General features: G+C 60.0%; 39 protein-coding genes and 2 pseudogenes (1 of these 41 running past the window's edge). 18 read left to right on the plus strand and 23 right to left on the minus strand.

Annotation, left to right across the window (positions count from 1 at the left end; all coding sequences use genetic code 11):
• Nucleotides 1-111 carry the start of a methionine adenosyltransferase gene (metK, locus tag OKC27_RS03490; RefSeq protein ID WP_270805925.1) on the minus strand. It extends 1,041 nt beyond the left edge of the window, so only the first 111 of its 1,152 coding nucleotides appear in the window; its start codon is at nt 109-111; the stop codon falls past the left edge of the window.
• Nucleotides 112-460: 349 nt separating this feature from the next.
• Here metK and tkt point away from each other — a divergent pair, with 349 nt between their 5' ends.
• A complete protein-coding gene (tkt, locus tag OKC27_RS03495; RefSeq protein WP_270805926.1) occupies nt 461-2,452 on the plus strand; it encodes a transketolase in 1,992 nt (663 codons plus the stop codon).
• Nucleotides 2,453-3,015: 563 nt separating this feature from the next.
• A complete protein-coding gene (locus OKC27_RS03500; RefSeq protein WP_270805927.1) occupies nt 3,016-3,687 on the plus strand; it encodes a DNA-methyltransferase in 672 nt (223 codons plus the stop codon).
• A gap of 156 nt (nt 3,688-3,843) precedes the next feature.
• Here OKC27_RS03500 and OKC27_RS03505 read toward each other — a convergent pair whose 3' ends face one another.
• The 3 genes from OKC27_RS03505 to OKC27_RS03515 all read right to left on the minus strand — a co-directional run bounded on the left by OKC27_RS03505 (nt 3,844) and on the right by OKC27_RS03515 (nt 8,608).
• Nucleotides 3,844-5,109, minus strand: a complete 1,266-nt coding sequence (locus OKC27_RS03505) for a RidA family protein (RefSeq protein WP_270805928.1) — start codon at nt 5,107-5,109, stop codon at nt 3,844-3,846.
• An 894-nt stretch (nt 5,110-6,003) separates the two neighbouring features.
• Nucleotides 6,004-7,128, minus strand: a complete 1,125-nt coding sequence (locus OKC27_RS03510) for an anhydro-N-acetylmuramic acid kinase (RefSeq protein WP_270805929.1) — start codon at nt 7,126-7,128, stop codon at nt 6,004-6,006.
• 148 nt (nt 7,129-7,276) lie between these two features.
• Nucleotides 7,277-8,608 (minus strand): peptidoglycan DD-metalloendopeptidase family protein, encoded by a 1,332-nt coding sequence (locus tag OKC27_RS03515; protein ID WP_270805930.1) that lies wholly within the window; start codon nt 8,606-8,608, stop codon nt 7,277-7,279.
• 110 nt (nt 8,609-8,718) lie between these two features.
• On the opposite strand from OKC27_RS03515, the gene tyrS reads away from it, so the two are divergent.
• Nucleotides 8,719-9,918, plus strand: coding sequence for a tyrosine--tRNA ligase (gene tyrS / locus OKC27_RS03520; RefSeq protein WP_270805931.1), 1,200 nt, complete (start codon nt 8,719-8,721; stop codon nt 9,916-9,918).
• A 168-nt stretch (nt 9,919-10,086) separates the two neighbouring features.
• Here tyrS and OKC27_RS03525 read toward each other — a convergent pair whose 3' ends face one another.
• Nucleotides 10,087-11,499, minus strand: a complete 1,413-nt coding sequence (locus OKC27_RS03525) for an MATE family efflux transporter (protein ID WP_270805932.1) — start codon at nt 11,497-11,499, stop codon at nt 10,087-10,089.
• Between the two features lie 73 nt (nt 11,500-11,572).
• Nucleotides 11,573-12,511, minus strand: a complete 939-nt coding sequence (locus tag OKC27_RS03530) for a LysR family transcriptional regulator (RefSeq protein WP_270805933.1) — start codon at nt 12,509-12,511, stop codon at nt 11,573-11,575.
• Nucleotides 12,512-13,011: 500 nt separating this feature from the next.
• Here OKC27_RS03530 and OKC27_RS03535 point away from each other — a divergent pair, with 500 nt between their 5' ends.
• The gene (locus OKC27_RS03535) at nt 13,012-14,304 is read left to right on the plus strand and encodes an HAAAP family serine/threonine permease (protein ID WP_042058614.1); all 1,293 of its coding nucleotides are present in this window, start codon (nt 13,012-13,014) and stop codon (nt 14,302-14,304) included.
• A 64-nt stretch (nt 14,305-14,368) separates the two neighbouring features.
• Here OKC27_RS03535 and OKC27_RS03540 read toward each other — a convergent pair whose 3' ends face one another.
• Nucleotides 14,369-15,409, minus strand: coding sequence for an MBL fold metallo-hydrolase (locus tag OKC27_RS03540; RefSeq protein WP_270805934.1), 1,041 nt, complete (start codon nt 15,407-15,409; stop codon nt 14,369-14,371).
• A gap of 155 nt (nt 15,410-15,564) precedes the next feature.
• On the opposite strand from OKC27_RS03540, the gene OKC27_RS03545 reads away from it, so the two are divergent.
• From OKC27_RS03545 to OKC27_RS03575, 7 genes are all read left to right on the plus strand, one after another.
• A complete protein-coding gene (locus OKC27_RS03545; protein WP_270805935.1) occupies nt 15,565-16,464 on the plus strand; it encodes a LysR family transcriptional regulator in 900 nt (299 codons plus the stop codon).
• A gap of 92 nt (nt 16,465-16,556) precedes the next feature.
• Nucleotides 16,557-17,837, plus strand: coding sequence for an L-methionine/branched-chain amino acid transporter (gene yjeH, locus OKC27_RS03550; protein ID WP_270805936.1), 1,281 nt, complete (start codon nt 16,557-16,559; stop codon nt 17,835-17,837).
• Between the two features lie 393 nt (nt 17,838-18,230).
• On the plus strand, nt 18,231-19,784 hold the full coding sequence (gene cadC, locus OKC27_RS03555) for a lysine decarboxylation/transport transcriptional activator CadC (RefSeq protein ID WP_270805937.1): 1,554 nt from the start codon (nt 18,231-18,233) through the stop codon (nt 19,782-19,784).
• Between the two features lie 754 nt (nt 19,785-20,538).
• Nucleotides 20,539-21,873, plus strand: coding sequence for a cadaverine/lysine antiporter (gene cadB / locus OKC27_RS03560; RefSeq protein ID WP_111809226.1), 1,335 nt, complete (start codon nt 20,539-20,541; stop codon nt 21,871-21,873).
• A 77-nt stretch (nt 21,874-21,950) separates the two neighbouring features.
• Nucleotides 21,951-24,083: a lysine decarboxylase CadA gene (locus tag OKC27_RS03565; protein WP_270805938.1), complete on the plus strand. Its 2,133-nt coding sequence runs from the start codon at nt 21,951-21,953 to the stop codon at nt 24,081-24,083.
• 110 nt (nt 24,084-24,193) lie between these two features.
• Entirely contained in the window at nt 24,194-25,054 is an 861-nt protein-coding gene (gene pdxY / locus OKC27_RS03570) for a pyridoxal kinase PdxY (protein WP_270805939.1), read from the plus strand.
• A gap of 180 nt (nt 25,055-25,234) precedes the next feature.
• Entirely contained in the window at nt 25,235-25,699 is a 465-nt protein-coding gene (locus tag OKC27_RS03575) for a hypothetical protein (RefSeq protein ID WP_270805940.1), read from the plus strand.
• Between the two features lie 87 nt (nt 25,700-25,786).
• On the opposite strand, the gene OKC27_RS03580 is transcribed toward OKC27_RS03575, so the two are convergent.
• The gene (locus tag OKC27_RS03580) at nt 25,787-26,236 is read right to left on the minus strand and encodes a PliI family lysozyme inhibitor of I-type lysozyme (RefSeq protein WP_270805941.1); all 450 of its coding nucleotides are present in this window, start codon (nt 26,234-26,236) and stop codon (nt 25,787-25,789) included.
• 59 nt (nt 26,237-26,295) lie between these two features.
• Nucleotides 26,296-28,329 carry a M13 family metallopeptidase gene (locus tag OKC27_RS03585; protein WP_270805942.1) on the minus strand — a complete coding sequence of 678 codons (2,034 nt, stop codon included), beginning with the start codon at nt 28,327-28,329 and terminating at the stop codon, nt 26,296-26,298.
• Between the two features lie 180 nt (nt 28,330-28,509).
• Here OKC27_RS03585 and tilS point away from each other — a divergent pair, with 180 nt between their 5' ends.
• Nucleotides 28,510-29,868, plus strand: a complete 1,359-nt coding sequence (gene tilS, locus OKC27_RS03590; RefSeq protein WP_270805943.1) for a tRNA lysidine(34) synthetase TilS — start codon at nt 28,510-28,512, stop codon at nt 29,866-29,868.
• A gap of 89 nt (nt 29,869-29,957) precedes the next feature.
• On the opposite strand, the gene OKC27_RS03595 is transcribed toward tilS, so the two are convergent.
• On the minus strand, nt 29,958-30,860 hold the full coding sequence (locus OKC27_RS03595; RefSeq protein ID WP_163129393.1) for a diguanylate cyclase domain-containing protein: 903 nt from the start codon (nt 30,858-30,860) through the stop codon (nt 29,958-29,960).
• Nucleotides 30,861-30,978: 118 nt separating this feature from the next.
• Between OKC27_RS03595 and OKC27_RS03600 the strand changes: the two genes are divergently transcribed.
• Nucleotides 30,979-32,931, plus strand: a complete 1,953-nt coding sequence (locus tag OKC27_RS03600; protein ID WP_270805944.1) for a monovalent cation:proton antiporter family protein — start codon at nt 30,979-30,981, stop codon at nt 32,929-32,931.
• 31 nt (nt 32,932-32,962) lie between these two features.
• Here the strand turns inward: OKC27_RS03600 and OKC27_RS03605 are convergent, their stop codons facing one another.
• The 6 genes and pseudogenes from OKC27_RS03605 to OKC27_RS03625 all read right to left on the minus strand — a co-directional run bounded on the left by OKC27_RS03605 (nt 32,963) and on the right by OKC27_RS03625 (nt 36,749).
• The gene (locus tag OKC27_RS03605) at nt 32,963-34,108 is read right to left on the minus strand and encodes a patatin-like phospholipase family protein (RefSeq protein ID WP_270805945.1); all 1,146 of its coding nucleotides are present in this window, start codon (nt 34,106-34,108) and stop codon (nt 32,963-32,965) included.
• Nucleotides 34,109-34,221: 113 nt separating this feature from the next.
• Entirely contained in the window at nt 34,222-35,100 is an 879-nt protein-coding gene (locus OKC27_RS03610) for an alpha/beta hydrolase (RefSeq protein ID WP_270805946.1), read from the minus strand.
• Nucleotides 35,101-35,182: 82 nt separating this feature from the next.
• Nucleotides 35,183-35,779 carry a TetR/AcrR family transcriptional regulator gene (locus OKC27_RS03615; RefSeq protein ID WP_139409414.1) on the minus strand — a complete coding sequence of 199 codons (597 nt, stop codon included), beginning with the start codon at nt 35,777-35,779 and terminating at the stop codon, nt 35,183-35,185.
• Nucleotides 35,780-35,892: 113 nt separating this feature from the next.
• A pseudogene (locus OKC27_RS03620) lies at nt 35,893-35,985 on the minus strand (DNA-binding response regulator); the annotation flags it as partial.
• A gap of 13 nt (nt 35,986-35,998) precedes the next feature.
• Nucleotides 35,999-36,097: pseudogene (locus OKC27_RS22905) on the minus strand (DNA-binding response regulator); the annotation flags it as partial.
• Between the two features lie 7 nt (nt 36,098-36,104).
• Entirely contained in the window at nt 36,105-36,749 is a 645-nt protein-coding gene (locus tag OKC27_RS03625; protein ID WP_042058575.1) for a response regulator, read from the minus strand.
• Nucleotides 36,750-36,919: 170 nt separating this feature from the next.
• Between OKC27_RS03625 and OKC27_RS03630 the strand changes: the two genes are divergently transcribed.
• The gene (locus OKC27_RS03630; RefSeq protein ID WP_270805948.1) at nt 36,920-37,546 is read left to right on the plus strand and encodes a glutathione S-transferase; all 627 of its coding nucleotides are present in this window, start codon (nt 36,920-36,922) and stop codon (nt 37,544-37,546) included.
• Nucleotides 37,547-37,621: 75 nt separating this feature from the next.
• Here the strand turns inward: OKC27_RS03630 and OKC27_RS03635 are convergent, their stop codons facing one another.
• From OKC27_RS03635 to OKC27_RS03655, 5 genes are all read right to left on the minus strand, one after another.
• Nucleotides 37,622-39,733, minus strand: coding sequence for an alpha-amylase (locus OKC27_RS03635; RefSeq protein ID WP_270805949.1), 2,112 nt, complete (start codon nt 39,731-39,733; stop codon nt 37,622-37,624).
• A gap of 221 nt (nt 39,734-39,954) precedes the next feature.
• The gene (locus OKC27_RS03640; RefSeq protein WP_270805950.1) at nt 39,955-41,121 is read right to left on the minus strand and encodes a hypothetical protein; all 1,167 of its coding nucleotides are present in this window, start codon (nt 41,119-41,121) and stop codon (nt 39,955-39,957) included.
• Entirely contained in the window at nt 41,121-41,492 is a 372-nt protein-coding gene (locus OKC27_RS03645; protein WP_005338463.1) for a GtrA family protein, read from the minus strand. The genes OKC27_RS03640 and OKC27_RS03645 overlap by 1 nt, the downstream gene beginning before the upstream one ends.
• On the minus strand, nt 41,489-42,508 hold the full coding sequence (locus tag OKC27_RS03650) for a glycosyltransferase family 2 protein (RefSeq protein WP_270805951.1): 1,020 nt from the start codon (nt 42,506-42,508) through the stop codon (nt 41,489-41,491). Before OKC27_RS03650 ends, OKC27_RS03645 begins: the two co-directional genes overlap by 4 nt.
• A 55-nt stretch (nt 42,509-42,563) precedes the next feature.
• Nucleotides 42,564-43,109: a hypothetical protein gene (locus tag OKC27_RS03655; RefSeq protein ID WP_042058565.1), complete on the minus strand. Its 546-nt coding sequence runs from the start codon at nt 43,107-43,109 to the stop codon at nt 42,564-42,566.
• A 323-nt stretch (nt 43,110-43,432) separates the two neighbouring features.
• Here OKC27_RS03655 and OKC27_RS03660 point away from each other — a divergent pair, with 323 nt between their 5' ends.
• The 4 genes from OKC27_RS03660 to OKC27_RS03675 all read left to right on the plus strand — a co-directional run bounded on the left by OKC27_RS03660 (nt 43,433) and on the right by OKC27_RS03675 (nt 46,781).
• Nucleotides 43,433-44,197, plus strand: a complete 765-nt coding sequence (locus tag OKC27_RS03660; RefSeq protein WP_270805952.1) for a substrate-binding periplasmic protein — start codon at nt 43,433-43,435, stop codon at nt 44,195-44,197.
• A 92-nt stretch (nt 44,198-44,289) separates the two neighbouring features.
• The gene (locus OKC27_RS03665; protein ID WP_270805953.1) at nt 44,290-45,774 is read left to right on the plus strand and encodes a L,D-transpeptidase family protein; all 1,485 of its coding nucleotides are present in this window, start codon (nt 44,290-44,292) and stop codon (nt 45,772-45,774) included.
• Nucleotides 45,775-45,936: 162 nt separating this feature from the next.
• On the plus strand, nt 45,937-46,482 hold the full coding sequence (locus OKC27_RS03670; RefSeq protein ID WP_033136140.1) for a DUF882 domain-containing protein: 546 nt from the start codon (nt 45,937-45,939) through the stop codon (nt 46,480-46,482).
• 47 nt (nt 46,483-46,529) lie between these two features.
• A complete protein-coding gene (locus OKC27_RS03675) occupies nt 46,530-46,781 on the plus strand; it encodes a lipoprotein (protein WP_005338457.1) in 252 nt (83 codons plus the stop codon).
• A gap of 85 nt (nt 46,782-46,866) precedes the next feature.
• Here OKC27_RS03675 and OKC27_RS03680 read toward each other — a convergent pair whose 3' ends face one another.
• A complete protein-coding gene (locus OKC27_RS03680; protein WP_270805954.1) occupies nt 46,867-47,481 on the minus strand; it encodes a trimeric intracellular cation channel family protein in 615 nt (204 codons plus the stop codon).
• A 146-nt stretch (nt 47,482-47,627) separates the two neighbouring features.
• Nucleotides 47,628-48,392, minus strand: coding sequence for a sulfate transporter CysZ (gene cysZ, locus OKC27_RS03685; protein ID WP_042657995.1), 765 nt, complete (start codon nt 48,390-48,392; stop codon nt 47,628-47,630).
• Nucleotides 48,393-48,587: the final 195 nt, after the last annotated feature.

The following is a 48,587-nucleotide window of genomic DNA, read 5'->3' on the forward strand; positions in this document are numbered from 1 at the left end:
GGCCTTGGTATCTTGCTTGAGGATGGCGTCCAGTACCGCATCGGAGATCTGGTCCGCAATCTTGTCGGGATGGCCTTCGGAGACCGACTCGGAAGTAAACAGCTTTGCCATGATGGGAGTCTCAGCTTGTCTGGGTTATCGCCACAGCAATAACCGGGTGAATGGGATGGTGTAGAGGTATCTACATCTGGACGTCTATTTTAATTAGCGCCCCCCGCGATTGCCAGCACTATTTTGTCGTGGCATCGCAAGCCAGCTACTAATGGCTCCTTGCTATCCCCAAGGGGGTGGAAATCAAACGTTTGCATCTGTTCTCTTTAGTCAAAAGCAGCCAAGAAAAGCGATTGTCCTCCCAAAGCCACTTTATTCGTCCAGATAACATTTGCACGCCGCGCGCCCTGCTGGGACAATAACGCGCCTTAATCTTGGCCATCAAATGAAGCAATCGCAGGAGATTCAGATGCCTTCTCGTAAAGAGCTTGCCAATGCCATTCGTGCATTGAGTATGGATGCCGTTCAAAAAGCCAACTCCGGTCACCCGGGCGCCCCCATGGGAATGGCGGATATCGCCGAAGTGCTGTGGCGTAGCCACCTCAGACATAACCCGAACAACCCCAAGTGGGCCGACCGCGACCGTTTCATCCTCTCCAACGGCCACGGCTCCATGCTGCTGTACTCCCTGCTGCATCTCTCCGGTTATGACCTCTCCATCGACGATCTGAAAAACTTCCGCCAACTGCACTCTCGCACCCCGGGTCACCCGGAGTACGGTTATGCACCGGGCGTTGAAACCACCACTGGCCCGCTGGGTCAGGGCATCACCAATGCCGTGGGTATGGCGATCGCCGAAAAAGCCATGGCTGAGCAGTTCAACCAGCCGGGCCACGACATCGTTGACCACTACACCTACGCCTTCATGGGCGACGGCTGCCTGATGGAAGGCATCTCCCACGAAGCGTGTTCCCTGGCAGGTACCCTGCAACTGGGCAAACTGATCGCGTTCTGGGATGACAACGGTATCTCCATCGACGGTCACGTTGAAGGCTGGTTTACCGACGACACCGTCAAGCGTTTCGAAGCCTACGGCTGGCACGTTATCCCGGCTGTTGACGGTCACAGCCCGGAAGCCATCAATGCCGCCATCGAAGCCGCCAAGGCCGAGACCGGCAAGCCGACCCTGATCTGCTGCCGCACCATCATCGGTTACGGTTCACCGAACAAATCCGGTTCTCACGACTGCCACGGCTCACCGCTGGGCAACGACGAGATCGCCGCTGCTCGCGCGTTCCTGAAGTGGGACCACGCACCGTTCGTTATCCCGGCCGACATCGCTGCCGAGTGGAACGGTCAGGAGAAGGGCGCCAAGCTGGAAGCTGACTGGGCTGCCAAGTTCGCCGCCTATGAAGCCGCTCACCCGACTCTGGCTGCCGAATTCAAGCGCCGTACCACTGGCGAGCTGCCTGCCAACTGGGCTGCCGAATCAGCCAAGATCATCGAAACCCTGCAGGCCAACCCGGCCAAGATCGCAACCCGTAAAGCGTCCCAGAACTCTCTGGAAGCGTTTGGCAAGCTGCTGCCGGAGTTCATGGGTGGTTCTGCCGACCTGGCGCCGTCCAACCTGACCATGTGGTCCGGTTCCAAGTCCCTGACCAACGACGATGCCTCCGGCAACTACATCCACTACGGTGTACGCGAGTTCGGCATGTCCGCCATCATGAACGGTATCGCCCTGCACGGTGGTTTCATCCCCTACGGCGCTACCTTCATGATGTTCATGGAGTATGCCCGCAACGCCCTGCGTATGGCCGCCCTGATGAAGCAGCGCGTCATCTTCGTTTACACCCACGACTCCATCGGTCTGGGTGAAGATGGCCCGACTCACCAGCCGGTTGAGCAGATCGCGTCCCTGCGTCTGACCCCGAACATGAGCACCTGGCGTCCGTGTGACCAGGTTGAATCCGCGATCGCCTGGAAGCACGCCATCGAGCGTACCGACGGCCCGACCTCGCTGATCTTCTCTCGTCAGAACCTGGCTCAGATGGACCGTACTGCCCAGCAGCTGGCCGACACCGCCAAGGGTGGCTACGTGCTGAAGGATTGCGCCGGTACCCCTGAGCTGATCCTGATCGCCACCGGTTCCGAAGTGGAACTGGCTGTTGCCGCCTATGAGCATCTGACTGCCAAGGGCCGTGCCGTGCGCGTGGTCTCTCTGCCTTGTACCGATGTGTTCGACGCTCAATCCGCCGAGTACAAAGAGTCCGTCCTGCCGTCTTCCGTCACCAAGCGTGTGGCCATCGAAGCAGGCATCGCTGACTACTGGTACAAGTACGTCGGTTTCGGCGGCAAGATCATCGGTATGACCACCTTCGGTGAGTCCGCGCCGGCCGAGCTGCTGTTCAAGGAATTTGGCTTTACCGTGGAAAACGTGGTTGCGACCGCTGAATCCCTGTAATTGCTGATTGCTTGGTTTTGAACTGAAAAGCGCCTCCCTTGGGAGGCGCTTTTTTTTACACGACAAAAATTGTATGCCTGCTTAGGGCTTCTGAGTTTATGTAATTCAAATTAAATAATGACAAAGATTTCAAAAGCAAATAAAGAGGCTTCATACAAGGCCCCTCTAGCACTATATTAGGTATCAGTTTTGATATATTTAATATCATTACTATGAGATGGAAATTAGAGTGTTAATGAACTCTGAAATTTTCAAAGCCTATAATTTGGGAGTATTTAGATGCCTTGCCAATGTTGTGGTAAACAGTTGAATATCGGAGTTTTACATAAGCACGATGAACTAGGTAATGAATACAAGTCCTGCCCTCGGTGCTCTGACACAAATGGTAGTGAACATGTTTTTCATCGTCATCCAGAGGCTTTTGGCCAAACGCCTGCACGTAAGACACCTACTAACCCTCAGGGTGATCAGAGTTATTGCGTCGATTGCCGGACATTAGACCCAGGTGCTCCATCAACGGTATACTTGAATGGTAAACCCTGTAGTTTTTTTAAGTAGAGAAAATGAATCTATTTCGTGATGATGCTGTGAAATGGTTGTCAACGCTTGCGGATGCAAGCGTTGATCTTGTTATAACGGATCCTCCATATGAGTCTTTAGAGAAACACCGGAAAATTGGGACAACAACTCGCCTTAAAGTAAGTGATGGATCAAGTAATCAATGGTTTGATATTTTCCCAAATGAACGCTTCGAAAGCTTATTTTTAGAGCTTTATCGAGTGTTAAAGAAAAACTCACATTTTTATCTATTCTGTGATCAAGAGACTATGTTTTATGTAAAACCAATTGCGGAAAAAGTTGGTTTTAAATTTTGGAAGCCAATCGTCTGGAATAAAATGGCAATTGGAATGGGGTATCATTATCGAGCCAAATATGAGTTTATTCTTTTCTTTGAAAAAGGAAAAAGAAAATTAAATGACTTAGGCATCCCTGATGTTTTGGAGTGTAAGCGTGTTCATCGTGGTTATCCCACGGAGAAGCCAGTTGCATTATTGGAGACTCTTATCTCACAGAGTTCTAGCCATGGCGATCTGATAGTAGATCCATTTTTTGGTTCTGGTTCGACTTTAGTTGCAGCTAAAAATATTGGTAGAAATGCTATGGGATGTGATATTTCAAATTTAGCTCACGAGCATTTCCATAAGCGAATGGAAAATTATTTACATGACAACTAAATATCATGTTTCTATTTAAGTTCGTAGGTTCGATTAGCGAAGCGTAATCGGACGTTCGCGTTTTTTAAGTTGATGCTATAAAAATTAATATCACTTCGTTTTATCAAAAAAGAGACCGGCTATCAGCCGGTCTCTTTTTATTATTTAAAACAAACCTTACGCCTGCGGCGGGGTACTTTCCGCGTTGGACATCACCGCATCAATTTGCACCAAGGCACCGGCGGGCAGTTCGCTCACCCCGAATACGGTGCGGGCAGGCAGATAACCCGGGAAGTATTTGGTGTAGACGGCGTTGACCGCATCCAGATCCGCGATATTGCCGAGCTGGATATTGACCTTGACGATATCGTCCATCACATGGCCGATGCTCTCCACAATCGCCTTGATATTGCTCAGGCACTGGGCGGTCTGCTCTTTGACGCAGCCAGTCAGGATCTTGCCGGTGGCGGGGTCAATCGGCAGTTGCGCAGACAGATGGTTGTAGTGGGAGAAGGCGACGGTCTGGCAATGGAGCGGGCTGCGTGGTGCCTTGTCGGTATTGCGGGCGCTGATCACCAGATTGTGTCTGTCTTCCACCAGTTGTGGCGGGGTGCCGTCACCGTGGGAGATGACCGCATCCATCTGCACCCGTGCCCCCATGGGCAGGGCGGCGGCACTGACCACCGAGCGGGCGGGCAGATAGGCCACGGCGCGGGCGATGGCGGAGTCGGGGAAGAAGGTGGTGTAGACCTCGTTGACGGCCTCCAGATCGGCCAGATCGGTCAGATAGACGGTCACCTTGACGATATCGTCAAACGGCACGTCGATGCTCTCCAGCACCGCCTTGATATTGCGCAGGCACTGGCCCGCCTGCTCCTTGATGCCACCGGCAACCAGCTGGCCCGAGGCGGCCTCGACCGGCAGCTGGGCGCCGATATTGTTGTAGTGGGAGAAGGCCACAGTATGGGTGGAGAGCGGGTTGTGCGGCGCCTTGTCGCTATTGCGGGCCAGTTTAACCAGCGGGCAAGGATCTTGCGGGAAGGTACCTTCGCCGTTGGAGATGATGGCATCGATCTGCACCAGCGCGCCCAGCGGCAGGGCGGCGACGGCGAGGGTGGTGCGGGTCGGCAGATAGCCCGGGAAGAATTCGCGATAGACGGCGTTGACCGCCTCCAGATCCGCCATCTCTTTCAGGAAGATGGTCGCTTTGACCATATCGTCCATCACATGGCCGATGCTCTCGATGATCGCCTTGAGGTTGCTCAGGCACTGTCTGGCCTGCGCAGTGACATCGCCACTCACCATCTTGCCGGTGGCCGGATCGACCGGCAGCTGGGCGGAGATATTGTTGTAATGGGAGAACGCCACCGTTTGGGTGCAGGGGCCCAGATCCTGGGGTGCATGGGTGGTATTTCTTGCCGACTTGATGATGGTGCCACTCATAGATATGCCTCTTTTTAATATTTGTTGTTAATTCAGGTACAGGTTGACCCCATCTTGTTGTGCGCCATGGCCACTGCGCCAGCGGCGGCATCCCCGGTTATTATTTGTGATCCACTCAATAGCTGAGAGGGATAAGAGAGGAAGAGACAGGGTAGATATTTCAGACAGGGCGATTCTATGAGTGGCTATCAGGGGTTGCAAACCACGGATTGCATTTCTATGAGATGGCTCAACGCTCGCAAATTTAATGTGATTGCTATTCAATTCACGCTGAATAATCACCCGTTTGCCCGCCAATGGCCCTGCATCGAGCAGTAGCCCAGTCAGGGCGGGTGTTGGGGCGCAAGCCTTGGCAGAACAGGGCTGTGAATAAAGGGTTAACGCCATGCATCAGCCTGCCAGCAAACGGCATTACGGTGCATAGATATGTATTTTATGTTTTTTTAATCCTCTATCTTCAATCGTGGAAATATGCTAGCTGCCATTTATGTTGCAACGGCTAAAGATGTGGCTGGAATATAATTCAAATATTTGCATGAGCGGCAAATGGATAATTATCTGGCAGTCACAGTATGGCCGCAGATGTGAGGCGATTTTATCTCGCGATATATAGTGAGATATTCCATAAGATTGCAGCAAAAAATATGGGCCTCATGGTGCGTAATGGAAAGCGCAGGAAAATGGCGGGTTGTCATGGCGAGTTGGAGGGCAGGGTGAGCGAGCCATTCAGGCCGAGCTTTCACAACCCCGAGCGCAAAGCCGACCCGATAAAGCGCAGTCCCGATAAAGAGGTCGGGCACCATCCAACGCAACAGCCCCGAACTTGGTCAGATCGGGGCTGTTGTGGGGCTGCTGTGGGTCTATGAGGGGGCGAACGACCGTGGTTGGCAGGGGTTATCCCGCGGGATAGAGGGCCCCCAGCACGGCCGGACGGCTGGCGCCGGTCACTGCGGGCAGGTTGCCCGGCTTGCGGTGGACAAAGCACATCGCCAGCCAGGCAAAGGCAGCGCCTTCCACCCAGTCGGGGGCCAATCCCAGCTCGGCAGTGCTGGCGATGCGCCATGCAGGCAGCAGGCTGGCCAGCTCCTTTAGCAGCGGGGCGTTATGGGCGCCGCCGCCGCAGGCAAACAGCTCGGCTTTCGGCTGGCTGGCACCGACTGACTCGGGCCGGGCGGGCAGTTGGCGGGCGATGCTGTGGCAGGTGAGCGCCTGCAGGGTACGCTGCACATCCACGGGGGCGTAGTCTGTGCCTGCCAGCTCGCCATCGAGCCAATCGAGGGTGAACATCTCCCGTCCGGTGCTCTTGGGGGCGGGGGCGGTGAAATAGGGGTGGGCCAGCAGCGTGTCCAGCAGCGCCGGGATAGGCTTGCCGCTGGCGGCCCATTGGCCTCCGGCGTCATAGCTGCCGCCGTGTGGTTGATGGCGGCGATACCAGCCATCGAGCAGGGTGTTGGCCGGGCCGGTATCAAAACCATAGACCCCGCCAGGATTGCCCGGCAGCACCGAGATATTGGCGATACCGCCGAGGTTCAGCACCACCCGCAGGGCGCCAGGCTTGGCAAACAGCGCCTGATGGAAAGCGGGCACCAGCGGCGCTCCTTGCCCACCGAGGGCCATGTCCATGGTGCGAAAATCGGCGATCACGTCGATGCCGGTCAGGGCGGCCAGCAGGGCGGCATTGCCGATCTGCAGAGTAAAGCCGAGCTGGGGGCGGTGGCGGATGGTCTGGCCGTGGCTGCCGATGGCGCGAATATCGGCGGGCGTGAGGCCCGCCTTGGCCAGCAGCGCCTGGGTCGCAGCGGCAAATTCCTGCGCAATCAGATTGTCGGCCACCCCCATGCGGTCGATTTCGTTGTCGCTCGGGGTGCAGAGGGCATGCAGTGTGCGGGCGGTCTCTTGCGGCCAGGGGTGACAAAGCGCCGCTTCGACCCGCAGTTCATCCCCGTCGATCATCACCAGTACGGCGTCGATACCGTCCATGCTGGTGCCTGACATCAATCCGATATAGCGTTCAGCCATTGGCTCTCCTCACTTGCTGACCGGGATACTCCGGTTCCCGACACCCATCCGATATGGCGCTCAGCCATGCGTTCACTTCAATGGGGTTGCCAGGCGCGGGCTCAATAAAAGGGGCTGGCAGGGCCTTCACCCTGCCAGCCCTGATGGCTCAGTTGCCGCGACTATCCCGCCTGTTCTGGGCCAGTTGCAGCTCGGGCTTGTCGAGTTTGGCTAGTTGCGGCATCGCCAGCTTCCTGAAGTTGGCCAGCTCGCGCCCGCTCAGGGTCTCTGCCTGCGGCAGGGTGAGGGTGCGCGGGTTCTTGTGAATGCCGCCCACCACAAATTCATAGTGCAGGTGCGGGCCGGTGACGCGGCCGGTGCCACCCAGGGTGCCGATGGTCTGCCCCTGCTTCACCCGCTGCCCCTTGTTGACGGTGCGTTTGGAGAGGTGCAGGTACTTGGTCACATAGTTGCCGGCATGCTTGATAAAGACATAGTTGCCGTTGAACTGGTTGTAACCGGCGGCCACCACGCTGCCGGAGCCCGCCGCCATGATGGGGGTGCCCACCGGCGCCACATAGTCGATGCCGTTATGGGGGCGGATCTTGCCGGTCACCGGATGGAGGCGGCGCGGGTTGAAATTGGAGCTGATGTATTTGAAGTTGACCGGCGCACGCAGGAAGCTCTTGCGCATTGCCTTCCCTTCCGGGGTGTAGTAGTTGCCATCTTCATTGAGCACGGCGCGGTAGGCGGTGCCCTGGTTGACGAACTCGGCCGCCAGAATATCGCCGGAGGCAACCCGCTCGTCGTCGCGGAACTTGTCTTCGTAGACCACCCGGAAGCTGTCCCCCGGTTGCAAGTCCTGGGCAAAGTCGATATCCCAACCGAAGATGGCGGCGAGATCCATGATCTGATCTTCCGTCATCCCCGCGTCCACCGCAGCACCCCAGAAGCTGGAGCGGATCTCGCCTTTGCTCACCTGTTCGCGGGTGTCGAGGGCGATCTTGACGTTGCGGGCGACAAATTCCTCATCCTTGCGAACTACCTTGAGCGCCTGCTCCAGACTGTGGGGGTAATAGAGGCTGTTTAGCTCGCCATGTTCGGTGAGCTTGAAGGTGAGCTCCTGCCCAGGTTGCAGCATCCGCAGGGGATCGCTGCCGTCGAGCTGATCGATCAGGTGCAGATCCGTGGTGCTCAGGCCAATGCGCTGGAAGATCACCCCCATGTTGTCGCCACGGCGCACCTTCACCTGTTTGGTGATATAGCGCGGCTTGGGTGGGGTGACGGGCCGGGCGGCCTCGGCCTCGGCCGTTAGTTCGTCGTTCAGTGCGTTGTCGTTAGCCGGTTCCCGCAGGGCAATCTCGTTGCCGTTTTCATCGACCCGTGTTGCTACCGCCTGTTCGCTTGGCCAGGCAGCCAGCATCATGATCATGATGCTTAAAATTAGCACCATCTTGCGGTGCCAGTGGGGGAGGGAGTTGAAGGCGTGCCAAATAACCATGAGAAGCAGATGAAGTCGGGCAGAATGGACGGATTTTACAGCCTTTCCAATTGGCCCGCCATTCCAGTAATATGTTTGGCCCTGTGGAATCGTGATTGGAGAGTCAAAAAATGTCCCAGCTCGAGGTGGCGCTAGCCGAGATCAAGCGCGGAGCGGAAGAAATTCTGGTTGAAGAAGAACTTGTCGCCAAGTTGAAGGAAGGGCGCCCGCTGCGCATCAAGTTGGGCATGGACCCGACGGCCCCCGACATTCACCTGGGTCATACCGTGATCCTCAACAAGCTGAAGACCTTCCAGGATCTGGGCCACGAGATCATCCTGCTGATCGGCGATTTCACTGCCATGGTGGGTGATCCCTCCGGCAAGAACAGCACCCGTCCGCCGCTCTCCGAAGAGGCCATCAAGCACAACGCCCTCACCTATGCGGAGCAGGCGTTCAAGATCCTCGATCCCAAGAAGACCCGCATCGAGTACAACTCCAGCTGGCTGGGCGAGCTGGGCGCGACCGGCATGATCAAGCTGGCGGCCAAGCAGACCGTGGCCCGCATGATGGAGCGCGACGACTTCAAAAAGCGCTACACCGGCGGCCAATCCATCGCGATTCACGAATTCCTCTATCCGCTGCTGCAAGGCTATGACTCGGTCGCGCTGAAGGCGGACGTCGAGCTCGGCGGTACCGATCAGAAGTTCAACCTGCTGATGGGCCGCGAGCTGCAAAAAGATGCCGGCATGGCTGCCCAGTGCGTGCTGATGATGCCGCTGCTGGTGGGTCTGGATGGCGTCAAGAAGATGTCCAAATCCGCCGCCAACTACATCGGCGTACACGATGCCCCGGGCGAGATGTTCGGCAAGATCATGTCCATCACCGACGATCTGATGTGGAACTACTACGAGCTGCTCTCCTTCCGTCCGCTGGCTGAAATTGAAGGGTTCAAGGCGGGCATCGCTGCCGGTACCCTCAATCCGCGCGACGTGAAGATCTGGCTGGCCAAAGAGATCATCACCCGCTATCACGACGAAGCGGCGGCCGAAGCGGCCCACGAAGATTTCACCCAGCGCTTCTCCAAGAACGCCATTCCGGACGAGATGCCGGAAGTCGAGCTGGCACTGGAAGGCGAAGGGCTGGCCATCGCCAACCTGCTGAAAGAGGCCGATCTGGTGGCCACCACCTCCGAAGCACTGCGGATGATCAAGCAGGGCGCGGTCAAGGTAGATGGCGAGAAGCTGGAAGATGGCAAGGCACTCATCGGTGCCGGTATCGCCGTCTATCAGGTTGGCAAGCGCAAGTTTGCCCGAGTGACGGTCAAGTAAGCCCTGATCGCTCAGCCCGCGCTGACGGGTCATCCAGTCTGATGCGTTGAATAAGAGAAGCCTCCCTTGCGGAGGCTTCTCTGTATGTACGAGATGGGCGGGAAGCGCAGATAACAAAACCGGCATCAGGGGATGCCGGTTTTATATTGTTTTGCGGGATTGGCGGTCTTAGCGGGCCAGCTGGACGGCGGCGCGTGCGCGGGCCGGTTGCGGATGGCGCTTGGCTTTTGGTGCGCAGGCCACTTTCAGGCGCAGCCACTCGCGCCACAGCAGCCAGCAGAGCGGCAGGGTGAGCAGCAGCACGGTGGCGGGCTGGGCCATCAGCACACCGTCACGGCCCCACTGCTGTGGCAGCAGGAAGATCAGCGGCAGCAGCAGTACGGTTTTGGCGATGGAGATGAGCAGCGCCTGCCGGGTGCGCGCCATGGATTGCAGCAGCACGATGCCGAACATGATGATCCCCTCCAGCGGAATGGCGCCGAGGTTGAGGGTCAGGCTGCTGATGGCGGCGGCCAGCAGTTCGGGATCCTTGTCGCCGGTATAGAGCATGGCGACCTGTCCCGGCAGCAGCTGGATGGTGAGCCACACCAGCATGCCGTAGATAAAGGTGAACTTGAGCCCCATCTCCATCAGGTACTTGAGGTTGCGATGGCGCTTGGCCCCCGCCGCCTTGCTGATGAGTGGCTGAATGCCGAACGCCAGCCCCTGCAGAATGACGATAAAGACCGCTTCGGTGTAACCGGCCACGGTAAAGCCCGCCAGATCCTTCACATTGCCATACACCATCAGCTGGCTGTTGTGCAGCATCAGCAGCAGGCCGAGGTTGAACTGGGCAATCAGGCTCGGCAAACCGGTAAAGAGCAGGTTCGGCATGGCGGGGAGGTTAGGCACCAGATCCCGCCAGCTGAGGCGCAGCCGGGCCCAGGGGGTAAAGAAGTAGCCAAGGCCGATCAGGCTCACGGCGCCTTCTGCCATCAGGGTGGCTTGCGCGGTACCGATCAATCCCAGCCCCAGCCGACCCACCATGATGTAGTTGAGGATGATGTTGAGCACGGCGCCGCTGCTCACCAGCACCATGGCCAGTTTCGGGCGGCCATCGTTGCGCAGCAGATAGGGGACCGCCAGATTGCTGGCCAGCAGCAGGGTGCCGCCGCCGATCCAGGTGAGGTAGTCACTCGCCTGTTTCCAGGTCTCGGTGCCCTGTTCAATCCCCAGCCCCAGCAGGATATCGGTGTGGGTGTAATAGAGCAGACCCGGCGCAACTACCCCGAGTCCGGCCAGCAGCCAGAGGGCGTTGACCAGCGCCTGACGGGCCAGCGTGTCGTTTTTCGCCCCTTGCTGGAAGGAGATGGCGGTGGCCGCCCCCATGCTGATCATGGCGGCCAGTCCGATCAGCACCATGATGACCGGATAGACCAGATTGATCCCGGCGAGGCCAGCGGCACCGACATAGTGGCCGACGAAGATGCCGTCGACGAGGTAGTAGGCCCCCGAGACCAGCATGGCAAGAATGGAGGGGAGGGCATAAGCCCAGAAGCGACGGGTCATGGCCCGTTGCCGCAGTGTTAAATAGGCAGACATATCTGTTCTCTCGGGGAGCTCGAATATCGAACAGCTAGTCTAGATTAATACTTATTTGGTGATAATCAGGGTTTCACTTGATGAATTGCTGAGTATTGCTCACTAATCCGGGATTTTGGTAGTGAGCCTTGAGCATGTCGATCAGGATGCGCAGGCCGCTGCCCAGCTGGTGCCGACTGGGATAGAAGAGGTAAAAACCGGCAAAGGTGGGGCACCAGGGCTCCAGCACGGTGAGCAGTTTCCCCTCCGCGACCTTTTGACTCACCTCCTCTTCCAGACAGTAGGCCAGCCCCAGCCCCGCCTCGGCGGCCCCGAGATAGAGGGCCGGGGTGCTGGTGGTGAGCGGCCCGGTCACCTCGATCTCCAGCATGTTGCCGTCGGCGGCAAAGGCCCAGCGATAGTGGTGGTGCGGGGTGAGGCGATAGCCGATACAGGCGTGGCGACTCAGCTCGCTCGGGTGCTCCGGCGTACCGTGCTCGGCCAGATAGGCGGGGGAGCCCACCACCAGATAGCGCTGGGGCGAGCCGAGGGGAATGCCGATCATCTCCTTGGGCAGCAAGTCCCCATAAAAGAGTGCCGCATCATACCCATCTTCAATCAGGCGGGGCATCAGCTCCTGCTCCACCACCTCCACCTGCATTCTGGGATAACGGCGCAGATAGTCGATCAGCACAGGTGCCAGCAGGCTGTCGATGGCGCCACGGGGGGCGCAGAGCTTGAGTCGTCCCACCGGTTCGTCGCTGTTGCGGGCCAGCTCGCTGAGCGCCTCTTCCAGGGTATTGAGGGTGGGGAGCAGCTGCTTGAGCAGCCGCTGGCCCGCGTCGGTCGGCACCACGGCGCGGGTACTGCGGTTGAGCAGCCGCACCCCCAGCCGCTCTTCCAGTCCTTTCAGGCTATGGCTGAGGGCAGAGGCGGAGACCCCGAGTTCGAGGGCGGCCTTGCTGAAACTGCGGTGGCGGGCGACGGCGGCAAACACCGCCAGTTCGGCGAGATCGGTACGGGTAATGGTCATCATCAATCAACAAAAAGGCGTGAGTCCCAAGGGTACGCCATGGGCGTGCTGCACACAATCCGTCCGGAATGGATGGCTTGTTGCGCAAATGTAGCGACTCGCAGGCCATTGATTCCAGTGAAACTAAGTTGAATTGTTAAAAAAAACTCACAATAAGGCGCTTCTAGTGTGATCTTGGTCGTCCGAAAGGCGACCCGAATCAAACTTTGGTTGATTAATTCAAAAAAACGCTGTGATTAATAGGGGCATTTAATTAAAGTCAGCCCATCAAGAGTGGTGCGCGTTAATCGGTTGTTAAGTGAGACGAGCGCCGACCCTCAGGGTCAAAATCTCGCACTGTTGTTTGTTGCGGTCTTGTTGTCACAAGGAGTGATGGCCAGGTTGCCGGGGTGCGAGAGGTTAATAACAAGGACGGACAGCAGGCGTTCCAGGGAGAGGGAACCGGGCCAAGGGCCCGAACAAACAAGAATCCCATTTTTCCTAGATGACAGGAACAACATATGTCTGACATGAATATTGCAGCTGATGGTCGTTTAGCCAGCAACACTTCCCGTGGCATCAACAAGGCCGATGTGGTCTGGATGCTGGGTCTGTACGGTACCGCGATCGGTGCCGGTGTGCTCTTCCTGCCAATCAACGCCGGTGTAGGTGGCCTGTGGCCGCTGGTTGCCATGTTGATCCTGGCCCTGCCGCTGACTTTCTTTGCTCACCGTGGTCTGGCCCGCTTCGTGCTGTCCGGCTCTACCCGTGATGGCGACATCACTGAAGTCGTAGAAGAGCACTTCGGCAAGACCGCAGGCAAATTCATCACCCTGCTCTACTTCTTTGCCATCTACCCGATCGTACTGATGTACTCAGTCGCTATCACCAACACCGTCGAGAGCGTGATTGTTCACCAGCTGGGCATGTCTGCACCTCCCCGTGCCGTCCTGTCACTGGCGCTGATCCTCGGTCTGATGGCAGTTGTTCGTCTGGGCGGCCAGGTTATCGTCAAAGCGATGAGCGTGCTGGTATTCCCGTTCGTGATCACCCTGATGGGCCTGGCGTTCTACCTGATCCCGCATTGGAATGGTGCCATCATCACTGAAGCTCCGGCGCTGTCCGACGCCTTCAACGGTGACTTCATCAAGACCCTGTGGCTGGCTATCCCGGTTATGGTGTTCTCCTTCAACCACTCCCCGATCATCTCCTCCTTCGCGGTGGATAACAAAGGTCGTTACGGTGAAGGTGCAGAGAAGAAGTGCAGCAACATCCTGCTGGGCGCCCACGTCATGATGGTAATGACCGTTATGTTCTTCGTGTTCAGCTGCGTACTGAGCCTCTCTCCGGCTGACCTGGCTGCTGCCAAAGAACAGAACATCTCCATCCTGTCCTACCTGGCCAACCACTTCGACAACGCGGTTATCGCCACTGTGGCTCCGTTGATCGCCATGGTTGCCATCAGCAAATCCTTCCTGGGTCACTACCTGGGTGCGCAAGAAGGCATGAACGGCCTGATGGCCAAGGCGCTGCGTGAAAAGGGCAAGAACGTTGACACCAAGCAACTGAACAAAATCACTGCCGTGTTCATGATCCTGACCACCTGGGCCATCGCCACCATCAACCCGAGCATCCTCGGCATGATCGAAGACCTGGGCGGCCCGATCATCGCAATGCTGCTGTTCCTGATGCCGATGTACGCCATCGCCAAGGTTCCTGCCATGCGCAAATACGCTGGCAACATCAGCAACGGCTTCGTGACTCTGATTGGCCTGATCGCCATGTCCGGTATCATCTACAAGCTGATTGCCTGATAACTCCGGTTAATCCTTGTGAAAAAGCCGCCTCGTTCGAGGCGGCTTTTTTTATGGCCGGGATTCATGGCTGGGCGTTGTCGATATTCTCCGACTGCCAAAGGGCGTAACCCTTGCCGGAGGCCGTGGTGGGCAGGTCGATCTGCATCAGGTCATTGCCGATGACGAAGGGGCCCGTGTAGTGGGCACGCAGATCCTGCGCCAAATCCTTCACCGAGATCTGGCCGTTGAGGCCGATATGGCTGAACACGGTCAGCGCCGGTTTGGCTTCGTTCATTACCCGGGCCGCCTGCTCGGGAGAGGCGAGATGACCGGCGATCGCCTTGTAGCCGGGGTTGGCTTTCATCCGGGCGGCAGAGGTCATGGAGACGCAGTGCACCAGCAGATCGGCCCCCTTGGCCTGCTTCACCACTTCGGGGCTGTAGCGGGTATCGCCAGAGAGCACCACGCTGTGGCCGTGGTAGTCGATGCGATAGCCGAACGATGGCTTGATGTTGACCCCGTGGTCGTTATCAAAGGCGGTCACCTTGACCCCATCCTGGTCGTAGACCACCCCGGCGGTGACCTCGTGGCTATTGATCTCCACCCCGTCCAGCGGCGTTCCCTCATCTTTGACCCGGGTGGCGATGTCGGTGGCGTAGGCCTGCTGCAAGCCACGGGCGAGGGCGGTGATGCCTTTGGGGCCGTAGAGTTCCATCGGCGCGTGGCGCTGGCCATAGGCCGGTTGCAGCCAGCCGGTCAGCCAGAGATCCGCCAGCCCGTTGGTGTGGTCGGAGTGAAAGTGGGTGAGGAAGAAGGCGTTGACCCGGCCGACGGGGATATGCAGCTGCCACAGGCGAGTGGCGGAGTTGCGGCCAAAATCGAACACCAGCTTCTGGTTGCCCGCCTCGACGAGGGTGCTGTAGCCGCCGCGACTGATCTGGGGCACCGGGGTGCCGGTGCCGAGCAGGCTGACCCGGAAGATATCGGGCTGGGCCTTGCTCAGGGTTGCGGTGGCCGGGGCGGGAGTCTGATCGTGGTTGTTGATAAAGCTGCTCTCGGCAGCCTGACTGACACCGGTGGCGAGCAGACCGACCAGTAGCGCGGCCAGATAGGTACTTTTCATGGAGAGTTATCCTGTGGGGAGGGAATGGCATCACTCTATTGGTAACTAAAAGATAGATAAATTGGCTAAAATCCATTTCTTAATAAACTTTTGGTTGTGAATAAGAGGTCTGGCAGCGGGCCGCATAGCCCTGAAAAGCGGGCAAAGGAGGGGTTTTGGACCGATTGACCAGTATGCGCATCTTCACCCGGGTGGTGGAGCTGGGTTCATACAGCGCGGTGGCGAGCGAGCAGGGGATCAGCGCCCAGATGGTGGGCAAGCATGTGCAGGGACTGGAGCAGTGGCTGGGGGGCAAGCTGTTTCACAAAACCACCCGCCAGCAAGCCCTCACCGAGCTGGGGCTGCTGTTTCTTGCCCGCTGCGAGCGGGTACTGGAGGAGCTGGCGCTGACCGAGTCACTCACCCAGAATCTGCTGGCCGAGCCCGCCGGTCGGCTGCGTATCGCAGCTCCCCTCAGTTTTGGCCACCACCGGTTGGTGCCGCTGTTGCCCGCTTTTCTCGACAGCTACCCCAAGCTGGAGGTGGATCTGCAGCTTACCCCGCGCTGGGTCGATCTGGTGGAGGAAGGGTTCGACGCCGCCATCCGTACCCTGCGCCCGCAGGATGAGGCGCTGATTGCCCGCCCGCTGCTGACCCAGCACTACCGCCTCTGCGCGGCGCCAGACTATCTCGCCCGTCATGGCGTGCCGTACCATCCGGCCGATCTCGCTCGCCACCAGTGTCTGCATGGCAACTGGGGTGAGCATGAGCGTTGGCAGTTTGTTGGCGAGGATGGTCAGAGCGAAGAGGTGCGGGTGGCCTCGCGCCTGCGCATCAACCACTGGCCAGCCTTGTTGACAGCGGCACTGGCTGGCGCTGGCATCACCTTGCAGCCCGCCGAACAGGTGCGCGACCATATCACCACGGGGCGTCTGTTCCCGCTGTTGAGCCACTATCAGACTCCTGCCAAGACCCTCTACTTTATCTATCCGGCGGCGCGGCGGCAGGTGCTCAAGATCACCCTGCTGGGGGATTTTCTGGCCGAGTCCCTGCAATCGGAATCTGAAGCTGAATAAAGGGCTGCATATTCCCCGCTCGGACGCTTAACAAAGTGGCGGGGGAGGCCTAACATGGCCCGACATCTGTTTATGAATCGGGGCAAAGGAATATGTCTGCGTTGAAAAAGGATCTCGGGCTCTGGCAGGGGATGGGGCTGCTCGCCACCTCGCTGCTCGGTACCGGGATCTTCGTGGTACCGGCGACCGCCGCGTCGCTGGCGGGCGGGGCCTCGCTGTGGGCCTGGTTGCTGCTGATTGCGCTGGTGCTGCCCATTGCCTTTACCTTCGCTCGCCTCGGCCGCCGCTATCCCCACGCGGGCGGCGCGCCGCACCTGATTGGCCTCGCCTTTGGCAACGGCGCCGAGCGCTTCTCCGCCTTTCTGTTTCTGGCGGTGCTGCCGGTGGGCCTGCCTGCGGCCTTGATGATTGCCGCCGGTTTTTGGCACGCTCTGTTCGAGATGGGGGAGTGGACCCTGTGGGCCATCCAGCTGCTCACTCTGCTCGGGGTATTTTTGCTGGGGCTGCGCGGGGCGCGCTCCTCCGGCAACCTGCAACTGCTGATCGCCTTGGCCATTTTGGGCCTGACCCTGCTTATCTGGTTCAAGGGGGAGGTGAGCTGGCGCGATGCCGCCCGGCCGCTGCCGAGCGCGGACGAGTGGCCTGCCATGGCCACTGCGCTGGCGGTGATGTTCTGGTGTTTTGTCGGGCTGGAGGCCTTCGCCCATATGGGGGAGGAGTTCAAGCGGCCGGAGCGGGACTATCCCATCGCCCTGCTCGGCGGGGTGTTGCTGGCGGGGCTTATCTACTGGGTACACTCGCTGGTGGTGCTCAAATATGGCCTCTACGGCGATGAGGCGAAAAATGCCACTGCCATTCCCTCTCTGCTGGCGCTGCTGTTTGGCCCCACCGCCAAGTGGCTGGTGGCGGTGCTCGGCTACCTCTCCTGCTTTGCCAGCATCAATATCTACATTCAGGGCTTTGCGCGGCTGATCTGGAGCATGGCGCGCGAAGGCAAGCTGCCCCCCTCGCTGGCCGTGCTCACCGCTCGCGGTGCGCCGTTGCGGGCCTTGAGTCTGGTGCTCGCCATCTGCCTGCTCTGTATCACCCTGATCATCTGGCTGCGACTGCCACTCGATGAGCTGATCCGCTACGCCAACGGCAACTTCGTGCTGGTCTACCTGCTCTGCATGGCGGCGGGCTGGCGCCTGCTGAGTGGAGTGGGCAAGGGGCTGGCGGGGGTGAGTGTACTGCTCTGCGCTCTGGTGCTGGTGGCGCTCGCCTCCCAGGTGCTCTATGCCGTGGTGCTGAGTCTGGCCTATGGCGGCTTCTCGTTGTGGCGGCGTCATATGCGCCGCAGTCGTCAGCAGGATGCGCTCCCGGTGGCGAAGTAACGTCTCCCCGATTGCCGGAAAGATGAGAAAGCCCTGATGTTCAGGGCTTTTTTGATTCAGGCATATGGGATATTCATATGAACACCCATTGGCACGCTATTTGCCGAAAAGTGCGGTGTCGGATCAACTCAGCGGCGATTTATAGCCAAAAAAAGTGGGATCCAGCTCCCGTTTTGCTTAAAGTGCTCCTTTCCGATCCCGGTGGTCGGAATGCCCGCAAGGATGCCCTTCAGACGTAAACAGGATGGCCTGGCCAGACTGACTCACAGCGATATTCACTGTTCCGGTTCCCTTTTCTGCCGCGTCCCTGCTGGCAGCGCCCTGTTCCGTTCAGTCAGTCCGGGTCTTGCGTCACTCTCATCGTGCATTGTCTCCATCTGCAGCGAGTGAATCATGAGCGAATCGGTTTTTGAGATCCACGACTGGACCCTGAGCGTTGACGACAACATGTTGTGTCGCCCCGACCGCGAGGTCTACCTCGAACCCAGACTGGTCAATCTGTTGCGGTTTCTGGCCCACAATGCTGGCACCGTGTTTGGCCGCGATACCCTGATCAACGAGGTGTGGGACGGCGCCGAGGTGACCGATCAGGTGGTGACCCAGTCCATCTTCGAACTGCGCAAGATCCTCAAAGATGGTCGCACCGATGCGACCGACTATATCGTCACCGTGCCCAAGCGCGGCTATAAGCTGGTGGCGCCGGTACGACCGCTGCAGGTGGTTTCTGTGGTGATGGCGGATGAGCAACCCGTGGCCGCGGTCAATACCGCTCTCTCCGACAACCCGACCCTCTCCGATCTGAGCCCGCCCGCGGCTGATCACGATGATGATGCACAGCCCAATGTTGCCCCTTTTCCCGCCGGGCCGCTGACCCGCGCCATCTCCACCCATGCCAAGGATGCCCGCAGCCGCTGGAAGATGGTGAGTTTCGATATCTTCGTGGCCATCGTGCTGATCGCCATTGTCAGCATGCTCAGCTACCAGCACACCAGCCCTCAGGTACACACCATGCTGGATCCCGACCTGCTGGTGTTCCGCTTCCACTCCGGCATGGATGACAACAATGAGAACGTGCGCCTCGCCGATGGTATCACCCGCGCCCTGATGGGGGAGGTGGCGGTAGCCACGCCGCTGCGGGTGCAGTATGGCGCCACCAATCTGATGGGGGGCATCATGCCCGGCAAAGAGCTGAGCGTGCGGGTCACCCGCCAGCCACGCGGCACCTATCTCGATCTGGAGTACCGCAATATCAACACCAACCGGGTGCTGTTCAGCCATCAATACCAGCTCAGTCGCCACAATGTGCACGGGGTGTTGCAGGCGAGCAGTCAGGATCTGCTGCGCGCCCTCGACCAGCCCGATGCCGAGCCGGGCATGGGCTGGCCCACCGATGATGCCTCCCTGATGGCGATGATGGAGGCGCAGTACTACATCAACAGCCGGGATCCGGTCGCCCTCAAGCGCGGCATCGATCTGCTGGAGCAGGCGCTGATTGCCCATCCGGATCAGCCGCTGCTGCTGGCGGAGCGCTATCTGGCGGGCGAGGCGCTGGCGACCCTGGCGGGCAAATCCGAGAGCGAGCGGCTGCAGGGAATTGGCACCCATCTCGCCCGCGTGGTGCAAAACAGCGGCGCCCTGCCTGCCCGGGTGTGGGAGGCCTTGACCCTGCAGGCAATCCTCAACGGCCAGCAACAGCAGGCCAACTATCTGCTGGAGAAAGCGGCGAGTCGTGGCCGCTCGGTGCTCTACTACATACTGCAGGGCAAGCTGGCGGAGCTGGACGGTCGCCCCGAGGCGGCGGGTGATGCCTACAGTCAGGCCTTCCTGATGGAGGCGACCGAGCAGACCTATCTGCTCTGCCAGCAGCTCGGTTTCTACAGCAATATGGAGAGCCTCACCCCGGCCCTGTTCAATGCACTGGGCCAGAGCAAGGTGAAGCTCTTCTAACACCGCAGTTTTGGTTTTCCCTCGGTCGGCACGGTTGCCAACCCTATCCACAGGCTGTCTTCGGGCGGCCTGTGCTGTTTCTGTCTGTCTCAATCCTGCCTGTTTGCCACCGGGGATAGCCGCTCTGGTGCGGCCCGATTTATCCCCCACAGCTCCCCACTATCTACATTTGCCTTTGTCTTGCACGCGGCATTCGCTGCACTCGAGTTTGCCCGGCTTTGCGCCGCGCGCAGCTTGTGACATCTGCTCATGGTTGGCGGTGGGATAAGCTGTCTGTCACGACTCATTTCTCATTGCTGACCGGTTATCGCCGTTGCGCTTTACCTCTGAGCCTGGATTGTGATGAGCCGAGCGGAGGGCTGAACAGGAGGTGAGCGGCCACTCAGGGTAATGATCAGCAGGGCTTCCAGATGGTCGCAAGGGCAGGGGGCGCAATGGGAGCCACTGTATCCCGGGTTTATCTGGCCAAAAATATCAAGACGGCGAGATAAGGGGGTTATCAAGGGGCAAAAACGGGGCGGCCGGATATCAAGGTTTTATCAAGGTGACGGTGTGGTCTGATGTCAATTTACTGTTTTTAAATGGTTTTTAGCAAAAATGACGAGGCGGTGAAAAAAGTTGGCTCATATTTTTATCCGTTAGCTGGTCTTTATGTTTTCCGGGGATGAGAGGCCTAGTCTGTGCCCATTCTTTGGCGGGGCGTTCCGCCAAATGTGTATGTGACGACCCGACCTTTTATAGAACCGGAGATCTTATGTCCCTAGATACGAGCAAGAAGATTGGCCTTATCGCCTGTACAGGTGTGGTGGCCGGCAACATGATGGGGAGTGGCATCGCGCTGCTGCCTTCGGCACTGGCCACCATCGGCTCCATCTCTGTCTTTAGCTGGGCAATCTGTCTGGTAGGCGCCATGGGCCTCGCCTTTGTCTTCGCCCGCCTTGCTACCAAGAACCCGCAAGAGGGTGGCCCTATTGCTTACGCTGGCGAGATCTCTCCGGTGTTCGGTTTCCAGACCGGTGTGCTTTATTACCACGCCAACTGGATCGGTAACCTGGCCATCGCCATTACCGGCGTCTCCTACCTCTCGGTCTTCTTCCCCATTCTCAACAGCCCGATCCCGGCCGCTGCAGCCACCATCGCCGCCGTCTGGATCTTCACCTTCGTCAACCTGCTTGGCGGTAGCTGGGTGAGCCGACTCTGTACCCTGGGTCTGGTGCTGATCTTGCTGCCGGTTGTCGGTACTGCGGTGATGGGTTGGGGGCATTTTGATGCCACCGTCTACAGCCAGAACTGGAACACCACCAGCGGCAGCGACCTGCATGCTGTCATCAGCGCCGTGCTGATCTGCCTCTGGTCCTTCGTCGGTGTTGAATCCGCCGCCGTCTCTTCCGGCATGGTGAAGAACCCCAAGCGCACAGTACCGCTCGCCACCATGCTGGGTACCGGTATCGCGGGTGTTATCTACATCCTCTCTACCCAGGTGATCAGCGGCATGTTCCCGGCCGGTGAAGTGGCGGCTTCCGGCGCCCCGTTTGCCATGGCCTCTTCCGCCATCTTCGGTAGCTGGTCTGCGCCGTTTGTCTCTGCCTTCACCGCCCTGGCTTGCTTCACTTCGCTGGGCTCCTGGATGATGCTGGTAGGCGAGGCGGGCAAGCGTGCCGCCAACGATGGCAACTTCCCGAAAATCTACGGCGAACTGGACAAGAACGGCGTGGCCAAGAAGGGTCTGATCCTGGGCTCCCTGAAGATGACTGCCCTGATGATTGGCCTGACCGCTTTCACCTCCCGGTCCGCTCACGCAGCCGATCTCTTCAACGTACTGACTACTGATGCGGTGCTGCTGACCATGCTGCCCTACTTCTACTCCAGCATTAACCTCATTCGCTTCGAGGGCATGACCTCCCGCAGCATCGGCGCGATGATCTTCTCCGGTGTGGCCTGTGTCTTCTGTCTGGTGGCCCTGATGGGTGCCAAGGGTTCCAACCTTACCGCTACCTTCGTGGTGTCGCTCATCATCCTGATGTTCTACGCCAAAAAACAGGGTCTGCGTCAGCACGACGCCCTGCTGAGCGAACAGCCCAGCAACTGATCCCCCCTCTTATCTTCCGAGCGCTCTTCACTCACCATCCCTGATGGAGAGCGCCCCTTTACGTGTGGAGCATTACGATGAATATCATTGCCATCCTCAACCACCTGGGCGTTTTCTTTAAAGAAGAACCCATTCGCCAGCTGCAAGCCTCCCTCGAGCGCAAGGGTTTCGAGGTCGTCTATCCGGTCGACGTGGCCGATCTGCTGAAACTGATTGAAAAGAACCCCCGCGTCTGTGGCGCCATCTTCGACTGGGACAAATACTCGCTGGGTCTGTGCAAGGAGATCCACGATCGCAACGAGAAGCTGCCGATCTTCGCCTTCGCCAACGATCAGTCCACTCTGGACATTCACCTGACTGACCTGCGTCTTAACGTCCACTTCTTCGAGTACCGTCTCGGCATGGCCGACGACATCGCCCTCAAGATGGGTCAGGCCACCCAGGAGTATCAGGACGCCATCCTGCCGCCCTTCACCAAGGCGCTGTTCAAGTACGTGGAAGAGGGTAAATACACCTTCTGTACCCCGGGTCACATGGGCGGCACCGCCTTCCAGATGAGCCCGGCCGGCAGCATCTTCTATGACTTCTACGGCCCGAACGCGTTCAAGGCTGACGTCTCCATCTCCATGCCGGAGCTGGGCTCCCTGCTGGATCACTCAGGTCCGCACAAGGAAGCCGAAGAGTACATCGCCCGTACCTTCAACGCCGACCGCTCCTACATCGTCACCAACGGCACCTCCACGGCCAACAAGATCGTCGGCATGTACTCCGCACCGGCCGGCAGCACCGTGCTGGTTGACCGCAACTGCCACAAGTCGCTCACTCACCTGATGATGATGAACGACGTGACGCCGATCTACTTCCGTCCGACCCGCAACGCCTACGGCATTCTGGGCGGTATCCCGCAGAGCGAATTCAGCCGCGAGACCATCGCGGCCAAGGTCGCTGCGACGCCGGGTGCCCAGGCTCCCCGTTACGCCGTGATCACCAACTCCACCTACGACGGCCTGCTCTACAACACCGGCTTCATCAAGGAGAGTCTGGATACCCCTTACATCCACTTCGACAGTGCCTGGGTGCCTTACACCAACTTCAGCCCGATCTATGAAGGCAAGTGCGGCATGAGCGGCGAAGCGATGCCGGGCAAGGTGTTCTATGAGACCCAGTCCACTCACAAGCTGCTGGCGGCCTTCTCCCAGGCCTCGATGATCCATATCAAGGGTGACGTGGAGGAAGAGACCTTCAACGAAGCCTTCATGATGCACACCTCCACCTCGCCGCAGTACGGCATCGTGGCCTCGACCGAGATCTCCGCCGCCATGATGCGTGGCAACACCGGCAAGCGGCTGATCAAGGACTCCATCGATCGCGCCATCTCCTTCCGCAAAGAGATCAAGCGTCTGCGTGATCAGAGCGAAGGCTGGTTCTTCGACGTATGGCAGCCGGACAACATCGACACCGTCGAGTGCTGGAAGCTGGATCCGAAAGATGACTGGCACGGCTTCAACGGCATCGACGATGACCACATGTACCTCGACCCCATCAAGGTCACCCTGCTGACCCCGGGGATGGGTCGTGATGGCCAGCTGCTGGAGAAGGGCATCCCTGCGTCACTGGTCTCCAAGTTCCTGGACGAGCGCGGCATCGTGGTCGAGAAGACCGGCCCCTACAACATGCTGTTCCTCTTCTCCATCGGTATCGATCAGTCCAAGGCGATGCAACTGCTGCGCGCCCTGACCGAGTTCAAGCGCGGCTACGACCTGAACCTGACCATCAAGAGCATACTGCCGAGCCTCTATCGTGAAGACCCGAGCTTCTACGAAGGGATGCGCATTCAGGAGCTGGCGCAGCGGATTCATGACCTGACCAGCAAGTACCGTCTGCCGGAGCTGATGTTCAAGGCGTTCGACGTGCTGCCGGAGATGAAGATGACCCCGCATGCTGCATGGCAGCAGGAGCTGGCTGGCAATCTGGAAGAGGTGCCGTTGCGTGACATGGTTGACCGCATCAGCGCCAACATGATCCTGCCGTACCCGCCGGGAGTTCCGTTGGTACTGCCGGGCGAGATGGTGACCCAGGATTCTCTGCCGGTGCTCGAGTTCCTCGAGATGCTGTGCGAGATCGGTGCCCACTACCCGGGCTTCGAGACCGACATCCACGGCCTCTATCGTCAGGCCGATGGCAGCTACACCGTCAAGGTGCTGCGTTAATCGATAGTGACAACCATCGACAGTGACAACCATCGAAAGTCACAACAACGGGCCGCAAGGCCCGTTTTTCCCTCCGGAATTCCTGTTCTTAATTGCGTGAGTCGCCAACCATGAAGCGAGTGCTCTCCATTCAATCCCACGTAGTCTTTGGCTGTGCTGGCAATAGCGCCGCCGTTTTTCCCATGCGTCGTCTCGGGATCGAGGTGTGGCCGATGAACACGGTGCAGTTCTCCAACCACACCCAATACCGCGAAGGCTGGCAGGGGATGGTGATGCCCGGCGGCCATATCCGTCAGCTGGTGAACGGCCTGGCGGAGATCGGTGTGCTGGCCGAGTGCGATGCGCTGCTGAGCGGCTACCTCGGCTCGGCCGAACAGGGGGAGGAGATCCTGGCGGCAGTGGCCCGGCTCAAGGCGCTCAATCCAGCCGCCCTCTATTTTTGTGACCCCGTGATGGGTCACCCCGACAAGGGGTGCATAGTGGCACCCGGCGTCGCCGATTTTCTGAAACATCGGGCACTGGCCTGCGCCGATATACTGGCCCCCAATCTGCTGGAGCTGGAACAGCTCACCGGCCGCGATATCCGCAATGTGCCGGATGCCATCGAGGCGTGCCAGCAGTTGCGCGCGCAAGGGGTCAAGCTGGTGATGGTCAAGCATCTGGGCAAGGCCGGCTTTGCCATGGACCGCTTCGAGATGCTGCTGGTGTGTGAGGAGGGGACGTTTCACCTCTCCCGCCCGCTCTATCCTTTTGCCCGCCACCCCATCGGGGTGGGCGATCTGCTGAGTGCCACCATGCTGGCCCATTTGCTGTCCGGTTGCACTCCGGTGGCGGCGTTCGAGCGCACCAACGCCAGTGTCGATGCGGTGCTGGCCCGGACCTGGCTGGCGGGGGCCTACGAGCTGCAACTGGTGGCGGCCCAGCACGAGATGGCGCTGCCGCAGGTCTCCATCCGGGCGACTCGTCTCTGATCTGCGAGATAGCAATGGGTTTATGGCGGGGAAGGGGACTAATCTGGTGACCAGTAGTGTCAACGTGAAGAGGCCACCGACGCGAGCGGTTGATCTTCAGGATGACCAGGCGGGAGTGACGGCCAGATAGCATCGACAGCCAACCCGCCATACTCATGTTTCCACGGTTGGAGAGATATCATGCACAGCTTCAATAGACGACTGCTCTTGGTGACAACGATCCTGACGCTGACCGGTTTTGCCGGTTTCGCAACCGGCCAGACATTGCTCCCGCTTAATGGACAAAACGCCGAGCAAATTAAATCTGATGATATGGCCTGCCAAAATCAGGCGACCACTCCGGCGACTGAGCAGCCTCAGGGCGGGCGGCTCGCTGGCGCGGTGAAAGGGGGGCTCGTCGGGGCTGCCGCCGCGGAGGTGCGCGGTAACCAGTATGATGCCTACGACAGGCTCGATGACGATGTGCAGCAGGAGTATCGACAGGAGAATGCCCGGGATGCGGCCGCAGTGGGGGCCGTGATAGGCGGTCGTCACCAGCGAAAAGAGCGACGTGCCGAGCAAGTGGCCGCGCCTGCGGCGGCGACCACCTCTTCACAGGCTTATATCAGTTGCATGCAGGGCAAGGGTTACAGCGTCACCCCATAAACGTCTGATGGCGTGATGCTGTCGGCAAGCTCAGGCCCTGCCGGGGCCTGAGTCACCGATTATTGCGTCAGTTCTAATGCCTGGGGGCTAATCCTGCGGGCTCCTGAGCGCCTTGAGCACATCCTCTTTCGGTTCCAGCTCCTTGACCTGATTGAAGATCTCCAGCTCCCCCTGCGGGCTGACGGTGTAGGCATCGGCATCCTGATAGCTGCCGCTGCCGGCGCTCTCGATGATGACTACCAGCTCGGGCTGTTTGTCGCCATTCAAATCGACCAGCTTCAACTCCCGGATAAAGCCGTTGCGGGCCATCACCTTGCCATCCAGAAACTCATCCAGTGGGAACTCGGCGTTCTGGCCCGAATAGAGTCGCACGTCATAGCTGCCGATGGAGGCGGGTTCACCGGCCCCCTGCGCCACCCGGATCACCTGCCCGGAGGGGAGGGTCAGTTGCTTGCTAAATCCCTCTTCGGCTTGTGTTTGTGCTTGTGCCGCCAGCGGCAGGGTCAGCAGCCCTGCGATTATCAATGCTCTGTTCATCTTGGAACCTCTTGCTGTCTGTTGAGCGCGGGCTCCCGCAGGAGCCCGCCGTGATGCTGTTACCAGATCTTCACCCGCTTCTGGGGTGGCAGATAGAGCTTGTCCCCCGGCTGGATGTTGAATGCCTCGTAGAAGGCTGGAATGTTCGGCACCACGCCGTTGACCCGGTACTCGGGGGGCGAGTGGGGGTCGGAGCGCAGCAGCATCTGCATCAGCTCGGGGCGATACATCCCCTTCCACACCTGCGCCCAGCCGAGGAAGAAGCGCTGTTCGCCGGTAAAGCCGTCCAGCACCGGTGCCTCCTTGCCATCGAGCGACAGCTCGTAGGCCTTGTGGGCGATGGTGAGACCGCCCAGATCGCCGATGTTCTCCCCCAGGGTGAACTGGCCGTTGACGAACTGGCCGTTGATGGGCTCGAAGCGGTTGTACTGGGCCACCAGACGGCTGGTGCGGAAGCGGAACTCCTTGAGATCCTGCGGCGTCCACCAGTCGCGCATCATGCCGTCGCCGTCGGATTTGGCCCCCTGATCATCAAAACCGTGGCCCATCTCGTGGCCAATGACCCCGCCGATGGCGCCGTAGTTGACCGCATCATCCGCCGTCATGTCGAAGAAGGGGGGCTGCAAAATGGCCGCCGGGAAGACGATCTCGTTGTTGCTCGGGTTGTAGTAGGCGTTCACCGTTTGCGGCGACATGTGCCACTCGTCCCTGTCCACCGGCTTACCGAGGCGCGCCAGACTGTCTGCGTATTCAAAGGCTTGCGAGCGCTGCAGGTTGCCGACCAGATCATCCGGTTTGATGGTGATGGCGCTGTAATCCTTCCACTTGTCGGGGTAGCCGATCTTGGGGCGGAACTTGGCCAGCTTCTCGAGCGCCTGCGCCTTGGTCTCGGGCGACATCCAGTCGAGCTCCTTGATGCTCTGACCGTAGGCGGTGCGCAGGTTTTCCACCAGCTGCTCCATCCGCTCCTTGGCCGCTGGCGGGAAGTAGCGGGCCACATAGAGCTGGCCGACCGCTTCGCCCAGATGATCGTTCAGCACCCCGAGTGCTCGCTCCCAGCTGGCGCGCTGTTTGGGCGTGCCACTCAACGTGGTGCCGTAGAAAGCAAAGTTGGCTCGGTCGGTCTCGCTGTCGAGATAGGGGGCGTAGTCGGTCAGCAGTTGCCACTTGAGGTAGGCCTGCCAGTCGGCGATGGGGGTCTGGGCCATCACCTGATCCAGCGCGCTCAGATAGGTCGGCTGACCGATAATGAGCTCCGGCTGGGCAGCAATGCCCGCAGCGTTCAGATAGGCCTGCCAGTCGAGGTGGGGGGCGAGCCGTGCCAGTTCGCTGGTGGGGCGCTTGTTGTAGTTCTTCTCCCGATCCCGCAGGGCCACGTTGTCCCACTGGATGGTGGCGAGCCGGGTTTCGAGGGCGAGAATGCGCTTGGCCTTGCCGCTCGGGTCAGATTCCCCGAGGCGGTTCAGCATGGCGGCGATATGCTGCTGGTACTTCTGGCGCATCGCCTGACTGTCGGGATCCTGCTTGAGGTAGTAGTCCCGATCCGGCAGCCCCAATCCCCCCTGATAGAGGTAGACCGCATAGCGGTCGGGGGACTTGGCATCGGCGTCGATCCAGATACCGAACGGTGCGCCGCCGCCCATGCGGCCTGATTGGGCAAAGGCGCGGGCCAGCGCGGCCTGATCACCGATCCGGTCGATGTCGGCCAGCGCCGGTGCCAGCGGGGTGAGCCCCTTGGCATCTCGGCCTGCCTGATCAAGATAACTGGCGTAGAGATCGCGGATCTGCTGGGTCGGCGTGCCGGTGGCGGCCTCCTGCTTGGCCAGCCCCTCGACCAGCACCCGCACATCGGCGAGGGATTTGTCCCGCAGCATGTAGAAGGCGCCATCGGCGGGGCGATCGTCGGGGATCTTGGCGGTGGCGAGCCACTTGCCATTGACGTAGCGGAAGAAGTCATCGCCGGGTTTGACCTGGGTGTCCATATTGGCCAGAGCCAGCCCGGAGTGTTTGGGGGAGTCTTGCGGTGCCTGACTGCAGCCAGCCAGCAGGGCCAGTCCAATCAGGCCGGCCAGTAAGCTTTTCTTATTGTTCATCTTGTTTGATTCCAATTCGGATTGTTTGCTTCCCTGCCCATCTTCCTTGCTCCAACCGGTTGTGCGACCGCCTTGCGGCCAGCCTGGTGGAGAGGGCGGGCGAGCCTCACTCTAGCAGCAGGGTTGCAGCTTGATAAGCCCGACTCTGCTAAGATCGGCCGGTCCGTTTTGGGGAAGCCTATGATTTCTCATCTTTATTCTCGCTTTTGTCTGACTATGCCAGCGCCGGAAGGTTCCACCGGTCTGCTGGTGGCCTTCAGTGGCGGCCTCGACTCTACCCTGCTGCTGGTGCTGGCGGCGCAGTATGCCCGCGAGCATGGCCTGCCGCTTCGCGCCCTGCACGTGCACCACGGCCTCAGTCCCCATGCCGATGAGTGGGTCGCTCATTGTGAAGCCGTGTGTCAGCAATTGGCGGTGGAGCTGCTGGTGGAGCGGGTAACACTGGCCCGTGGCAATGGCGAGAGTCTGGAGGCGCAGGCCCGCACAGCCCGTTACCAGCGGCTGACCGCCCGGATGCGGGAGGGGGAGTGGCTGCTCACCGCCCACCATCAGGATGATCAGCTGGAGACCCTGCTGCTGGCCCTCAAGCGCGGCGCCGGTCTGCGTGGCCTGGCGGGGATCTTGCCAAGCCAGCCCTTTGCTGGCGGCCTGTTGCTGCGTCCGCTGCTCGATATGAGTCGCGCAGAGCTGGCCGAGGCGGCGGCGAGCCTCCCCTTTGGCTGGGTGGAGGATGAGAGCAATCTGGACGTGAGTTATGACCGCAACTTTTTGCGCCAGACGCTTATCCCCCAGCTCAAGGCGCGCTGGCCAGCCATGGCCCAGACCGCTGCGCGCAGCATGGCCCTGTGCGCCGAGCAGGAGGCGCTGCTGGATGAGCTGGCCGAGAGCGACTGGCAGCTGGCGGGCGAGGGGGAGGCGCTCCATATCGGCCCGCTGCACGCCCTTTCACCCACCCGGCGCAACAACCTGCTGCGCTACTGGATCCGCCGTCAGGGGGGGGAGATGCCATCCCGTGAGCAGCTTGCCCGGCTCTGGCAGGAAGTAGCGCTGGCGCGCGGCGATGCCAATCCCCGGCTCAACTGGGGGCGCCAGAGCTGCCGCCGTTTTCAGGAGCGACTCTATCTGGTGAGCCCGGACCTGCAACCCTGTCATCAGCTGTTGCCGCTGATTGTGGGCGAGCCGCTGACCCTGCCGGACGGGCTGGGCGAGCTGGTGGTGCGCATGGCGGAGTGCGGCGAGGATCTGCTGCGCCCCCCCCGGCAAGATGAGCCACTTTCGGTGCGCTTTCAGGTGGCGCCCGGGATCCCTCTCAAACCAGTGGGTCGAAGCGGCAGTCGGCGGATGAAAAAGTTGTTGCAGGAGTATGGCGTGCCTTCGTGGCAGCGGGGGCGCATTCCCATCCTCTACTATGGCGAGCAGGTGGCGGCGGTGGTGGGGCTCTTTGTCTGCGACGGTTTTATGGCACAGGGGGCCGGGCTGGTGTGCCACTGGCAGGGGAGCGGTGCGGCCCCCATCCTGCCCGAGCAGGATCTCGCCTGACTTGATATCTCTGTGAGCGGGGGCTAGCCCCAAAAAAAGAAGCTCCGGTCACATGGCGCGCATGTGCCGGAGCAAAGAAGAGTTCGGGATTATTCGAGAAGGCCGGCCTTGCCGGCTTTTTTACGGGCGTAGAGGTGACTGTCGGCTGCTTCATAGAGGCTCTGCACATCGACCCCGGATTGCCAGCTGGCGGCGCCAAGGCTGCAGCCGACCGAGAAGGTGCTGAGCTCCTTGTTGGTCATCAACATATGCTGCAGTCGCAGCCAGACCGGGCGCCACGCCTCGGGTTCGGCCGGTTGCAGCAGCAGGGCAAATTCATCTCCCCCGAGTCGAAAGGCTTGATCCGTACTGCGGATACACCCCTTGAGCAGCTGGGCAAAGCGGCTCAGCACCAGATCCCCCACCGGATGACCCCAGGTGTCATTGATCTGCTTGAAGCGATCGAGATCCAGCAGCACCAGCACCAGACCGTGGGGCTCGCGGCTGTGCTGCTCGATGGCGCGGCCGATGGCCTCGTCAAAGTAGGAGCGGTTGCCAAGGCCGGTCAGGTGATCGAGCCGGACCAGCTGATCCAGTTTTTCCAGCCGCAGATAGAGGGGCAGCAGCAGGCAGAGCAGCTGATGGTATTGCATCAGTACTCGTTGCTGGCTGCCACTCAGCGGATGTTCCAGATCGTATTGGAGCTGGCCGAGCAACTGGCCGTGCTGGCCGCGCAGCTCGAACGGATAGTTGTGCAGGTTGAGGGTAGCCAGCGGCGGGTGCTGGATCAGCACATGGGGCTGGCCACAATCGAGGTAGAGACCGTGGATCCTGACAATTCTTGCCGCACGATCGGCAAAAGTTGTCAGCAAACCGCCGAGATCGCTCTGCCCCAACAACTGCTCGAGCAACTGGTTGCGTTCAACGCTGGGCAACGGCGTGAGCCGCTCCATCTGGCGAACCCACTGCTCGATGCCATGGCTAAAGCCATTAAGTGACGACGTATTTTCCATGGTCTTCCACCTGTAACACCTGACTACTGTCTCCTCCCTGCAATTGGCATGCCCAATATATCTTTCCTGACCGCCAGTTCGGCTGACTAGACTTAAGTCGATAAAAGGAGAGGGAAATTTGTACACCGACCTGTTGATCCTGCTGTTCGCCGCCGTGCTGCTGGTGGCAACTTTCCGGCGCCTCGGCTTGCCGGTGATCCTCGCCTACCTGATTGCCGGCGTGTTGCTCGGCCCCCACGGGCTGGCGGTGATCACCGGCCAGTCGATCATGCAGACCATTGCCGAGCTCGGGATCGTCTTTCTGATGTTCTCGCTGGGGCTGGAGTTCTCCTTGCCGAAATTGCTGGCGATGCGCCGGTTGGTGCTCGGAGTCGGGGTGCTGCAGGTGCTGCTCACCTCGCTGATCTTCTTCGCTATCGGCTGGTGGTGGGGGCTGGGTCTGGCGCAGTCACTGGTGGTGGCGGGAACGCTGGCGCTCTCCTCCACGGCGGTGGTGATCAAGCAGCTCGGCGAGCAGAAGCAGCTCCATACCCGCCGGGCCCAGCTGGGGGTGAGCGTGCTGCTGTTTCAGGATCTGGCGGTGGTGCCCCTGCTGGTGATGATCCCGATCCTCGCCCAGCCGGAAGTGCAGGGGAGCGCCCTGGCCGCCGAGATCGCCTGGGCCACCCTCAAGGGGTTGTTTGCCTTGCTCACCCTGCTGGCGGTGGGCAAATGGTTGCTGCCGCTGCTGTTTCACGAGGTGGCGCGGGCCCGCTCTGACGAGCTGTTTGTGCTGAGCGCCCTGTTGGTGGCGCTGCTCGCCGCCTTCATGACCCATTCGCTCGGGCTGTCGATGGCGCTGGGGGCGTTTCTGGCGGGGATGATGCTGGGGGAGTCCCACTACCGTCATCAGCTGGAGGTGGACATCAAACCCTTTCGCGACGTGCTGATGGGGCTCTTTTTTATCACCATCGGCATGGCCATGGATTGGCTGCTGGTGGCGCGGGCATGGTGGCAGGTGCTGATCTGCGTGCTGTTGCTGGTGCTGTGCAAATCCCTGCTGGTGCTGCTGGCCGGGCGGCTGATGGGGGAGCGCAAGCGCGACAGCATGGCCGCCGGCATCATGTTGAGTCAGGTGGGGGAGTTTGGCTTCGTGCTGCTGGCGCTGGCGCTCCATCACGGCCTGCTGGATCAGCAGCAGGTCTCCCTGCTGATCGGCATCGGTATCATCTCCATCGCCATGACCCCCTGGCTGGTGACTCAGGCCCATTCGCTGGCCCGCAGTCTCACCGATCCAGCGCTGCTGACCCGCTCCGAGGTGGCCCAGTCTGGTTTAAGCAAGAACCAGCATGTCATCATCGCCGGGTTTGGCCGGGCTGGGCAGACCTGTGCCCGCTTCCTCAAGATCGAGGAGATCCCCTTTCTGGCCCTCGATCTGGACCCCGAGCGGGTGAGCGAGGCCAAGCAGGCAGGAGAGCAGGTGGCCTTCGGCGATGCCAGCCGTCGCGATATTCTGCTGGCCGCCGGGTTGCTGCGGGCGCGGCTGGTGATCATCACCTTCGATGATCGCAAGCGGGTGGAGGCGATGCTGGCGCTGATCCGCGCATTGGCGGGGGAGCTCAAGGTGCTGGTGCGCACCCGGGATGACAGTTTTCTGGAGCAGTACAAGCAGGCGGGGGCGTTTGAGGTGATCCCCGAATCCCAGGAGGGGGCCCTGATGCTGGTCTCTCACCTGCTGCTCAACTGCGATATTCCTCTCGGGCGAGTGATCCGCCGGATGGAGCACGAGCGCAGCAGCCAGTATCGCTTCCTGCACGGCTTCTACTGGGGGGATCAGAGCGCCAGCAATCTGGAGGCAGACCAACTGCTCGAACGCCTCCATCCGCTGTTGTTGCATGATCAGGCGTGGGCAGTAGGCCGTGAAGTGCGCGAGTTGCCGCTCGATGAGGTGCGGATCAAGGAGGTGCAGCGCGGGGATCTGAGTCTGGAGCCCAGACCCGAGCTGGTGCTGGCGGCTGGCGATCGGCTGATCCTGTTTGGTACCGTGGTGGCGATGGAGCAGGCGGAGCAGCGTCTGCTGGAGGGGCACTGAATCCCCTCGCGTTCATTGACCACGCGCCCCTTTACTCCCGCTCTGTTGGCTGCCCCTCGATATCGAGAAAGGCGGCGACCCGCTCCCGCTCCTGGAGGGTATCCCGATAGCCCAGCTTGATCAGCTGCTGGCAGTAACCCGGATAGAACATCAGAAAGCTGGCCAGACTGCTGGTCTCATCCCCCTTCACGCCCAGCACCCGCAGCAGGCGGCGCAGCTGCAGTGGCAGCTTGCGCAGATAGGCCAGCGCCATGGTGTCGAGATCCTGACTCGGTTTCAGCACGCAGGTCTCTACCCGTTTCAGCTTCAGGCGGTTGCGTTCCCGCTCCGGGATCAGGTCCAGGGTCTGGTTGATGCGCCACAACCGTTCCAGATCGGAGTTGAGGGTATCGGTAAAAACGGTATCGAGCAGATGGCTGGCGATATTGGAGCTGGTGAGGTGGCCGTGGTGATGGGTCGGTGCCGAGTGCGCAGGCGGATCCAGGGTGATCAGCAGGATCCGCTCCGCCCCCAGATGGATGGCGGGGCTGAGCGGGCTCAGCTGGTGGATGGAGCCGTCGCCGTAGAACGTCTCGCCGATCCGGGTGGCCGGAAAGACAAAGGGCAGCGCCGAGGAGGCGAGCAGATGCTCCGATGTAAGCACGGTGCGTACCCCGCGCCGTCTGGCCCGCTCCCACGGATGGTGCTCGGCCCGTCCCTGGAAGAAGGTGGTGGAGAGACCGTCATCGTAATCCGACGCCGTGATGGCCAGCGCCTCCAGACTGCCGTAGAGGATGTTGTCATCGATGCGGTGATAGTCGATGAGCTGATCCAGCAGGCGGTGCAGCGGCGCGTTGTCAAACAGGTGAAAGGCGTGGTTGGTATGGGGATTGATCAGCCCCGCCGAGCCTTCGTACATCAGCCGCCACAGTAGCCGACCGGGGTGAAAATCGAAGATGTGGTGGGTCTCGAAACGGCGCCAGACCCACTCCAGCTTGCGCACCCCCAGATGAAAGCAGGAGGCATAGCAGGCCAGCGCAGTGACATTGATGGCCCCCGCCGAGGTGCCACACAGGATGGGAAAAGGGATGCCGAGATTGCGCGGGTAGAGCTCCGCAATCGCCTTGAGGGCGCCGACCTGATAGGCGGCGCGAGCACCGCCACCGGTGAGCAACAACGCTGTATTGGGTCTGGCCATATGCTGGCGCCTTATTGTTGGCCCGGGAGGGGCGTTCCCACTGACAAGTTAACTATAAGGCGCTGTATCAAATATAAAAACGGGCGCTCGCCCGTTTTTTTCATGGCCCTCGGTCAAAGAGCCCGATGAGGATTTTCCGGCCGCGCCAGCTGATCGAAAGCGGCAAATACCGGGGCGCTGGCGAGGATGCGGCCGTGGCCCAGACCCCGGGTGCTCACCAGCCGGGTATGACCATCCTGACTGGCGCGCAGGGAGTCGTCGTGAGGGGCAAATCTGTCCTCCTCGTCGTGCACGATTATCGCCGCGCCGCTGCGACTAGCGAGTCGGCCCAGCGGATCGACCGTGCTCAAGGGATGCTGGTACTCCTGCTCAATCTCCTTGACCACCGCATCGAACAGCCGGATGGAGTAGCCGGAGCGCGCCACCATGCCGTAGAGCTGGGGCACATAGTCGAGCACCGGCGAAATCAACAGCAGTGGCAGGCTGTCGATACCCGGCTGACGGCTGGAGAGAGTGACGGCGCCCCCCATGCTGTGGGCGATGACCCCGTGCAGCGGGCCCACTTCGCTGGCCAACCTGGTCGCCAGCTCGTCGAAGGCGCGCACGAAGCGGGGCAGGTGGCCGGTGTTGCCTGCGCTCTGGCCGTGGGCCGGATGATCGTAGGCAATGGCGGTGAAACCCTGCGCGGCGATATGGCTCATCAGCGGATAGAACTGGCTGGCGCTGCCGGACCAGCCATGCATCAGCAGCCACAGTGGCCCCTGACCGAGTCGATAGCTCATCAGTACCCCTTCGCTGGTATGGACGGCCTGTTTCACCAGACCGGCAGGTTCGCTGCCATCCCGCTGGTTGCGCTGGGGGGTGAGCAGCAACTTGCTGGCGGTGCGCTTGGCATGGCTGGGGGCGAGTCTGTGGTGCAACCGGGTGCCGATACCCAGCAGCCATTTGCTCGGGCTGAAGCGGCGGGTGTTGAAGTAGATCTTGCTGCTCATGGTCATCCTGTGGTTTTTATGTGCGAACGGTCGTGCTTTTTTATCGGTTTTTAAAAAGTCGTATTGAACGGATGCCAAAACATCAGCGCCAGCTGCTCAGCAGAGCGTCCACTTCTGGCCAGAAGTGGCGGGCCGGATCCTGACACAGTTCGAGGTCGTTGAACACCTGATCCGCCAGATAGAGGCCATAGAGGCGGTAAACGGCGCGCCAGGGATCCATCTCCTGTCGCCACTCGCCAGCGGCCTGACCCTGCACCACCTGACGGGCCAGATAGTCGAGCCAGAAGCGCACCAGCTGACGGGCGGCTTGCTGTACCTGGCTCGTTTGCTCATGGCCATCCTGCGCCGAGGTCCAGGCGTCGAGGAACATGCAGCGTCCGGCGAAGCAGTGGTTCCACGCCTGCCAGGCGCGCAGCAGGGCGATCAGCTTGTCATGCTGGCTCTGGTGCTCCTGCTGGCGTACCGGCTGGATCACCCGCAGCCGGAACACCTCGGCGGCGTACTCCAGCACGGCGATCTGCAGATTGTCGCGGGATTGAAAGTGGGCAAACAGGCCGCTTTTCGACATCTCGCAGGCGCTGGCCAGCGAGCCGATGGTCAGGCTCTCCAGCCCTTGCTGGCTCGCCTGCTCGAAGGCAGTCTGCAAAATGTTTTCCCGGGTCAGGCGCCCCTTGCTCATCGCTCTCTCCTCGTTGGCGCTGGCAGCATAAAGTACGATCGTGCTAATTGTCGAGCAACAAATAGCCAGCATGGCTGGCTACCTCATCGTACATGTGTCGCCGCGTGCGGGGCTCAGCTCTCCCTGATATCGAGCTGCTGCAGGGCGATAACCGCCTGAGTGCGGTTTTTGACTCCGAGCTTGCGGAAGGTTGTGGTGATATGGACCTGATTGGAAGGCTCAGCTCTCCCTGATATCGAGCTGCTGCAGGGTGATGACCGCCTGAGTGCGGTTTTTGACCCCGAGCTTGCGGAAGGTTGTGGTGATATGGGCCTGATTGGAGGGCTCAGCTCTCCCTGATATCGAGCTGCTGCAGGGCGATAACCGCCTGAGTGCGGTTTTTGACCCCGAGCTTGCGAAAGATGGCGGTGATATGCGCCTTGATGGTGGCTTCGGAGACATTGAGCTCCCAGGCGATCTGCTTGTTCAGGCTACCGTCGCGCAGCATGATCAGCACCTTGTACTGCTGGGGGGTGAGGCTGGCCAGCTTGCTGGCGAAATCGGGGCCATCTTCCGATTCGGGATGAAGCGAGATGCCTTCCGGCACCCAGTTATCTCCCCCGATCACCGTATTGAGGGCGTTGACCAGCTCCTTCATCGGCACCGATTTGGGAATGAAGCCGAGCGCCCCGAGCCGCAGCACCTGCTGGATGATGGCCGCATCTTCCGAGGCGGAGACCACCACAATGGGCAGGTCGGGATACTGACCGCGCAGGTGGGCCAGCCCCTCGAAGCCATTGGCCCCCGGCATCTTGAGATCGAGCAGCAGCAGGTCCACCTCAGGGTGCTCCCCCAGCAGGCTGGTCAGGCTGTCGATGGAGTCCGCTTCCAGCAATTGAGCGTCGTTGATGGCCATGTGCACCGCTTGGTAAAGGGCGCCCCGAAACAGGGGGTGGTCATCTGCGATGACGATGGTAAATTGGCTGTCCATATTTCGGTTAATGGCTCACATTGTTGCTAACTGATTGTTTTGAAAAATCAAACTAGCATCGCTCACCAAGAGGGTCAAACCCGCCGGTGCGCAAATGTGAAGCGACCATCGGATGTGTTGCCATCAGGGCAGACCGAGCGGTCGCAGGCAACTCATGCAGGAGGCAAGAGATGGGATCCTTGGTATTGACGGTGGGCACCGGCTCCACCTGGGCGATGCGGGCGGCACTGGTGCTCGCCATGAGTGGGCTGACGTGGCAGGAGCAGGTGTTCGATCTGGAGGATGCCAAGTCGTTGACGAGGCTCAAGCGGCTGGCACCGGCCGGTCTGGTGCCATGGCTCGAACACGATGGCGTGCGGGTTCACGACTCACTGGCCATCGCCGAATATATTCACGAGAGCTGTCCCGACCGTCAGCTCTATCCGGTGTCACTGGCTGAGCGGGCACTGGCTCGCAGCCTCTGCGCCGAGCTGCACGCGGGATTTCGGCAGATCCGTTCTCTCCTTCCCTTCTTCCTTGGCGCGCCAACCCGTATCGATCCTCCGGTGGAGGCGGTCGGCGAGCTGGCCCGTTTGCAGGAGATCTGGTCGCAGGCGCGGGGCCCCTTCTACTTTGGCGAGGCGGGCATTATCGACGCCTTCTATGCCGTGATGGCCTATCGGCTGGCCAGCTACGGCATCCTGTTGCCCGGTCAGGCCGGAGTCTATCAGCAGGCGCTGCTGGCTTGGCCCCTGTGGCAAGAGTTGTTGGTCAAGGCGCGCTTGCAGTGGCCGGTGGCGGCGCGTCAGTTACAGTGAGCCGCTACAGATGGATAAACGAGAGAGGGGAGCCAGTGGCTCCCCTCTCTGTTGCTGGTAAATATGGCTCAAGAGTTACTTCTGCCGACCGGCAAAGACCACGACCACCTTGTCATCCCCCTTCTCCCGCACGAAGGCGTAGGGAGCATCCGAGAGTTTCTGGTGACTGCCTGCCGCAATGGCCGGATGGGCTGCGCGGAACTGGCCCAGTTGCTGCCAGTGCTTGACCAGCTCAGCCTTGTCTCCGCTGGCCAGCTCCTGCCAGTTCATGTCCGAGCGCAACGCCTGATCGAATACCCCGCCATCCTTGGCCAGCCCGCGGCCAGACTCGTCGCCGTAGTAGAGCTGGATGCCGCCTGGCAGCAGCATAAAGCTGTTGGCGACCCGGCGCTGTAGCGGCACATCCTGATAGTCGCCAAAGAACAGCTTGGTGTCGTGGGAGCTGATATAGCTCAGCACGTTGAACTCGGGATCCTGATTGATGCGGCTGGCGTAGCTGGCATAGGTGGGCTCGGCGCCCGCCATGCACTGGGCCTGAGGCAGGGCAAACTCGCGCTGATAGTCAAAGTTGATCAGCGAATCGAAGCCGTTCTGATACCAGAAATCCTTGGCGACCCCGTGATCCCACACCTCGCCCACCATGTAGAAGGGCAGCTCGTCGAGCGCCTTGTCCGGGTTGGCGGCCTTCCACTCCTTGAGCGCCGAAGTGCCCGCCTGTTTGAGCTTGGCCCACACTTCGGGCTCCAGATGCTTGACGGTGTCGGCGCGGAAGCCGTCTATGCCAAAGCGGCGCACCCAGTCGGTGTGCCAGGCGATCAGGTAGTCGCTCACGGTGGCGTCGGGCAACGCCTTGGCGAGGGTGTCTTTTTTCGCCGCCAGCAGCGGCGGCAGCCCTACCTGTTTGGTCGATTCGGTCAAGAAGTCCGGCAGCCCCGCCACCGAGCCGGTGACATCGTCGGTGCCGGGCTGCGGGTAGCCGGGCAGGCCAGCTCGCACCCAGTCACCGCTCCACCACTTGTTCCACGCTGGCGATTGATAGTCGATGAACTGGTTGTAGCCATGCCAGTTGAGGCCACCGCTCGGGCGCCACTGGTTCCAGACGGTCGGCAGTTTGCCGCTGTTTTGGGTCAGCTCGGTGAGCCCCAGATCCTGCAGATCGGCGAGGGTGGCGTAACCGGCATGGTTCATCACCACATCGAGGATGATCCGCATGCCGCGCTTGTGGGCCTCGTCCACCAGGGTCTTCAGGCTCTCCTCGTCGCCATAGTTGGGATCGATCTTGGTGAAATCCAGTGCCCAGTAGCCGTGGTAGGCGTAGAAGGGGAAGTTGCCCTGCTCGCCACCGCCGATAAAGCCGTGCACCTGCTCCACCATGGGGGTGATCCAGATGGCGTTCATGCCGAGGCTCTTGATGTAGTCGAGCTTCTCGGTCAGCCCCTTGAAGTCGCCGCCGTGCCAGGTGGCCACCTCGTCCTGGCCATCCTTCTGGCGGCCGAAACTGTGGTCGTTGGCGGGATCGCCATTGTGGAAGCGATCGGTCAGCAGGAAATAGACGCTCGCCTGATCCCAGCTGAACGGCGCTGGTTTGGTTGCCTTGACCGGTTCGAGCAGCAGCAGGCCGCCGCTCTCTTTACTCGGGGTCAGGGTCAGCTTGCCCTGTTTGACCACTGCCTCCTGTTTCGAGTAGGCATCCCGCAGCCGGGTGCCGTCGGGCCAGACCCCTTGCAGCGATACCGTGACCGGGCCGCCATCCCAGCTGATGCAGGGCTCTTGTGGTGGCTGGCGCTTGAACTCGCTCTTCTTGGTTGCCCGCAGCACCTTGAGGCTGGGGGTATCCGGGTTGAAGGTGAACTGATACTCCCCTGCCAGCATCACCCGCAGGGTAAAGCTCTGCTCCTTGCTGCATTTGTCCATCGGCTGGGCGGTGCCGAAGGGAAGCGGCTTGCTCTCGCTCGGGCCAAAGCTGGTGCCGCAACTGTTGCCTGCGTCGCTGATGCGGATCTGGTGGCTCCCCTTGGCAAGGGGATGGGTCAGCTCCACCGTGCCCTTGTCCAGCGCGATCGGGGTCGCTATCGGCTGACCATCCACATAGAGGTGAACCTCGGGGGCGGCCATCGCCTGTGGGGTGAACAGAGGGGCGGCCAGCAGGGCAAGCCAGAGAGAGGATAAGTTGGGAGCGCGACGCATAAGCCATTCCTTGAGCAGGGCAGTTCGGACAAGGGCCCATTCTAGGAGCAGCAAAGCGCGCCTTGGATCGGCAAAATGCCGATTTGTGACATCAGTTCAAATGGTTACGTTTTCAAGCCGAGGAAAGTGTGATGGGGGAGGCGCTCTGTTGATAAAAATAGCGGCCATAAAAAATGCCGGTCAGGTGACCGGCATTTGGCGTTTCAGGCATCGTCGTCACATCAGACGGTGAAGAACTTGAAGTTGACGAAGGCCACCGCGATGAAGGAGGCAACCATGCCGCTGATGCAGAGCACCGCAGGGCGGATGGCGGGCCAGCGATGGGTCAGCAGAATGATGGCCAGCAAGGTCGGATAGAGCCCGAACATGTAGCGCGGCATGGCGTTGAGGCCGGTCATCAGCGGAATGGTGCAGCAGATGAACATCAGGGTCGCCTCGGCCCAGCGCTTCTGGCTGAACAGGTAACCGTTCAGGCACCAGCCGAAGATCACCATGATGGAGAGGTAAGCCTTGCGACCGCCCAGCTCGAAACCGCTCAGCCACCAGTCCAGCGGGCTGTCCATGTAACGACCCCAAGCCACCTGAATGTGCTTGAAGGCCATGGCATCACCGGTCAGGTGATAGAGGTAGACCATGTAGGCAAACAGGCCGAACGGGATCATCCAGAGGGTGAACACCACCTTGAAGGCGCGCTCGGTGAAGCGGAAAAATTCCCGCCAGCCGTAGGCTTGCAGCGCCAGGATCAGCACCGGGAACACCATCATCACGCCCAGGTTGCGGGTACCCGAGATACAGACCCCCAGCACGGCCACCATCAGCCACTGCTCCCGATAGGCGAACAGGAACATTCCCAGCATCAGTGCCATAAAGGTCGACTCGGTATAACCGGAGACGAAGTAGGCGGAGAAGGGGGAGAAGGCGAGCAGCCAGACGCCGAAGCGGGCGGTATCGTCACCCAGCTTGAGCTGACGCAGCACCAGCAGCATCAGCGGCAGGCTGGCGAAGAAGGATGCGTTGGCCACAATGATGAGGCCGATCAGGCTCTCGACATTGAACAGGTTGGAGATGGCGCCGGAGACCATCGGATAGAGCGGCATAAAGGCCCAGTTGGCCGCATTGCCCTTGCTCAACCAGCGCGGGTAGAGGTCGTAGCCGTTTTCGATGATGCGCTGGAACCAGACGCAGTCGAACTGACAATAGGCCTGCAGCGGGCCGATATCGGGGGAGCCATAGAGCTGGACACCGAAGTAGCCCATGCCATACAGCGCCACCCGGCTCAGCATGAAGGCGGCGATGATCATCAGCCAGTCGCGGCCGCTGATGCGCAGTGACGGGCGATAGGGCTGTGCAGCCCCGGTGAGCGGGACAGTATTGGTCATATCATTCATCAGGCAAAAACCCAGACGCGAGAGAGAACGTAAGTGAGGACGGTAACGGTCAGGGTGGCGATGACCACCGGCAGCAGACCGGAGAGCCCCGCAAACAGCAGGCCGCTCAGGATCAGGTTACGCACCGCCAGCGAGAAGAGGGCGACCAGCAGAAACTTGCTGGCGGCTCCCTGCTTCTGGAAGGTGATGTAGCGGTGACCAAAGAAGGAGAACCAGAACGCGATGGCAAAGGCCAGCGTGGTAACCAGGTGCTCCGAGATGGTTGGCCAGGTATGAAACAGTGCGATGGAGGTGCCAAGGTCGACGAGGGTGGCCCCCCCGCCGACAAAACCGAAACGTACCAGCCGCCAGAATTCCTCGCGGGAGATCATTGAGGCGCTTGCTCCTGCTGCTCTTGCGGATTGCTCTCAGCGCTCTGCGGTTTGGCCGCATCCTGCTTGGCATACTGGCCATAGACCCCTTCAATGAGGTAGACCGGGCGCTGTTTCACTTCCACGAACATGCGGCCGATGTACTCGCCGATGATGCCGAGCGACAACAGCTGGATACCGCCGAGGAACAGCACCACGGACATCAGGGAGGCGTAACCGGGCACATCGATGCCGAAGAAGACCACCTGGGTCACGATCTTGAGGATGTACAGGAAGGCGACGAAGGAGACGCCGACACCGACATAGCTCCAGACCCGCAGCGGCCAGCTGGAGAAGCTGAGCAGACCGTCGAGGGCGAAGTTCCACAGTTTCCAGTAGTTGAACTTGGTTTCACCGGCGTGACGGGCAGGGCGCTCGTAGGGGACGCCAACGGCACGGAAACCGGCCCAGGCAAACAGACCCTTCATGAAGCGGTTGCGCTCCGGCAGCAGCTTGATCGCCTCGACCACGCGACGGTCGATCAGGCGGAAGTCACCGGCGTTCTCCGGCAGCTTGGTGCTGGTGGAGAGGGCGTTGAAGAAGCGGTAGAAGCCACCGGCCGTCACGCGTTTCATCGGGGTATCGGCGCTGCGATCGACGCGGATGCCGTAGACGGTGTCATAGTCACCGGTCTGCCACAGTTTGACGAATTCCAGAATCAGGGCGGGGGGATCTTGCAGATCCACGTCCATCGGCACGATGGCATCCCCTTTGGCCTGATGCAGACCGGCGGTCAGGGCAGCTTCTTTACCGAAGTTACGTGCCAGGTTGACTAGCGTGATGCGCGGGTCACGGGCGATGGCCTGTTCGACCACTTCACGGGTGCGGTCACGGCTGCCATCGTTGACGAATACAATTTCAAGCTGGTCTTTCAGCGGGGCCAGTTCGTTGTCTATCGCGTTGATGAAGGCATCGATGCTCTCTTCCTCGTTGTAAACGGGAACGACCAGAGAGAGTCGAAAATCTGGATGCGACATAAGAACGTCCTTATTTGGGATAGTTGTTTTTATAAAATGGTATTCGGGGCAAGGATCACTGGGCTACGGTCAAACGTACCGACTGCACATTGATGGGGGTCGGTGCCGATAGCGCCAGAAAATTGGGGTGCTTGGGGTCTGCCGTGAGCGAGTCACCGGGCAGACTGAGACGGATTTCGTTGATACCCGCCTTGGCCAGTTTCACCGTGGTGGTGAAGTCGTGACCCAGCGCCACCTTCAACAGGGCACCGGCTTGCGGGCTGTTGATGCGGGCGTGTACGGTGAGCTGATCCGGATTGGCCGCCTGTTTGGGCAGCACGAAGTAGAGACCGCCCTGACCGCTGAGCAGGGTGCCTTCATCGCTCGGCTTCTTGGCCCAGCCTTCGCTGGAGAGGAAGCGGCTCGGCTTGGTCAGATTGAGCTCGTTACCCGGCTGATAGGTCATGCTGGAGTTGTGTTCCCAGAAGCGGGTCTTGCCTTCCAGATAATAGAGTTTGTAGGCCAGGCTCACGTTGGGGTGAGCAGCCAGATAGAGGGTGTAAAGATAAAAACCGCTTAACGCCAGAATGGCAGTCAAAAAACCGAACTTTTTGTACGTCATATCACTCTCTACGCCTGACAGAATTGGTAGGCCGATGTCGCGCATATGCTAATCCAATTGCAAAAAAAGCATAGTGGATCACAAAAAAATATTTGGTCACATATTAACCCTTTTTTCCCCCTGTTCCAAACGTTGCTGTTTGCTGGTCAAACAAGGCTGCCGGGGCGTAAGTCGCCAGTGGCAAGGGGCGCTCCGGCAGGCGGTTTGGCAGATAGAGATACTTTGCTGCGTCATTTTCTAGCGGATGCGATAGTCAGCTGGCCTCTATCGCCATTTTGCAGGGGGCGATTTATGATGACTCACCTTTTCGTCAAGGATGACCTATGAAGTGGCTCTCCCTCTCTCTGCTGTTTGGATTATGGGCGCCAATGGCCTTTGCCAAGGCGCTTTGCCCCGAGCCCATTGAGGTCGGTTACGATAACTGGCCTCCCTACCATTACTATGAGCCTGACTCACCGCAACAGGTGCGCGGTTATGCCGTCGAGGTGCTGACGGCCGTGCTCACCGCCATGCACTGCAAGGTCAACTATGTGGAGCTGCCCTGGAAGCGGGTACTGCACGAGATGGAGTTCGGCGAGATAGACATGGCAATGGAGGCGAACATCAACGATGAGCGCGCCCGTTATGCCTGGTTTTCCGACTCCTACAACCCGGGACGCACCTTGCTGTGGGTCAGCAAGGGCAGCCACTACCCCGAGCAGGATCTGGCGAGCTGGCTGGCCAAGGGTTACTCCCTCGGCGTTACCAAAGAGTACTTTTATGGGGATGAGGTGATGTCGCTGCTCGGCCGATATGCCAAACAGGTGAGTGCGGTAAGCGACAAGCAGAATTACGAGAAGCTGGCCCGCGGGCGCATCGACGGTTTCCTCGGCGACATGCTGGCGACACCCAGCGCCCTTAACAAGGAGGGGCTGAGTAGTCAGTTTGTTGCTCATCCCATGGTGGTGTATGAATCGCCGAGCTTTTTCATGTTTAGCAAGCGCAGTTTTTCGCCGCAGTTCTTGCAACAATTCAACCAGAGGTTAGCCGCGTTCAAGGAGACGGATGCCTATGACATTATATGGCAACGTTATGGCCCCGGGCGCTAGCAAAGTATTGGCCGTTCACGCATCATGAGCGGCCTGAGCATCGGGTCTGCCGGTCAGACCTGACTGAGTGAACAAACCGTTTTGAGGTATCCATGGGGATGAAGTATTGGCTGGCCCTTGCCAATCTGGTGTGGCTGGGATGTTTGCCCGCCGGCGCGGTACATGCGACCGAAGCACAAGTAGTGGTGGCGGCCAGTGAAACCGGGCATGACTGGTATCAGGGCCGTCAGGCCGAACAGGCCCGTGTCGAGCTGGAGCAGCAGTTGCAAGAGGCTGTGCTGGCTCAGCTGCACCCCGATTTTTTCACCTTGTGGAAGCGCCTGCAGGCCGCTCCTGCCGCCAAGCGTGGCGCCATCTATGATGACATTTTTGCCAAGCTGAGCCGTTTCCAGCATGCCTGGCGGGGGATGGATCTGGTCTCTCGCGAGCAGATGAAGACCCTCAAGCTCGATTTGAATCGCCCTGTGGTGACCAAGCCCGGCAGTGATGACCTGCTCACCCAGGTGAAATCCCTGCGTCCCCAGGTGGCGGAATACGAGGCGGTGCGGGCCAAAGTGCACAAACTGCTGGCGATGCCGATGGCCAGCAAGTGGCCGACCCTCGATATGCCGACCCTGCGGGCCGGAGAGAGCGCCGCCGAGCTTGGCCAGATCCGCGCCATGCTCAACGAGCTGGGCGACAGTGCCCCGAGCCATGGTGATCTGATTTACGATGGCGATACCGAGCAGGCCATCAAAAAGTTCCAGCGTCGTCACGGCCTGACCGCTGATGGCATTATCGGTCGTCAGACCCGTTCCTGGCTCAATACCGGCCCGCAAGTGCGCGCCAGCCTGCTGCTGCGCAACCTGTGGCGTCGTGATCTGGTGGATCAGCTCGCCGCTGGCCGCTACGTGCTGGTCAATATTCCCGACTACCGCCTGAGCGTGGTGGAGTCCGGCAACGAGGTGTTCACCAGCCGGGTCATCGTCGGCAAGGAGCAGCGGGCCACCCCCATTCTGGCCAGCGAAATTCGCTCCATCGTGCTCAACCCCTCCTGGCATGTGCCGCGCTCGATCCTGAGCAAGGACATTCTGCCCAAGCTCGGCCGTGATCCTGCCTATCTCAATCGCGAGCAGTTCGAGGTGATCGACAGCGAGGGCAACCCGGTGCAGTTCACCGAAGAGGGGTGGCATCAGGCGCTGGCTGCCGGTTTCCCCTATCGCCTGCGGCAAAAGCCGGGTGATCACAATGCTCTGGGTCGTTACAAGTTCTACCTGCCCAATAATGACGCCATCTATCTGCACTCCACCCCGCGCAAGGCGCTGTTCGAGCAGGGGGCGCGCGCCTTTAGTTCGGGTTGTATCCGGGTGGAACATGCGGACGATCTGGCCGAGCTGTTGTTGGCCGATTCCCGCTATCAGCCGGACAAGGTGGCCAATATCCTCAAGGAGAGCCAGACCAAATGGTTGCCGCTCACCACGCCCATTCCGGTCTTTACCGTCTACTGGAGCAGCTGGATCGACGAAAATGGTCGCCAGCAACTGCGCAACGACATCTACGGATTTGATCGGGTCAGCTTCCAGAGCCGCCTGCTGTGATCCCAGCCACAGAGTGAAAAGCCCGGTCTGTGCCGTGCTTTTCTATGGGCGATTGCGGTTTGACAGGGCCCCCCGCCGGAGGGTAGTTTCAAGCGCCTGTATGACATTCACTCAGTGAGCTTATTCACTTTTTCGCTTGAATCTGCGATGGACGAACCCCTTATGCTGGAACAAGAGATAAGTCGACGTCGCCTGTTGTTGGGAGCCGGTTGCCTGCTGGGCAGCTCGCTGATCTCCTTCCCTGCACTGGCAAGCCGCAGTACCACCGGGCGTGAACTCAGTTTCTTCAATCTCAATACCGGCGAGCGGGTGCGCGCCAGCTATTGGGAGAACGGCCACTATCTGAGCGACGGGTTGGCCGAGCTCAACCACATCTTCCGCGATTACCGGCGCAATGAAGTGTTCAACATCGACAAGAAGCTGTTTGATCAGCTGTTCCTGTTGCAGCACAAGCTGGGTCGGCGCAGTGAAATTCAGCTGATCTCCGGCTATCGCGCCCCGGCCACCAATCGCCAGAAGCGTCACAAGAGCCGCGGCGTGGCCAAGCACAGCTACCACACCCTGGGGCAGGCGGTGGATGTGCGGATCCCCGGCGTACAGCTCGCCCATCTGCGCAAGGCGGCCCTCAATCTCAAGGTCGGTGGGGTCGGCTACTATCCCCGCGATAACTTCGTTCACCTCGATACCGGCCCGGTTCGCAGCTGGTAAAGGGGTTGGCAAGCTGCCAAGCTCTTCCCACCAGTGAGGAGATAGCGATGAAAAAGATAGTGATTGGCGGCCTGATCGCCCTGTTGTTGACCGGTTGCAGCAAGCTCAACCGTGAAAATTACGACCAGTTGAAGATGGGGATGAGTTACGCCGAGGCCAGCACCATTCTGGGCAAGGCGGAGCGTTGTGATGATGCCTTGGGCACTACCAGCTGCCTCTGGGGCGGGGAAGGGAAGAACATCAAGATCCGCTTTATCGCCGACAAGGCGACCTTCTTCAGCTCGGAAGGGATTAACTGAGTCGCAGAACGTCCATGAAAAAAGCGCCGCTAGGGCGCTTTTTTGTTGCTCGCAATCCAACCTGCCTCGCCAGACGCTGGCGTACTCAGTGGGTGGCGTACTGGTAGTTGAAGGTGGGCAGTCCCCACTTGAAGCGAACCGCCAGCAGCCGCAACACAAAACCGATGCCGATGGCGCCGAAAGCCGCCCAGTCGTTGGGCAGGCCCTGCTCCAGAGCCAGACAGTAGAGCGCTGCAGTGATCAGCGAAATGGCGGCATAGAGCTCGCGGCGAAACACCAGCGGAATGCGCTGGCAAAGCAGATCCCGCAGGACGCCGCCGAAGGCCCCTGTCACTACTGCCATGATGCAGGCAATGCCGGCACCGTGGCCCATATCCAGCGCACGAGCCGCGCCGAAGATGGAGAAGACCACCAGCCCCAGCGCATCGAGCGCCATGAACAGTTTGCCGAGATAGCGCATCAGCGGGGCGGAGACCACCCCCGCCATCGCAGCGGCGGCAACCAGCAGCACATATTCCGGATGCTCAATCCAGAGCAGCGGATAGTGGCCCAGCAGCACATCGCGAATGGTACCGCCACCGATGGCCGTCGCCGAGGCGATGATCACCACCCCAAACAGATCCATCCGTCGCCGACCCGCGGCCAGCGCGCCGGTCATCCCTTCGGCCACCAGGCCCACCAAGAAGAGTGCATGTAACATGAGATATCCCAGGGAACGAGAAAGGCCCGCATCCTACCAACTCGTGTCATATGGGACAAGTGTTCGAATACATGCATTAATTTAATTCATGCTAAATGCGAAAAAGGCACCGTTTCGGGTGCCTTTTTCTAATCAATGTTCAAGGATTAGCGGCCTAACTGCTGCTGCCGGTAGTGATCGACCCACATGGCGGTGGCGCCACAGATGGCGACCGGCATCACAAAGAGGTTCACCACCGGAATGGCGGAGAAGAGGGTGACCAGGGCGCCGAAGCTCAGGCACTTGCCACGGCGTTGCTTCAAGGCATCGCGCATGGTGATGAAGCTTATTTTGTGATTGTCGAACGGATAGTCGATGTACTGGATCGCCATCATCCAGGCGCTGAACAGGAACCAGAGCACCGGCGCCAGGGTCTGGCCCACCACCGGGATCAGGAACAGGATCAGGCAGCCGATGGCCTTGGGCAGGTAATACTTCAGCTTGGTCCATTCGCGGCCGAAGGTGCGCGGCACATCCTTGACGATATCCAGCATGCCGCTGTCATTGGCGGGTTGGCCGGTGAGTATCTGCTCCACTTTCTCCGCCAGCAGGCCGTTGAAGGGGGCGGCAACCCAGTTGGCGACCGAGCTGAAGATAAAGGAGAAGACCACTAGGATGGTGATCAGAGCGATGGGCCACAGCAGATAGTCCAGCCAGTCGAGCCAGGCGGGGATCTGCTGATGGAGCCAGGCGAACAGGCCGTCGAGCTGCAGCAGCAGGGCATAGAAGGCCCCGGCGAACAGCACGAAGTTGACCAGTAGGGGGATCAGCACAAAGGTGCGGATGCCCGGTTGGCGAATAAGGGAAAACCCGCGCAGGAAGTAGTCTGCACCGCTGATTGAATCTTTGACCATATGGGGTGATTGGCTCATGTGAGCTCCATCTATGCATGGGAGAACTGCCAGCATATTACAAACAAGCCTTTGATTTGGTAAAGTCGCCGACTATTCCTTATTTCGTGCCGTGGCGACTGAACATCGGGCACTGGATCAGGGCAAGATCGCGAACGTTTTTTAAGCAGGGCACGAGGATTTGACCGACCGAACAGGGTGTGATCTTATACTCTC

The sequence above is a fragment of the Aeromonas sp. QDB62 genome (genome assembly GCF_027705695.1).
Classification (GTDB): domain Bacteria; phylum Pseudomonadota; class Gammaproteobacteria; order Enterobacterales; family Aeromonadaceae; genus Aeromonas; species Aeromonas allosaccharophila.

Bases quoted from the DNA above. Each gene is read 5' to 3' on its own strand.
- OKC27_RS03635 (WP_270805949.1), bottom strand. From the start codon at position 39,733: ATGCGTCGCGCTCCCAACTTATCCTCTCTCTGGCTTGCCCTGCTGGCC.
- OKC27_RS03580 (WP_270805941.1), bottom strand. From the start codon at position 26,236: ATGAACAGAGCATTGATAATCGCAGGGCTGCTGACCCTGCCGCTGGCG.
- OKC27_RS03630 (WP_270805948.1), top strand. From the start codon at position 36,920: ATGGGATCCTTGGTATTGACGGTGGGCACCGGCTCCACCTGGGCGATG.
- OKC27_RS03605 (WP_270805945.1), bottom strand. From the start codon at position 34,108: ATGGCCAGACCCAATACAGCGTTGTTGCTCACCGGTGGCGGTGCTCGC.
- OKC27_RS03510 (WP_270805929.1), bottom strand. From the start codon at position 7,128: ATGGCTGAACGCTATATCGGATTGATGTCAGGCACCAGCATGGACGGT.
- OKC27_RS03535 (WP_042058614.1), top strand. From the start codon at position 13,012: ATGTCTGACATGAATATTGCAGCTGATGGTCGTTTAGCCAGCAACACT.
- pdxY (WP_270805939.1), top strand. From the start codon at position 24,194: ATGAAGCGAGTGCTCTCCATTCAATCCCACGTAGTCTTTGGCTGTGCT.
- OKC27_RS03575 (WP_270805940.1), top strand. From the start codon at position 25,235: ATGCACAGCTTCAATAGACGACTGCTCTTGGTGACAACGATCCTGACG.
- OKC27_RS03670 (WP_033136140.1), top strand. From the start codon at position 45,937: ATGCTGGAACAAGAGATAAGTCGACGTCGCCTGTTGTTGGGAGCCGGT.
- OKC27_RS03660 (WP_270805952.1), top strand. From the start codon at position 43,433: ATGAAGTGGCTCTCCCTCTCTCTGCTGTTTGGATTATGGGCGCCAATG.
- OKC27_RS03615 (WP_139409414.1), bottom strand. From the start codon at position 35,779: ATGAGCAAGGGGCGCCTGACCCGGGAAAACATTTTGCAGACTGCCTTC.
- cadC (WP_270805937.1), top strand. From the start codon at position 18,231: ATGAGCGAATCGGTTTTTGAGATCCACGACTGGACCCTGAGCGTTGAC.
- OKC27_RS03665 (WP_270805953.1), top strand. From the start codon at position 44,290: ATGGGGATGAAGTATTGGCTGGCCCTTGCCAATCTGGTGTGGCTGGGA.
- OKC27_RS03515 (WP_270805930.1), bottom strand. From the start codon at position 8,608: ATGGTTATTTGGCACGCCTTCAACTCCCTCCCCCACTGGCACCGCAAG.
- OKC27_RS03595 (WP_163129393.1), bottom strand. From the start codon at position 30,860: ATGGAAAATACGTCGTCACTTAATGGCTTTAGCCATGGCATCGAGCAG.
- OKC27_RS03540 (WP_270805934.1), bottom strand. From the start codon at position 15,409: ATGAAAAGTACCTATCTGGCCGCGCTACTGGTCGGTCTGCTCGCCACC.
- OKC27_RS03505 (WP_270805928.1), bottom strand. From the start codon at position 5,109: ATGAGTGGCACCATCATCAAGTCGGCAAGAAATACCACCCATGCACCC.
- tkt (WP_270805926.1), top strand. From the start codon at position 461: ATGCCTTCTCGTAAAGAGCTTGCCAATGCCATTCGTGCATTGAGTATG.
- tilS (WP_270805943.1), top strand. From the start codon at position 28,510: ATGATTTCTCATCTTTATTCTCGCTTTTGTCTGACTATGCCAGCGCCG.
- OKC27_RS03655 (WP_042058565.1), bottom strand. From the start codon at position 43,109: ATGACGTACAAAAAGTTCGGTTTTTTGACTGCCATTCTGGCGTTAAGC.
- OKC27_RS03565 (WP_270805938.1), top strand. From the start codon at position 21,951: ATGAATATCATTGCCATCCTCAACCACCTGGGCGTTTTCTTTAAAGAA.
- OKC27_RS03525 (WP_270805932.1), bottom strand. From the start codon at position 11,499: ATGTCTGCCTATTTAACACTGCGGCAACGGGCCATGACCCGTCGCTTC.
- OKC27_RS03680 (WP_270805954.1), bottom strand. From the start codon at position 47,481: ATGTTACATGCACTCTTCTTGGTGGGCCTGGTGGCCGAAGGGATGACC.
- tyrS (WP_270805931.1), top strand. From the start codon at position 8,719: ATGTCCCAGCTCGAGGTGGCGCTAGCCGAGATCAAGCGCGGAGCGGAA.
- OKC27_RS03530 (WP_270805933.1), bottom strand. From the start codon at position 12,511: ATGACCATTACCCGTACCGATCTCGCCGAACTGGCGGTGTTTGCCGCC.
- cysZ (WP_042657995.1), bottom strand. From the start codon at position 48,392: ATGAGCCAATCACCCCATATGGTCAAAGATTCAATCAGCGGTGCAGAC.
- OKC27_RS03625 (WP_042058575.1), bottom strand. From the start codon at position 36,749: ATGGACAGCCAATTTACCATCGTCATCGCAGATGACCACCCCCTGTTT.
- OKC27_RS03645 (WP_005338463.1), bottom strand. From the start codon at position 41,492: ATGATCTCCCGCGAGGAATTCTGGCGGCTGGTACGTTTCGGTTTTGTC.
- OKC27_RS03675 (WP_005338457.1), top strand. From the start codon at position 46,530: ATGAAAAAGATAGTGATTGGCGGCCTGATCGCCCTGTTGTTGACCGGT.
- cadB (WP_111809226.1), top strand. From the start codon at position 20,539: ATGTCCCTAGATACGAGCAAGAAGATTGGCCTTATCGCCTGTACAGGT.
- OKC27_RS03650 (WP_270805951.1), bottom strand. From the start codon at position 42,508: ATGTCGCATCCAGATTTTCGACTCTCTCTGGTCGTTCCCGTTTACAAC.
- OKC27_RS03585 (WP_270805942.1), bottom strand. From the start codon at position 28,329: ATGAACAATAAGAAAAGCTTACTGGCCGGCCTGATTGGACTGGCCCTG.
- OKC27_RS03640 (WP_270805950.1), bottom strand. From the start codon at position 41,121: ATGAATGATATGACCAATACTGTCCCGCTCACCGGGGCTGCACAGCCC.
- OKC27_RS03500 (WP_270805927.1), top strand. From the start codon at position 3,016: ATGAATCTATTTCGTGATGATGCTGTGAAATGGTTGTCAACGCTTGCG.
- OKC27_RS03610 (WP_270805946.1), bottom strand. From the start codon at position 35,100: ATGAGCAGCAAGATCTACTTCAACACCCGCCGCTTCAGCCCGAGCAAA.
- yjeH (WP_270805936.1), top strand. From the start codon at position 16,557: ATGTCTGCGTTGAAAAAGGATCTCGGGCTCTGGCAGGGGATGGGGCTG.